The organism is Psychrobacillus sp. PGGUH221 (assembly GCF_042055255.1).
Taxonomy (GTDB): Bacteria; Bacillota; Bacilli; order Bacillales_A; family Planococcaceae; genus Psychrobacillus.
In genome coordinates this window covers 115,343-173,013 of record NZ_JAQMHQ010000010.1, presented here as the reverse complement: position 1 = coordinate 173,013, position 57,671 = coordinate 115,343, and the positions used below count along the sequence as shown (strand labels likewise).

The window sequence follows — 57,671 nt, the reverse complement described above, 5'->3', positions numbered from 1 at the left end:
ACTTGGGCTTGTACGGAAACATCAAGCGCAGAAATCGGCTCATCTGCAATAATGAATTCAGGATCTAGCGCCAGAGCACGAGCTATTCCAATTCGCTGTCTTTGACCACCAGAAAATTCATGTGGATAGCGGTTTGCATGATCTCTATTCAGACCTACGTCTTCCAATAGCTCATACACTCTATTTTTTAACTCTTCTCTTGTTTTATACAAATTATGTATTTCCATAGGTTCTGCAATAATTTCTAATACCGTTGACCGTGGATTCAACGATGCATATGGATCTTGGAAAATCATCTGCATTTTTTTCAAAAAGTCTTTACGTTCCCTGTCAATCATCGTATGCACATTCTTTTCTTCAAACAAAACGTTTCCTTCCGTTTTGTTATATAACCCTAAAATTGTTCGTCCTGCAGTAGATTTTCCACAACCAGACTCCCCAACAAGACCAAAAGTTTCACCCTTCACAATATCAAAACTAATTCCATCTACAGCTTTTAAAGTTTGGCCGTGCCCTATCTCAAAATGACGCTTTAAATCCTGTACGGACAAAAGAACTTTTTCTGCCATCTAAATCCCCCCTATACGGCAAATCTTCTTACTGCACAAATTTCCTTCTCAAGCTTAGAACCTTTTAACACTAAAATTTCAACTGTTTGTCCGGTGGATGGAGAATGAAGTAATTGTCCATTTCCATAATAAAATCCAACATGACGCACAGATCCTTTCCCTTCATCATTTGCGAAAAAGATTAAATCACCCTTTTTCCATGAAGAGTTATCATGAAGAGGAACTTCTTCCCCACTAACTGCTTGGTCACTCGCATCTCTCGGAATTAAATAACCACAAGCCTTCAACATATTGTATGAGAATCCTGAACAGTCATAACCATAAGGAGACATACCTCCCCATAAGTAAGGAACGTCTAAGTAAAGCTCGCCTAAATCCACCGCATCTTCTGCGGATTGTCGAGGAAATTGCTCCATCGTTTCAGCAAATTCTGCATGCTTTTTTTGAATCAATGCTTTACCATGAGGGGTTTGAACTTGAAAATAGGTTGCATCCTCTGAAATAACTGGAATTATCGCATTAAATGGTAGTACAAGCAGCGGTTGCTCATTCATGTCCAGTAACGGAGCTTTCATGGAGCACACACGAGCAACACCTTTTACATCAACTCGCTCTTGTTTTGCTAGTTGTGATAAAGGTATCCAACCAGGATATCCACGAGAATCCTTTTTAGAAGACTGCCATATAGCTATAATTTTAGCCCAATCTCCTTCGACTTTTTCTATAAGTACAGGCTCACCATATAAAAGTTGCGTTTGTACTCTGTTTTCATTACAAAGTGCAAGTCTTTCTTTATAAGGTAATGCTTCAAGCCATTCAACTAATAAAACAGGATTTGCAATTGCTGGTGCATCTAAATCTCTGACAGAAGCCGGTTCTGTCCAAACAGTAGCTACCTTCACAGAACAAACCCATCCATTTGCTTCTGTTGTCATTCATAAGCCCCCTATTCTGTTTTGACTCGTGATATTCCCAGTCCATTTTCATTGGAAAACTTGATTTTACTCGCTTCGTAAATGACCCCTCCAAGAACAAGATCCTTTGCTAGCATTAGTGGTGCATCAAAGTCAAAGTATTGAATGTTTGGATGACTTGCAGCAAAATGAGCAGCAGCTGTAATACCTATTTTTGTTTCAATCATACTGCCTACCATGCATGCAACACCATTTGCTTCTGCAAGTGTATTTATTTTTTTGGCGTTATATATGCCGCCTGATTTCATCAGCTTAATATTAATCAAATCTGCAGCACGCATTTCTAAAACCCTTTTGGCATCATGTACTGAAAATACACTTTCGTCAGCCATGATTGGTGTATCCGTTCGGTCGGTTACATATTTTAATGCCTCTATATCATGAGCGGGAACAGGCTGCTCTACAAATTCGATAGCAAGACCAGCATCCTCCATGTTTCGGATTGCACGCACGGCTTCTTTTGCATTCCATCCTTGGTTTGCATCAAGTCTTAGCCTCGGTCCATCTCCTACTCTTTCTCGAATTGCATGTATACGGTCAATATCATCCTTTATTTCTCCAATACCAACCTTAACTTTCAGTATGTTAAACCCTTCTTTTACATATCGTTCGGCATCATCTGCCATTTCTGTTGGTTGATTTACACTAACTGTAAAATCCGTTTCGAGCGTACTTCGATACCCTCCTAGAAATTGATACAAAGGAAGTCCGAATTGACGTGAAAGTAAATCGTGTATAGCCATATCAACTGCAGCTTTCGCGCTCGTATTCCTTACAAGAGAGGTGTTCAATTTATGAAAAATCAATTCACTTTCTAATAGATTCATCCCTATTAGCTGAGGCGCTAATATTTCATTGATAGCATACCGAATACTGTCCATCGATTCTCCCGTGATGACATGTGTAGGAGGCGCTTCGCCATAACCGATTTGCCCTTCACTCGTAGTGACCTTAACATAAATGGAATAAGCCGTAGTAACAGTACGTAGCGCTGTTTTAAAAGGTTTTGTTAGCGGAACTGCTACATCACATGTTTCAATAGATTGTATAATCAACCAGAAGTCCTCCTTATTCCACACCTGGAAGGATAATAAGTGATAAGTTTTCTGCATCCAGCTGAGCCTCGGCACCAAACGGAACCGCAAAATGTGGCTCACAATGCCCAATGTTGAAGCCTTTCACTGCGGGCTTTCCTAATCCACCTAAATAGTGATCCAGCACTTCATCTAAAGACAAGGAAACTTTGCGTTTTTTAGGCTCTGCATCATTAAAGTCTCCAATGACAAAACCAGCTGCCTCATCCAACTTGCCTGCTTGTCGAAGCTGATTGAGCATACCGTCTACTCGGTATGGTTCTTCCCCAATGTCTTCTATTAACAATATCTTATCTCTTGTGTCTACTTCGTATTTGGTCCCTATTCCACTTGCAAGTAGCGATAAATTACCACCTGTTAACTCTCCTCGGGCTACTCCCCCCGAAACACTAGTTAAAGGAGAAATGGCTTCTGTATAGTGAAGCTCCATTGGCTCAAATAGCTGTTGAAACATTTTTCTGGATAAATCAGAAAAAGTAGATTTCCCTACATCAGAAGCTAGCATTGGTCCATGGAAAGTGACGATATTGGAATATAAATTCATCCCTGTATGTAAAAAAGTAATATCTGAATAGCCCCAGAAAATTTTAGGGTGTTCATTCATTAATTGAAAATCTATTTTATCTGTGTACCGAGCAGAACCATAACCACCACCAGCACAAATGATTCCGGCGATGTCCGGGTTAGCAAACATTTCATGTAAATCTTCTAATCTATCTTCATCATTACCAGCAAGATAACCATACACGTTTTCTACACTTTTCCCCATTTGATAAGACAAGCCTAATTCATCTAGAAATGCTAGTGAATTGTTTAGCTGTTTTAGATTAGGAGGACTGGAAGGAGCAATAATGCCAATTATATCTCCTTTTTGCAATCTTTTCGGTCGAATTTTCATATAGGTAATCTCCTTAATATAGAAGATGCGGCACTACTTTGAGCACCGCATCCTTCATTACAAAATTTAGGCGCTTATACTTTTTATTCTTTATCTGCCCATTTTAAATCCATATAACCTACCGGATGTCTAACGATACCAGATACATTGGACTTTTCAAGTGTTACTTGGTTGTAATAATGTACTGGGAAAACTGGCATTTCTTCCATTAACATTGCATCTGCTTGGATTAACATTTCCCAACGTTTAGCTTCATCCGTTTCATTTTTAATATCTGTAATTAATTTATCATATTCAGGATTTGACCATGTTGTACGATTCATAGAAGAACCAGTTATGAAGCTTTCTAATGCGTTTACTGGATCAGCATAGTCAAATAAGAAAGATGAACGTGATAATTGGTATTTAAATTCTTTTTGCTCCGCAGCGAATACACTAGCTTCTACGTTTTGCAGCTTCACATCTACCCCTAATACTTCTTTGAACTTACTTTGAAGAGCTTCAGCAATTTTTTTATGAACGTCACTTGTAGAGTATGTTAAGACCACTTCAGGTAATGCTGTATATCCTTCTTCAGCCATACCTTCAGCTAATAATGTTTTTGCTTTTTCTGCATCAAAACCAGTCAATTTACCTGCAGTTTCTCTGAACTCTTTTCCATCTGGACCAATGAAACCATATGGTACAAATCCTTCTGCTGGCTTTTCACCATTTTTCGTTACAAATTCCACGATTTCTTGTTGGTTAACCGCTAAGCCAAATGCTTGGCGAATTTTTTTGTTTGTAAAAGGCTCTTGTGATACGTTAAAACGATAGAAGTATAAACCTGCTTGATCCTCATTTTTAAGCTCTGGATCACTCATTAGTTGATCTGCAAGTTCAGATGGAACACCAGAGACATCTAGTTCTCCAGTTTCGTACATTTGATATTCCGTATTAGAGTCATCTACCATCGCCCATTCCACTTTGTCTAGCTTAACAGAACCTGCATCCCAATAGTTTTCATTTTTTGCAAACGAGAAGCTTACATCATGTTCCCATGATGCCAATTTAAATGGCCCGTTTCCAACAAATGTGTCTGCTTCTGTAAACCACGTTGGGTTTTCCGTCGCCACTTTTTCATTTACCGGGAAAAAGCTTGGATTTGTAATAATATTCAAAAATGCCTCTGTAGGTGCATTTAATTTTACTTCGAACACTTTTTCTTCTAACGCTTTTATTGCAACAGCATCAGCAGTACCTTCCCCATTATTGTAAGCCTCTGCTCCTTCAATGAAATATGCAAGAAAAGCTGCTGGAGAGGCAGTTTCTGGATTTAACATATGCAACCAGCCGTATACGAAGTCACTTGCTAATACAGGGTCTCCATTAGACCATTTAGCATCTTCACGAATTGTAAATGTATATGTCAAACCATCTTCTGATACATCTACTTTCTCAGCCGTAGCTGGCTCTGCAATATGATCCTTTGAAAGTCTTACTAGTCCTTCCATCACATTATTTAATGCATTCCAAGATACTGCATCAAACCCTACGGATGGGTCAAACGAGGTTGGTTCGTTTCCATTATTTAAATAGAGTACTTTTTCTGTTGCTACTTCTACTTCTTCGTTTTCTTCCTCTGTTGTTGTCTCTGCAGGTTTTTCTTCTCCTGCATTTTTATTCGCTGTACAAGCTGATAGCACCAATGCCAAAAATGCTAATGCAAATAACGATAACCACTTTTTCATTCTAGTTCCCCCTTATTGTATATGTGAATGCACTTTCGCGCTCTCATCCAACCCTATCTTTGTTCTAATAATACTTTCGCCCGCTCATCTTGAAGCCAGCAATCCACCGCATGGGCTTCGGATAATCTGGCCGTAAATGGATACGCATGCTCACAAACTTCCATTGCATAATCACAACGGGCAGTGAAAGGACACCCCTTTGGTGGAGAAAATAAATCAGGTGGAGTACCTTCTATTGGTTGTAATTCTTCTTCCTCCAAATCTAGTCGCGGTACCGAATTTAATAATCCTTTAGTATATGGATGCTCTGGGGTATAGAAGATTTCTCTCTTATCACCGATCTCCACAATCTTCCCTGCATACATAACCGCAATTCGGTCTGCAATCTTTGCCACAACCCCTAAATCATGTGTGATTAATATAATTGATATGTCGGTTTTTCTTTGAATCTCTTCAAATAGCTCTAAAATCTGCGCTTGAATCGTCACATCTAATGCTGTTGTCGGCTCATCCGCGATCAATAATTCTGGATCGCAAATAAGTGCAATTGCAATCACTATTCGCTGACGCATACCACCTGAAAACTGGTGGGGAAATTGCTTTAATCGTTCTTCAGGATTTGGAATCCCTACAAGATTTAACATCTCAATTGCTTTCTTTTTTGCTTCTTGCTTCCCTATTTTTTGGTGCGTCCGTAGTCCTTCCGTCAGTTGCTCTCCAATGGAAATTGTAGGATTTAACGCTGTCATAGGATCTTGGAATATCATCGAGATGTCAACACCCTGTATTTTTCTAAGCTGCGCTTTAGACAATTTAGTCAAATCTTTCCCTTTGAAAACAATACTCCCATTTTTAATGATTCCAGCCGGTTGTGGAATTAATCCCATAATTGCATTGGAAGTAACACTTTTACCACACCCAGATTCACCTACAATTGCAAGTGTCTCCCCTTTATATAAATCGAAACTTACACCTCTTATGGCCTCTACTTCCCCTCCAAAAGTACGGAAAGAAACTTGTAAGTTATCCACTTGTAAGATTTTTTGTTTTATGTCATTCACCTACAGCTACCTCCTCAATTTTGGATCAAGTGCATCTTGTAAACCATCTCCCAATACATTAAAAGCAAACATCGTCAGGGAAATGAAAAGTGCTGGAAATAATAAACGCCACCAGTGCCCCGATAAAATTACAGGCAATGCATCATTTGCCATAACACCCCAACTTGCAAAGGGAGCAGCAATTCCTAATCCTAAAAAGCTTAGAAATGCTTCTGCAAAAATAGCACTTGGAACAGTAAGCGTCATTTGAACTATAATCGGACCCATTGTGTTCGGCAGGAGGTTTTTGCGTAAAATTCTAGAAGTCTTTGCACCAAAGGATTTGGAGGCGGTCACGAATTCATAGTTTTTTATTTGAAGTACCTGTCCTCGAACAATACGAGCCATACCTACCCACCCTGTCACCGTAAGTGCAACAATAATAGTGGTTAAGCTCGCCCCCATTACAACCATTAGTAAAATAACAACCAACAAATGCGGCAATCCGTAAAGCACTTCTACTATACGCATCATTACTGCATCCGTTCGTCCACCTTTATATCCACTCAAACCGCCATAAATAATTCCAATGAAAAAGTCTATAAGGGCTGCCATTACTCCTACAAATAAAGAGATTCGAGCACCATACCATGTCCTAGTAAATACATCACGACCAGCCTCATCCGTGCCAAACCAATGGGCAGCAGAAGGCGCCTGATTTTGACTAGGATAATCAGTGGCTGTTACTGAATAAGGAGAAAAAATTGGACCAAATATGGCAAAGAGCGTAAGTAAAATAAGAAATATTAGCCCGCCCATTGCAAGTTTATTTTTTCGGAGTCTGCGCCATGCATCTTTCCAATAAGATAACGACGGCCTTACAACAGCCTCCGCTTTTTCTTGATTTTTTGGTTTTGGTCTAAACCACTCGTCCTGTACATTTTGTGGGGAAACCACATTTTGTGGGTTTGTCATTACGCATCCCCCTCTTTACGGTGTAATTTTATTCGTGGATCTAGAAATCCGTATACAATATCTACAAGAAACAACATGAATACGAGAAACGCACTATAGAAAACGGTAGACCCCATAATAACCGGATAATCTCGGTTGTTAATACTCTCTACGAAGTATTTTCCCATTCCTGGAATGGCAAATATCCGCTCAATAACAAAAGTCCCTGTTAATATACCAGCAAGCATTGTTCCTAAAATAGTTACAACCGGCATAAGGGCATTTCTTAACGCATGTCGCACGACGATTCTCACCGGTGAAAGACCTTTTGCCCGGGCCATTTTTATATAGTCCTGAGTCAATACTTCGAGCATGCTAGATCTCGTTAATCGTGCAATTATTGCTGTAGGACCTGTTGCAAGAGCTAAAGTAGGTAATATCATATGTATCGGGCTGCTCCAAGTAGCCGCTGGAAACCATTCCAAGTTTACTGCCAATTGTTGAATAAGTAAGGTTGCTAGCACGAAATTCGGGACAGAAATCCCTACAACGGCAAAAGTCATTGCTAAGTAGTCAATTATTCCGTTGTGCCGGAGTGCAGCAAGCGTCCCTAAGATAATTCCAGATATTAAAGCGACTAGTATCGTAACCATTCCCAACTCAAAAGATATTGGGAATCCCCTTGCAAGTAATTCATTTACGGAGTCATTCGGCTTTTTAATCGATGGTCCAAAGTCAAATGTCACAATCGACTTTAAATAATACAAATACTGAACATGCATCGGTTCATCAAGTTTGTAAAACTTTTCTAAGTTTGCTTGAATCGTAGGATTAGATGTCCTTTCTCCTTCAAATGGAGACCCTGGAACCGAATGCATTAATATGAAGGTTACGGTAGCAATGATAAGAATCGTAGCAATCATCATAATAAAACGTTTAATAATATATTTCGCCATAAGCAAACTCCCCCCTTAACAAAATTTCGTTTGCATTGCTAGCTCTACCATTACAAGCATCGCCCGGTATGCTTCTAATATATCTTTTGCCTCGAACTTAACTATTGTCGTTCCTTCTATAATTTCACAACCAGGTATAAGTGCCGCCCATTCCGCTTGACCATAATTAACAAATTCAATACGTAATGTTGGATTTTTAGGAGGGGTGAGCGGTTTGATTTGATCTCTATTACTAATCGCTACAGCTACCTTTTCTCTCAATAGTGCATGTGCTTTTTGTGGATGCAATGTCTTAACCGCTGATCTTGAGATAGACTCTTTCACTACTGCAGTGACAACTCCAGGAATCAGTGCCTCAGCTTCTTTACACGCACCATCATCGCCTGCAACCATAATAACTGGTACACCAAAGTGCCCTGCTACATATGCATTTAATCCCAGTTCACCAATTTCTACATCGTTTATATACATATTTCTAACTCCGAATATCATTGAGTGACTCATTACTCCAGGTTGTCCTGCTCTCGAATGATAACCAGCAAATACTGCACCAAGGTAAGATTCATCTAATGCCTGCACCATCGAAAACGGCTTCACATCTCCCGTTATTAAAGAAGCTTCTGGATGCAACTCTTCTACTAAAATATTATTCATTTTAGAGTGACTATCATTAACTAAAATCTCTTTTACACCTACAGATAGAGCACCTTCTACAATTGCATTTGCCTCTTGTGTCATTATACGGCGAGCACGTTCATAATTATGCTTACTGGAGTCCACAAAAGTATGATCCGGCAAACCTGTGATTCCTTCCATATCAATTGAAAGAAAAAGCTTCATTTCCATCCCCCTTAATCATTTCACCCATCAAAATAAATATAACTTTATCAAAATATATAGAAAATTACAATATGTCTAAATATTTATAATGCCTTTTTTTTGGTAAATACACGGATTTGATGAGTAATGCGAACATTAACAAAAAATTTTAAACAAAGGAATAGATTAAGGATTTTACACACAAAAAAAGCAAATGCGCTTTTAAAAAGGCATTTGCTCCTGCGCCGTTTCACTTGCTCGTCGCAGTTAAGTTCGGTTGCTCCTGCGTAGCATAGCTACTCGTCGCAGTTGAGATCGTTGCTCCTGCGTTGCGGTTGCTACTCGTCGCAGTTAAGTTCGTTTGCTCCTGCGTTGCGGTTGCTACTCGTCGCAGTTAAGTTCGTTGCTCCTGCGTTGCCGTAGCTAACAATAATATCCTTAGTAACGAGGACCGAAGAAAGGACGTTGGAATGGTTGTTGGAATCCTCCTTGCGGATATGGGTATGCTTGTAGGGGTGGATTCACAACTACGTTTCGATTGGTCTCTGTAAAGTAATGCTGTGGAACATTTACAATATGCTCGCGATTCACATTAACGATTGGATGAATTACAGGTTGCATTCTCGGTATAAAGGAATCACGTACACGATATTGCGGTGGACATACAATTGGCTGCGCAGGTGGTTGTTGCCATGGGGATACTTGAGGTTGATGGCATGAATGACAAGGTCTATGATGATATTGGTTCACAATAAATTCACCTCCTTCTTGCACTTATATTAGTAAATGCAAAAGCAGGCTATAGAAACTAGACAAACACCTCAGTTAATTACAAATAAAAATGAACCCGAATAACTAATCAACCCCTTTGCCAGTATATAGACAAGGGGGTTGATTAGTTCAAAACTCTGTGTGGTGTAAAATAAATACTTTCTTTCTCTATTGATCAAATGGGATCTTCAAAAAAGAAGTTTTATATTTAACTCGATACACTTCTTACGAATGGGTAACTGAAGTGAACGAGGTGAAACCAAAGCCAAAATTCTTTCCATATAGCTCTTTAAATCAAATAAAACCTCTTCTTAGAAACAAGAAGAGGTTTACACGTCGTTAAGTGATTATTCTCTTCTTATCTTCAAGCCTAAAAGCTTTTGGAATTAGCACAGTGCAAAAATGCCTGTTGCTGAGGTATCCTAGGGCCAAGTCCCTCCACCTCTCTTGATAAGAAAGTTGTTATATTTGATTAATACCCACTATACAGATAGAAATTATATATGTCAATACTATTTTTTATTTAATCAAACTTTTCCAGTCATTATAAATAATTTATAGGTTAAATATTATGAGGTGTGTTTTGATGGAAGTATGCGAATATGAGATAATGGCAACATGCATTCAATGTAAAAGTGAGGTTTTGATATGATTCAAACGATGGGCATTACAACCGATCACGAAATAATATGTGATTTTCCTCTCCATGATATTAAAAATAAAACGTTTGAATGGTATTGGATTGATATTGGAGAACCTTCTCAAGAAGAAGAGAATCTTCTTAGCTCTTTTTTCCATTTCCATCCGCTAGCAATAGAAGACTGTTTACTAAGACTTCAACGTCCAAAGTTAGACCATTATGATGGGTATGCGTTTTATGTTCTACATACCATTAATGAAGAAACGTTAGAAGCGGAAGAACTAGATATTTTTGTTGGAAAGGATTATGTTGTCACCTTCCACTTTCCACCTATGCATGAATTGGCTCAAGCACGAGAACGCATTATTCGAAATTCAGAAGGCTGGGAACGTGGGGCCATGCATGCAACCTATCATATCGTCGATAAAGTAGTGGATGCTTATTTTCCAATCGTCTATAAAATTGAGGATTATTTGAATGAAGTAGAAGACAAGCTTTCTTCAGATATGAGACATTTATCTATAGATCAAGTTTTTGACTTACGTAGTGATTTGCTTAGATTACGTAGAACAGTGATACCTATGCGGGATTTATTGTACCGTATTATGAATTCCGAACGAATAAATTTACAACACTCTGAACGTGCATATTTTGGAGACATTTATGATCACTTGCTAAAGCTCACGGAAATGATTGAATCTAATCGAGAACTTACTGCAGATATTAGAGACAGTCATATGTCGATTAACTCTAGTCGAATGAATCGGATTATGATGATTTTAACGATCGTATCCACCGTTTTTATACCATTGACATTTATCGTAGGAGTATACGGAATGAATTTTGCGTATATGCCTGAGCTAGAGTGGAAATATGGTTATTTTGTCGTGATGGGATTGATCGTTGTTATTGCTCTTTCCATGCTTGCTTGGTTTAAATTTAAAGGCTGGTTTTCTCTATTTAAAAACTAAAAAAGAGCTGACGTCGTAATGTCAGCTCCTTTTTTATTTTACGTTACCGGTCCAATAGTAAAATAATGCAGTAAAAGTGAGTTTTTGAGCATGGGTCAAGTCATGTGCAAGCGACACATGCACGTTTACTGCTTGTATTTCAAATGCAGGATGAGTTGCATAAGGAAAAATTCCAAAACGGTACGTAGCTAACCGTTTTCCATTGGAATCATCGACATCAATATCTCCATACATACTTTTTGCTTCCATTTGCAGTATCTTCTCATTGTTCGCATTAAAAATAATGGCTCTATTTTTAACTGAAAAAGGAGGCATGACAACAGTGGATAAATGGTTTTTTGTGTGGTCATAAACTTTTATCTGCATAAATTTTAATTTATTTTTCAAAGTGAATTGACTGACTATACTATCATCCATTGTTTTTAAATTGTATGTAATGGGTATCAACATTCCCTTTTGAAAGATCTCAAATGCAGATAGCATCTTCTTAACTCCATGGTCCTTAGCAGGTTCAATCTTATATAAACGTTCTCCTCTTCCTGAAACTAAGTAGGTAACTGGAATAATAGATACATCCCTTTGAAAATTAAGTTCTTTTATGGGAAATTCAGCAGAATAATATTCACTATCTATTTGCTGCTCTTTCGGTAATTTGTCTGCAGCATTTTGAATGACAAAAGAAGTACTAAACAATATAAAAACCGTAAATCCTATTAAAAAATGAGTCTCAAAATCGTACAACAGTACATCTCTAAAAATAACTACTAAAACTATGTATAGGCCAAATATTAGTATCGATCCTAGCTTTGTATATTTTGCAGCACGTTCGTATATATGTTGCATAGCCCATCACTCCTTCTTTTATGCTTACGAATGAACATTTGAAATGGTTTCATTATGATAAAGCATTCCAAAGTAAGGGATTGAATCTTGATCTATAGAAAAAAACCTTTAGAAGACCTATTTTAAGGGACTTCTAAAGGTTTTTTAGTGTTTTTCAATTGCACGAACGTATAATTTTTTCAAGAAATATCCTAATACATATAAACTAATAAGCGCAAAAGCAATTAGTAATAGGTCCTCTACTGCAGTTGGCAAACTTAGAGGAACTATAAAAATGCTGAATAAGACAAATAAATAAATAATACCTGCAATACCCGCTATAAGCACTACTCCAATAATAGAAAGCTGTGCATAGGTGAGCTGTTTAATATGGTGTCTTTGCCTAATTATTTCAAGAACAATAGCAAGTGCTATGATTGTGAATGTGATAGTAACCTCGCCAAAATACGCGTAGTTTATTAAATATACAACGAGCAGCGTGATCATAATATACTTATAAAATTCATCTATTTGTTTAAGCATATATTCACATCCTTATCAATTAGTAATTCATCTCTAATCGCTGTTTACGATGGATACGTCTAGCAGGACCTGATTCAAATAAACGAGTTTCTTCTTCTGTTTCAGGATGAATACCCGGTACCGAAACAGGCTTACCATTTTCATCTACTGCAACCATTGTTACAAAAGACTCCGTTGTAAGTTTTTCTTCTCCAGTTATTAAATTCATCGAGGTTACTCGAACATAAACTTCCATAGATGAACGACCTGTATTTGAAACAACAGCCTCTAACTCCAATACATCCCCTACTTTTGCAGAAGAAAGGAAATCAACAGAGTCTATTGAAGCAGTTACCACTGCACCTTGCGCATGCTTCATGGACGAAATCGCTGCGATCTCATCGATAAATGCAAGTACCCGTCCACCAAAAATAGTTTGGTGATGATTTGTATCAGGCGGAAGGATCAAGTGGGTTTGTATAGTTCTAGATTGACTCATTGGATTTGTGTTCATCATGTATTACTCCTCAAAATTTTCTTTATTTGCTCTATCGTTTTTTCGTAAAGCATATCAGTTATAGTATAGCATGAAGATCATTCAGTGTTCGAAGATGAAGCTGCGGCACTTGAAGCTGCGATTGTTGAAATCATCATTGCCTGTTGTGCTTGAAGTAGCATTTCAAGCGATGTTGCCATTGAGATGGCCGCTGTAGTATAAGTGTCTTTGGAAGCTCTCATTTCCCATCCAAGAGCGATAGATAGAGCACTATCCTTATACCAAGAGAATAGTTTCATACTCGCTAGTGATTCATATGTTGTAACTATTGCTTGTAGTTGTTCTTCATTCATTTTCAGTGCAGCCATAAATCCAATCATAGGATATTGAGGGGCTGATGTTTTTATCTTTACACTTTTTAATCCATCTCGAATAATGACTGCACGTTTCACCAAGTCTTCCTCATATTCAGCATTTGTATACGTTAGTACCTGCGACATCCATTGTAGTTCATTTCCGGAGTAGAATTTATAATTTCTAAGCTCCTGATAGTAGCGATTCATCGTTTCTGCACGGACAGCGGTATCTCCATTTAATTTCCCTAAAAACATGGCATAGGGATAATCGTCTGTTGATGTTAAAAACCGATGGTGCTTCTTCATATCCGCCATTAGCTGTTTAGACCGTTCCATTTCCTCTGTCCAGTTTACTTTGTCATCTGACATCAATAACGCTGCTAAATAAGTATAACTATTTACTTTAAAGGAAGAGTTTTTTAATGCTTCTATCTTCTCTAATAATAAATCTACAGCTTGTTGTGGCTCTTGGCCTGCTACATCTAATGTAGCAATGAAAAGCGGGTTTAAGTGTGAACGTAATGGAGAGAATATACCCGCTTTCTTTTTAATAACGATCTCTATTTCCTTGAATCTACTTTCATTTAGTTCTTTATCTAGCGTCACATAATAACCAGCAAGCGAGAGAGTGACACGTTTATCAACACCCCAGCTTAATAATTTTTTTAAAGTGTTGAATGTCTCTTCTATTTTTTGATTAATCGTCATAGTCAATCACTCCTTTTCTTTTTTACGCGCTTTACTCTAAAATAGTTTCAAGTTTTGTTATAATCATTCTAACAAGAAAAGTAGGTGTTTTAGGATGCGCATTAATAAATTTTTAAGTGAAGCTGGAATTGTCTCAAGACGTGGTGCCGATAAATGGATAACAGATGGTAGAGTAACTATCAATGGAATGATGGCTGAACTTGGAAGTAAAGTGGAAGCTGGAGACGACGTGCGTGTAGACGGAAAACCGATTGCCGTTGAACAACCATTAGTGTATCTCGTTTTGAATAAACCGGTCGGTATCACCAGCACAACAGAACGTCACGTAAAAGGTAATATTGTCGATTTTGTCAATCACCCACTTCGTATTTTTCATATTGGTCGCTTAGATAAAGATTCGGATGGATTAATTTTGATGACGAATGATGGAGACATAGTGAATGAAATATTACGGGCTGAAAATAAACATGAAAAAGAATATATTGTTACTGTAAATGAAAGAATAACCGATTCATTCATTGAAAAAATGGCTTCTGGTGTAAATATTTTAGGAACGAAAACACTACCCGCAAAAGTAAAAAAAGTTGGTCAAAATACTTTTAATATAACTCTTACACAAGGTTTAAACAGACAAATAAGAAGAATGTGTTCTGCACTAGGATTTACTGTGAAGAGATTACAACGTATTCGTATTATGAATATAACATTAGAAGGTCTATCTATTGGAGAATGGAGAGAATTGACCGATTTAGAGAAAAAAGAATTGTTTTCTACGCTTAACTATTCACCAAAAAGGTAATAGAACCTTAGGAGGTGGAGAATATGCTTGCGTTAAAAAGCACGGAAAATATGACGGGCGTATTAATTAGTGGTGATTTTTGGGATTTAGATGAGCTTTGCTCTGCAATACATCATCTGACGGGAAAAGAAGATCGATATATGGACTGGCAAGGAGCTCGAATGCGTTTATTAGGTGTGACATCCGAAATACGTTATGCCTATCAAGGAAATCGCAATATTGATTTTGTAGCAAATGGCTTACACAAAGAAATGATGAAATCCCATGACTTTATAGCTCCAGAAAATAATATTTATTACTCTACCGAGATTTTGTGGCCTGAGCTAGTTTTCTCATTTATTGCCTTAAATGATTTTATCCAGTTATATAAAAAATACGAATTTGCGAATGATTTTGATTTGCATATTGTAAATGTTCGCAAATTCCAAGCACTTATTTCGGAAGCATGGAAGGATATATTAACAAACGAAGAGTACGCAGTAATACTGAGTGCTGTTTATTCACCAGAAACAACTGTAGAAGAATATGCAATTCAGTATATTGATATGTTAAATCTATCTTATATTGAGATGACTAAAGAGCAACGAACTAAATCTTTTTCTTCAATCGTCCAAAATATCGTAATGGAAAATGGCGAATATGAGGCTATCAAGAAAAAAGTAATTGCGGAAGCTAGTAAAACAAAAAGTGCTATACACGATTTACGTTTTAATGTGAACTACCCAGAACAGATTGAATGGTAATCACTTGACATGAAACCATTTTGTTTCGTATTATTTTATATGAAACCATTTGGTTTTATTTTTTTTGGAGAAAGAAGGATATTATGTGGGAAATAAACTTAAAGATATTATACAAACAGTCACTATAAATGCACCTATTCAAAAAGTATGGGAAAATGTATCAACCGCTGATGGGATTGCAAAATGGTTTATGCCGAATGACTTTCAATTAGAAGAGGGATACGAGTTTCATATTCAATCTCCTTTCGGTCCATCCCCTTGTAAAGTAACAGAAGTAGACCCGCCAAATAAGCTTTCTTTTATTTGGGATACAGAAGGATGGTTTGTTTCATTTATTTTAAAAGAGATGGACGATAAAACAGAATTTACTCTTATTCATGGCGGTTGGAAAGAAGCAGATGACAAACTTATAAAACCGAATGAAAAAAGTTCTGTTATCCGTGATAGAATGGCTCATGGTTGGGAAGGAATCGTACAAGAGCGTTTAAGAAAGGCTATTGAAAATTAAGTGGAAACTTCTGCAAAAAAGTATGATGTATTTCAGGCCATAGCCGATCCAACTCGCAGAGAGGTTCTAAAGCTACTAGCTGAAAAAGAGCTACCGATTTCGGAAATCACTTCCCACTTCCCAATGAGTCGTACCGCAATAGCAAAACATCTTAACGTGTTAACGGAGGCTGAGTTAGTCAGTGGTCAAAAGGTTGGAAGAGAAAAGATCTATCGCCTTCATACAGAACCATTACAGGAATTAAAACAATGGCTTTCTTACTATGAGCAATTCTGGCATAACAAACTATCCATCCTTAAGCATGTAGTAGAAAATAGTGAAAATAATACCCGAGAAACTGAGTAAAGGGAAATACCCTCGTCTGCATTTGAAAATTGCGCCATTTAAAAGCAAAACTATTTTCAATCGTTTCCAGATAGCTGTGGACAGACTTGGCTATATCATTACCGTGTGATTTTTAGGAGAGGAGGATCGTGACTAGCGTCACGATCCCCTCTCTTTTTTTGTAATCCAGTGGCTATTGTAATTCGAAAATCACCATACTTTGGTGATTGTTATACGGTTGGAACGCGGGTTTTAAATGTGGTTTAGAAACGAAAATTTCTCCAATAACATCTAGAGGAAATGTCATTTGCATGTTTTAGATCGGCGCTCGCCCGCGGAAGCGTCCGCTTGGAACGTAATAATGTCGCACTTTTAAAGAGCAGCTATGAAGAAAGAGGCTGCCCTTAAAAGTCTTTTTTATGACTTTCAGAACAGCCCCTGTTTTACTTTTACGAGTTCCCTGCTACACGTTTTTCAAGTGGTTGGAATAGCTTCTTTTTGTCTACATCTGGTCGAATGGTTTCCAGTTGCTCCAACGCAATCTTTGCACCATAATCCATACCTTGACATCCAGCCAGTAACAATAGATCGCCATCCGTCACTTCTCCCAAACTACGTTCGATTGCATCTGGTAACTCTTCGTACAGATGAACTATAATACCTGCTTCATCCATCACTTCTTTAAATACTGCAACCTCCGCATCTGAAACTACATCCTTCTGAGTGACATGTGAACGGCTAAGGGTTGCAGTGATTTCATGAATACCAAGTCTAGGAGCCCATCTTGCAATAGCTTCTGCATTTTCTTTATTGACCGTTACTCCACGATCTCCCCGAATAGCATATACAAGTGATACGCGATTGAATTCCATTTTTTCTAATGTTCCTAACGTAATATCTATATTTCCACTATTAGCGAAATGATCATCAATGATTTTAAAATCTTCTTCAAAGATTATTTCAAAACGACGTTCCACTCCAACAAATTCAAATAAGCTTTTTTGAATAGTTTCAACAGGTACTTCACAAAGTAACCCAATGACAATGCTTACCATTGAGTTATATACTGAATGGAATCCAGGAGTAGAAAGTTCAATTTGAAATTGCTGCTTTGGAATAACAAGATCTGATGTAATTAGGTCACGTGTAATATCTACAGTAAATATAGCTCGTCCTGTCGATAAATCTAAGTTTTTACATAAGACGTCTGCCGTTTGATTTTCTACTCCTATTGTGATTACTTTTGCTTTTGTTTTATTTACAAGCGAAGCAGAATATTTATCGTCTAGATTTAAAATAGCGACCTTGTCAGCTCCCGCGTTACGAATAAGACTAGATTTATGCATAAAATAATTCTCGAAAGAAGAATGCAAATCAATATGCTCTCTACTTATATTATTTAGAGTTACTATATCAAAATCAACACAGCCCACTCGATTTAACTCTAGTGCTGAAGAAGAGACTTCCATTGTTGCGTGAGTAACTCCAGCGTCGACCATTTGTGCATAAAAGCGTTGTAAATCTAGAGATTCTGGAGTCGTTAATTCGGATGGCTCTGCATAATCTCCAATTTTTACAACTACCGTCCCCATTAATCCTGTAGTCAATCCATGATTCTCTAAAATGGCATTTGTCATAAAGGATGTAGAAGTTTTCCCATTTGTCGCAGTTATTCCAATTGTTTTTAATTTTCTCGTTGGGTGATTATAAAATGTATCTGCAAGCGTCGCAAGAGCAACACGACCGTTCTCTACCTTGTACTGAGGAACTTCTAATCCCTCTATAAAATCTTCGACAACTAGTGCAATCGCACCATTTTCAACTGCTTGTCCCGCAAATTGATGTCCATCTACCTTAAATCCTTTTATACAAACAAATACTTGTCCTTTTTCTACTTTTCGAGAGTTATAGGCAAGTCCGGTTATCTCTATCTCTTTTTCGTTTTTGACTTCTAATATACTTACATATTCCATTATCTTTGTAATTTCCATTAAAATGGCCACCTTTATTAATGATGAAATTCGCCTTGGCGTCTTTGTGTCTAGATGTTTATCGAGCTCACCCGATAAAGTCTCATTAAAATCAGTCACATTCATGCAGGAATTAACATTATTCCGTAGTGGTGATTTCCTGATGAATAGTGTTAAATCATTATCTTACAGTTTACCCCAATTATCAAAAGAAGAAAACAGCTAAGATAAATCGCTGCGTGAATAAACATTTTTATACATTAAAAAAGAGAAGGATCTCCCTTCTCTAAAGTATTTTTTATATCGCCTCGTTAAAATGTTCCTTACAAAAGTTGAGAACAAGTGCCTCTTCTTCGTCTTCTAAACCAAAATCCAATACTTTGCCATTGCTTCTGTTTAAAATGTGATATTGAACAATTCGTTCCACTGCATCTTCCACTGCTAAAATAACCCTTATATCTAAAGAATCGCCTTCTTCAAATAGTTCATCTTCTTCCGGTACTTCAATACCAAGTAAAAATTCGTAACGATCCCCTACAATGATTCCTGTAGGATCTTTTATTTTTTCAACCTCATAGGATGTTATGTTCAAAAATTCCACCTCCATTAAATTATTTTATCACTTTCTAGTTAGAAAATAATGCCCTAACTATTTTGTTGTTATAATGAATATACAAAACATATTAGGGGGAGAACAAACTGAAACTTAACGCAGAAAAGATTATATATATTATTGTCCCACTATATCTTCTATTATTAGTATTTGGAAAAGGTCTTAATAGTATCCTTTTCTCCATTCTTTCATTGGTCTTGGGAATCACTATGCTCTATCTAGCCTATAAACTACTACGAAAACAAAGAGAAGAGCGAAAAAAGAGTTGAAAAATCCTGCATTACTTCTGCAGGATTTTTTAATCTTATCACATCAGTTCATCTTCTATTTCTTTCATTACTTTAAATGCGCCTTTAGAGATATTTGCACATATCGCTAGTGTGATGTTGGATTGCGGATAAAAAGCAGAATGGAAGCTTACGCCTGGGTCATAACCCATTACATGATACTTAAAAATAGTTCCCTCTTTTTTAGCAATCCATACTCCATAACCATAAAAGTCATTCCCATCTTCCAGTACATGTGGAAAAAGTAATTGATTGGTTACCGATTCACTTAATAGCGCATTACTCAAAAGAGCATCCCAAAACTTCACCATGTCCATAGCACTTACAAAGGCTCCTCCATCCGACCCCCCCTGGACAGGCAATGAATATACATTTGTTTTCCAAGTGCCGTCCTTGTAATCTATATACCCAGTAGCAACATTCCCAGGAAGTTTATCTAAAGCAAAATAACCGGAATCGACCATTCCTGCTTTATCAAAAACATGTTGTTGTACATAATCGGTAAATACTTGTCCACTCACTTTTTCAATGATTAAACCTAGAAGAATATAGCCAGCATTATTATAGTGAAATCGCTCACCTGGATTAGCTTTCATTTTTTCATTTTGAAAAAAAGGTAAAAAATCCTCCAAATGACGCATATGATACATCGGTTTAGCTATCCATAATTCTTCAAAATCATCCATAACCTCTTCATCAAAATAATCGGGAATACCTGATGTATGGGTTAATAGGTGATGAATTGTTATATTTTCATCGAAATACGGAAAAGAGATATCTAAGCATTCCATAAGCTTCGTATCAAACGTTAGCTTTTGCTTCTCAACAAGCTGACAAATAGCAACAGCTGTGAAGATTTTACAGCCAGATGCGATACCGAAACGTGTATCTTTCCTATTTTTTATAGAGTCTCCACGATTAGCATAGCCAGTGTTAGATTCTAAAAGCACTGATTCTCCATTTTTAACAAAAGTCACCCCTGAAAAATCTATTTCTCTTTGAATTTGCTCTATTTTTGTCATTAAACTACCCATCATTGTTTATTCCCCCTGTTTTGTATAAAAATTTAGCCATGCACCGCTATCCTTCTCCAGCAAAGGTTTTTGTACTAATTTCTTAAAAACTTCTGGATTAATTAATTGAGAAAAGTCGTTTCCAAACCATTCTTTCACATTAGCTTTCTTAACGACATATGTTCGATCTGAATACTGTAAATGGATTTCTTCTATATTTTTAATTAGCACAAAAGCAGCTGTAGTGTTGTAAATGACTGCTTTTTCCGTTTCTTCACTACTTAGAGAATCATAGTTTACAACTAATATTAATTTCTCCGAATCCATTTCTATACTTTTTTTATCATTAGCTAGCGGCAAGTTATTGAATAGATTACTTGTATTAGCTGCGTCTCCCATGTAGTCATTTTCATAAGCCAATACTTTCTCAAAAGAGTGAGTAGCTACACTTAACTGACTTGTTTTATCCTCTATTACGTTTTTTTGATTGTTATTTAAAACATAAACTACACCGATAAGTAAAAGCATAGCCATAATGATGATTAGCCATGTGTTTTTTTGCATTTAATTCCCTCCAAGCTATGCCACTGTATAAGAACATCACTAGTATAAAATCATTAAGTAATCTACAATATAATTACTAGAATATAGAAAACGAGGGATTCCATGAGTAAACTTAATGAAGATTTATATAATTATTTAATAGAGAATAAATCAAAAATTACAGATGAATGGATTACCTGTCAACTTCTCGCAAACCCAACATATGTTACATTAAAAACTGAAGCATATTTAAGGAAAGAAAATGAAGCTTTAATAGAAGCTATTACATCTATTTTTGTACAAAACAAAGATAAATTTAAAGAATATATTGATAATCGTGCATTTAAAGTTGCTGAAAAAAGAGCTACAGAATCATTCCCTATTCATGAAAGTATTCAGGGATTTAATAATACACGTAAAGTTTATTGGAACTTTGTGCAAGAATTCATTAAATCTACTGATAAGATAGTTACTGTAGACGATGTCTCTAGTTGGTCAAATGAAATGAATTCAGCCTTTGATTATATAGTGCAAATATTTTCAAAACATCATTACGAACTAACTCAGCAAATGCTCGAATATCAACAAGCTCTAATTTTAGAGCTAAGCAGTCCTGTCATCCCAATAAAGGAGGGCATTGGTGTGTTACCACTTGTTGGTAAAATTGATTCCCAACGGAGTCAAATAATATTGGAATCGACTTTAGAGCAATGCACTGCAAAAAAACTTTTTACTATTTTTATTGATTTATCTGGAGTTCCTATTCTGGATACAATGGTGGCCCAACAGCTATATCAACTTCTAGTAGCACTTAAACTGATTGGTGTAGAGCCTATTTTTTCTGGTATACGACCAGAATTAGCAAGGACAGCGCTATCCTTAGAAATAGACTTTTCATCGATTAAAACATATTCTACTTTATCCCAAGCACTGATTGCCCATCAAAATTAATAGCGAACAAATGCGGCAAGGAGGATTCCAAAGAGGAATTTTTCTGTCGCTTTTATTGTTTTATTTGCATCTTTCCGTCATTCGATACTATAAGGCGTTGGCCATCTTCAAGCTCTATTTCTACAGGAGAATTTTCGCTTATTTTTTTAGAAAAGTACCATCTTCTATTAGGTGGAACTAACAAAATAAACGTATCTTTAGTTCCCAAAAAGTTTAGTTCATCTGGTTCAATGTCTAGGTGACCTGAAATTGGAATACCAATATCTTGGAGTTGATCTCCTACTTCTTGAACAAAAGGGGTAGTAATACTTACCTCACTTAAATTCAATAGTGATTCCACACTAAAGTCGCTCCATTTGTCCACACTGCGTCTTGCAATGAATTCAATTACATTCCCTGCTGGATCTTCAAAATAGAAAGCATCTGCATCAAAACGTTTATAGTAAATTTCGTCTACAGAATCTTCTCTGTTTAATGTCACTCTTTCTAATGCCCAATGCTTAGCAAGCGTAAATTGATTACCTGGAATATTAATAGCAAAATGGTATAATGTCGATTGCTCGGACTCACAAAAAGTAAGCGTGGACGTACCAATAGATACTGTGAAATAGGAACTGCTTGACTCTAAAATTTGAAGCCCTAACACATTGCTATAGAAACCTTTTAGTATCTTTAATTGATTTGTATAAAACATAACAGCTTTGAACATCTTCTCACTCCATTATTTGGTATCGATTAACTCAAAGCGCTCACAAACTAGCAACATATCCTCGGAGAACTCTAAATTTACTTCCTCTAATGCTTTTGTAAAAAACTGAACATGAGCATTTTTCCAGTGATCGTAAGAACGATCTCCTTCTCCTTCAGCATATGCAAATTCTGCAGATACCTTGTTCATAGGCAAAATTGTTACTTCAGTAGTTCGAATAATACAAACTGGCTCATCTTGGCTATTTAGCACAACACTGTAGTCATCCACTTTTGGTAGAGGTTCTTTTTCTAATTTATAAAAGATGTGTCCAGAACAAGTTGCCGTTTTAACCCCATCGACAACTAGTTGGGCTAACTCATCTGGAATTCCTCCAAACTGCCATGCACTAACAGATGTAGGTTTCACTCTCCCTTTCCAAAATGTATCCCAATAAAATTGTGCAGATGAGTTCATAATTTCCCCTCAATTCTTCTATATAGTTCCAGTATAGGGAAGAATGACAATAAATACTATTGCAAATTTATTATTTTAATCGCGAATTTCATATTGTATTGACTAAAGTTTGCCTAAGTTACAGTACATTAGGACGTGAATAGATTTTTAATTCAAGATATTACAAAGAGCTGTCTTAGAGTGAAAGCCTTTATGAAGAACCTGGAAGCCGCATTAAAAATGCGGTCTCCTCTTTATCATGCTATATTTTAATAAGGGAGTGATAGTTCATGACGATTAAACTTTATTATAAAGATGCATACATACAAACATTTTCCGCAAAGGTTATTAAAAAAGAGCAGGATTATGTTGTCCTTTCGGAAACTGCGTTTTATCCTACTGGTGGTGGGCAACCACATGATACAGGCACATTAAATAATATAGCAGTTACGAATGTAGAAACAATAGATGGGGAGATTAGACATTACTTAGCAACAAACCTTCCTTCCGATATAGAGTATGTGGAAGGAGCTATCAATTGGAAAAGACGTCTTGACCATATGCAACAACATAGTGGGCAGCATATATTGTCAGCTGCTTTTGATAACTTGTTTGGTTTGCAAACGGTTAGCTTTCATTTAGGCAAGGATAGCTCCACAATTGATATAGATACGAGTGAAGTTTCAGAGGAACAGTTACAACAAGTTGAAGACCTCGCAAATCAAATTATTTTGGAAAACCGGAATATAGAGACAAAATGGGTTACGGAAGCCGATCTTAAGGACTATAAACTTCGAAAAGCTACAAAAGTCAAAGAAGATATACGTCTTGTTCTTATCCCAGATTTTGATGACAATGCATGTGGTGGTACACACCCAACATCAACAGGGCAGATTGGTCTAATCAAAATTCTGCAAACCGAAAAACAAAAACGAATGATTCGAGTGGAGTTTGTTTGTGGTAATCGAGTAATTTTGCATTTACACCGTAAACAATCAATAGTCTCTAATTTGATACAAAGCTTAAGCTCACCTGAAGAAAAACTAGAAGACACTGTAAGGGCATTACTGAATAACGGAAAAGCACTTGAGAAACAAATAGCAAACTTAAAAGAAACGCTTTTGCAATATGAAGCAAAACAACTTATCCAAAATAATCAAGGACGACTAATCTCATCAACTTTCCAAGGACGAACAATTCAAGAACTTCAAAAGCTTGCAAAATTCATCACTTCTGAATCAGAGCAATCAATCTGTATCTTAATATCTGAAAATGAAGATCGCTTACAATTAGTTTCAGCTAAAGGTCAAGCTGTGGAACAAAGTATGAAACAACTAATGGAATCTATCTTGCCTTTCATAAACGGCAAAGGTGGAGGAAACGATACTATTGCCCAAGGCGGAGGAGAAAAGATTCTCTCAAGTGAGCAATTACTAGAAAAAGCACTAACTAATATCCATTCCTTATAACCGTTCCATATTAATCCTCCTCACATATACTATGTTGAATATATAGTGAAAGGAGGATTTATTAATGAATCAATTCCCAGATTTTCAACCAGGTAGAGGACAGTTTCCAGGGCAATTCCCGGGAGGGCAATTTCCAGGACAGTTTCCAGGACAGGGTCCTTCATTCCCTCCAGGATTCCCACCTGGTCAGCAACAGCAAGGAGGAGCGCCTACAAGTGCCCCTCCATCCTTCGTTCCTCAAAGACAACAGAGTGTAGGAGTTTTTGCAGTAGATCCAGGTGCTATTCGTGGTTGTCTATTCCGCTATACCTATGTATGGCTAACAAATGGACGTTCTTTCTGGTTCTACCCAACTTTTGTTGGTAGAAATTCAGTTGCTGGCTGGAGATGGAACGGTCGCAGATGGACATATTATGGTACAGATTTAAATAGAATCGCTTCATTTCAATGCTTCTAAGAATCATTCGTACTATTTTTTAATACGCTCAGACTGTAGACAAACTCAAAGAATTTTGAGCTCGTCTGCAGTCTTTTTCTTTTACAATAAAAAAATGGTGAATAGACTGTTGATCTCTGCTTCTGGCGGAAGCTTTCCGCTGAGGAGCCGCCCTCTGTAAATCAATCGTACGGCTAATTACATGATGGTCCAACATGGCGTATCGCTAGTTCTTAGGGTTCGATTTCCATACTAAAGTGTCGCACTTAATTAGTATCCTTTTTTATGTGCGATTTCGATAAGCATAAAAGGATGTTTTTAAGGAAGCATAAGACCCAATTGCTGCTGCGCTATAAAAAAAAACCATAAAAATACCTACGGACAAGTCATGAGGGTGACTGTGAATATAGAAATGAATAATCCAATTATTGTTGCAATTGATGATACATATTGTGGTTTAATGGGGAATACCTTTTTCACTATTTCTGTTATTATGAGAATAACAGGTACTGCCCAAATAGAATCCCAAACGTTTGTGCGAATAATAGGAAACTCTGTCATCACATTATGTCCTTCGAATCAATACCTTTACAAATTTCGAACATAGAAGTAAAATATTTAACTAGGTAAACAATATAAAATAATCGTATAAGGAGTTTCCGAATAATGAATCCACTTTTTCATGAGCTTTTTCAAAAAACTCGTTATTTAACAAACGAGATAAATTATACATTAAAAAAACATAATTTATATGCATCGCAATGGTCTGTTCTTTTCTGCATTAAGAAGCATGGAGAAATGTCTTTAACTCAAATTTGGAAGTATTTAAATGTGGAAGCTCCTACGATTACTCGTACAGTTTATCGCTTAGTTGAGCTCGGATGGGTAGATATTTACCCTGGTAAAGATCGCAGGGAAAAAATCGTGAAATTGTCGGAAATGGCCCTACTTGATTTTCCGGAAATTAAAGCTTCAATTGTTGAATTTGAAGAGAGAACTGTCTCTAATCTCACGCCTGAAGAGCAAATTTTACTAATCCAGCTCCTACAAAAAATGAAATAAACAAGGTGGCGTAATTGTTTTGAAAAAGAAAGAACCCATATGGACAAAACCATTTATCAGTTTGTTCACAACAAACTTTTCTATCTTTATTATATTTTATGGTTTAGTTTCTGCGCTTCCTCTTTATGCAACAGATGTATTATCTCGTTCAGATGAAGATGCCGGTTTATTAATGACCATTTTTTTAATTTCTGCAATTTTAGTTAGACCTTTCTCTGGTAAAATTCTAGATATCGTCGGAAAGCGAAAAATGCTTTGGACAACGTTGTCTCTATATTTAGTATGTACAGCGCTTTACTATTTTATTGAACCATTTGAAGCATTATTAGTTTTACGATTTGTTCAAGGTATTTTCTTTAGTATCGCAACTACCGCAAGCGGATCGATGGCTGCAGATAATATTCCGATTTCAAGACGCGGTGCTGGACTAGGTTATTTTACAATGTCTACTAACTTAGCAGTAGTTGTTGGCCCATTGATTGCATTAACACTAGTTCAATATTTTTCTTATGAATTCATGTTTTTAGCCTTAACCGCTTTATTAGTAATTGGTGCACTTACTGCACTCATGATTCCAGAAGATAAGAAGCCTGCTAATTCGCTACCCAAAACTAAATTAACTTGGAATGATCTTTTTGAGAAAAAGGCTTTACCAGTAGCATTGATGGCTAGTTTAATTGCTTTTTCTTACGCTAGTGTGTTGTCTTATTTATCTATTTACTCACAAGGTAAAGGATTGCTTCATTTAACAAGCAGCTTTTTTGCCGTTTTTGCCATAGTAATGCTTGTAACAAGACCATTTACTGGACGAATTTTCGACGAGAAAGGACCTAAATATATTATTATTCCAGGTATACTTTCCTTTATCTTAGGGCTTGTTTTACTTGCTTATGTAGATTCTCCTTTTCTATACTTACTTTCAGGAGCATTTGTTGGCCTAGGATATGGAGCAGTAGTGCCAAGCTTCCAAACGCTTGCAATCCAATCGACGAAGCATGAGAGAAGCGGCTATGCAACTGCCACATTTTTTACACTCTTTGATACAGGCTTAGCGATCGGTTCCTATATACTTGGAATCATTGCAACCCAACTTGGTTATCAAAATTTATATTTATTTTCTACTATTTTTCTTATAATCGCTCTGATTGTATTTATAGTTAGACAGAAGAAAACGACCGTTTAGCATATACGCTAAACGGTTTTCTTTACCATTTTTATTAATCATTCATGTATATTTACCCTAAATTTGGTAAGACTTGAATGGAATATCATTTGGGGAGGGTAATTAGTTGAAAATACAATACATTTTTTATTTAATGGTAGTAACAATCTTCTTGGGAGGATGTAACTTTTCCTCGGCAGATGCAGATTTAAACGAATCGTTACAAGTTTCATTATTGAACACAGAAGGAAAAGAAGTTGGACAAGCTACACTTTCTGAACATTCTAAAGGAGTACACATCCTGTTAAAAGCGGAAGGACTAACTCCGGGAACGAAGGCGATCCATTTTCATGAAAAGGCTATTTGTGAAAAGCCAGAGTTTACTACTGCAGGAGCGCATGTTAACCCAGAGCATAAAGAGCATGGCTTCCAAAATCCAAAAGGATATCATGCTGGGGATTTACCTAACATAGAAGTCGACGAAGATGGTAAAGTAGAGTTAGAAACAGTTTCACCCGCTGTTGTATTAACTGCTGGGAAAAGCAATTCACTGTTAGATGCGGATGGTAGTTCTATAATTATCCATGAAAATGCGGATGATTATAAAACCGATCCTGCTGGAAACTCAGGTGCTCGAATAGTGTGTGGTGAAATAAGTAAGTAAGTTAGGCGGTGATTGCGATGAGAAAAATAGGTTGGTTTTTACTATTAGTTTTAGCCATTTTCTTCTCTAGACCATTATGGGAAGAATATGCTTCCGAATATGTAGATTTAACCTTCTTAACACCCGTAGATAATTGGATTGACTCTTTAGAGGTCGGTCAATATTTAAATGAGGCAAAAGCATATTGGGAGGAATTAAAAGAGGAACCAGCTGATACAATTTCTTCTGAACAAAAGCCTTCTACAGGAAATGGGATAGAACTAGATAAAATAACAATTGGTATGAAAAAAAGTGAAATTGAGAAAATTCATGGTGCTGCTAAAAGAGTTAGTCTGAATGAGTATAACTTAGTTTGGCATACGTACCATGAGAACTATAAAAATTTCATGATGGTTTCATATGATATTAATAACGTAGCAAACGCTATGTTTACGAACCAGCCTTCTCAGTCTTCTTTTCTAGGCTTGAATATAGACAGTACTAGGGATGAGGTCCATGCGGTGCTTGGTGAACCTCTCACTAAACTCAAGAAAGGTAACATAGTCTATATCCTACCAAATAATGGGGAATATGATTTATATTTAATAGATGGAAATTATATAACGATATTTTATGATCTACATGAAAGTAACACGATTACTGCTTTACAAATAGTAGCCCAATCTGTTGAGAAGGACCATCAAACGACATTTGGGGAGCCTTCCGAAGAGCTAAAAAAGGGGTTTGAGTTTCAGCTTTTTGACTTAACAAATTCCGCTCGCGTTATTCGTGGCCTTTCTATTCTTACGTATGATGAAGCAGTAAGTGAAACGGCTCGAAAACATAGTGAAGATATGGCCATCCATAATTACTTCAGTCATGAAAACCTCAATGGAAAATCTCCATTCGATCGACTTGAAGATGATGGTTTACTATTTTCTTATGCAGGAGAAAACTTGGCTTATGGACAATCTAGTAGTATTTTTGCCCATGAAGGACTAATGAATTCTATGGGGCACCGTAAAAATATACTAAGTGCAGATTTTGAAAGCTTAGGAGTAGGCACAGCGTTTAACAAAGAAGATACCCCGTATTACACGGAAAATTTCTTTTCGGAATAATAGGTGTACAATCGCTACACCATTACCATGAATCGAGATTGGAGACAAAAGGCAGTTGACTCCTGCGGGAAAGTGAGACAGACGAGAACCCGCACGTAGCGTACCGATGGCACTGAAAAAGTCTATAGAATTTGACTTTACTAAATAATTTCGACCGATAAATAAGAAAATCGTTGAAACGGCTCCCTTTCCGCGGGCGTTGCCTTAGCCTCCTCGCTGCGCTGCGGGGTCTTCGGCTAACGCTATTCCCGCAGGAGTGTCGCCTTTTTCAACGATTTTTTATAAATACTAATTGAAAAAATGTAAGTGATAAAAACTTGCTATATAATTGGTATGAAGATTTCCTAATTGAAAATCGGATAATAGTTAATTGAAGTGGAAGGCGGCGACTCCAGCCGGAATAGCAAATGTTTTCTGCACCGAAAGCGAAGCGGCAGGTGCATGAGCGAAAAGACCCTGGACAGAGCGTAGCGAGGGAAGCGGCTGAAGCCATGCCGGCGGAACGCGTCCGCCTGGAACCGAAATTAACGGGTCCAAAATAAAAATCGACTATATATAAATAAATTCGAATTTGTCTACAGACTGATTGGAGAGAAGTAACTAAGTTACTTCTCTCCAATTTTTTCATAATCCTGTTCTTACCTTTACTATAGTTATAGTGCTAATCACGATCTCACTAGTTATTGAAGGTGCTTCAACGCTTCCCGTTTACTTAACGGAGCAAGATGGGTATTTCCAACAAATTCCTGTACAATTTCTGGATTTGTTTTTGCATACTCTCTTAAGACCCAACCTATTGCTTTTTGAATAAAAAATTCTTTAGAATTACTATGCCGCTCAATCGTTGCAAACAAGAGTGCTTCGTTCGTTTCTTTTTTATATTTTAACTGATGCAAAATAGAAGCTCGGTTTGTCCATATATTGGGAGACTTAGCCCACTCCATCATCACGGTCTCACCCTCACTCCTATTGGATTTTACAATCCTTCCAACAATGTTAGGGCCAATGGAATCCACACTATCCCACCATGATTTATTTTCGATTAGTTTTTGACAAAAAGATAAATCTTTTGTAGTTAGCTTCTTTTGAAAATTGCTTAATAACTCAATAGCCACATAGTGATATTCACGCTCATCTTGCTGATAAAGTGACCATACTTCGTCCTGTAATGATTCTTCTGGTGGAAGCTCTAATTCATTTAGTAGGCTGCGGAAAATTACTCGACGTTCCGGTGTTTTTATACCCAAAAAAGGAAAATGATTTTTCATATATTTCGCCATCGGTAAAGCATTTTCTTCATTGCGATGAGGCTCCATATAACTCTTCACTAGCTCTGTTGTCCATTTATTTTTCATTTAAAATGAAATCCTTTAGTAGCTAGAAATTCTGCCATATGGGAGCGTCTAGGCTTTTCAAGAAATTCTGCCATAGAATTTGTCCAATTCGCTATCTTTTGATTGGATCCCCTACTAGCATAATATTCCTCCATCGTTTGATCGTATTCCTTTAGCAGTATTTCATATTTTGCACTATCATACACATTCTCATGGAGTATAGCTTCAACCGGAAGACGAGGTTTGACCTCATTTTGCTGATCTGGTAATCCTAGAGTAATTGCAAATAGTGGGAATACCCCTTCCGGTAAGTCAAATAATTGACTGATTTTTGTCGGTTCGTTTCGTACTCCACCAATATAACAGATCCCATATCCTTTTGACTCTGCTGCAATGACAAGGTTTTGTGCAAATAATGCTACATCCACTGTTCCGACAAGTACATTTTCTGTTGTATCTACTACAATCTCCGTATTATGTAATTTACCCGCTGCTTGAAGTCTATTAAAATCAGCACACAATAAAAACGCCGCTCCTGCAGTTTCAAATTGCTGTGGATTGCGAGATAATCTACCCAATTCTTCTTTCTTAACTTCATCTGTTATCCATATAACACTATACGCTTGAACAAAATGAGAACTAGCTGCATGCTGAGCAGTTTCGATAAGCTCATAAACCTCTTCTTTCGAAAGTGTATAGTCTTTATATTTTCTTACTGATGCATGACTGCGTAACAGTTTTTCTACCATTAGAATAAACCCCTTTCACTTAAACCTTTATGTATAGTATAGCTGAATCTAACATAAAAAAAACGAATTGGAAAGACTATCAAAGTCTTTCCAATTCGTTTATATTCAATTCTGTAACTGTTTATTTTCTTCTATGGTGAATGCTCTAGATCTTGTTAAAAAGCGCTTACCTTCTACTCCCTCTAATGAAAACATTCCACCTCGGCCATCCACTACATCAATGATTAATTGTGTATGCTTCCAGTAATCGAATTGGTTTTTATGCATATAGAATGGCGTATCTCCAATATGTCCTAGTAATACATCTTGGTCTCCTACTATAAGATCCCCGTTTGGATAACACATCGGTGAAGAACCATCACAGCATCCTCCCGATTGGTGGAACATTAAAGGACCATGTTTGCCTTTCAATAAATTAATGAGTTCTAGTGCAGCGTCTGTAGCGATTACGCGTTCAACCATCTACACTCACCCTTTCTTATCAAAAGAATCCTAATTTGTTTTCATTGTAGCTTACAAGTAGATTCTTTGTTTGTTGGTAATGACTTAGCATCGTCAAATGATTTTCACGACCAATACCTGACATTTTATATCCACCAAATGCAGCATGCGCTGGATATTGGTGATAGCAGTTTGTCCAAACACGTCCTGCTTGAATTCCACGTCCGAATCGGTAAGCCGTGTTCATATCGCGTGTCCAAATACCAGAACCTAATCCATATAATGTATCATTTGCGATTTCCAAAGCTTCCTCTTTTGTTTTAAATGTTGTTACGGATACAACAGGCCCAAAGATTTCCTCTTGGAATATGCGCATATTGTTCGTACCTTTATATACAGTTGGTTTAATATAATATCCTTCTGCTAGTTCTCCATCTAGCGTATTACGTTCTCCACCAATTAAACATTCTGCTCCTTCTTGCTTTCCAATATCAAGATAGGACAAGATTTTTTCCATCTGCTCTGTTGAAGCTTGCGCTCCCATCATGACGGATGGATCTAGTGGATTCCCTGTTTTAATTGCTTCCACACGTGCAAGTACCCTTTCCATAAATTTATCATAAATAGATTCTTGGATAAGTGCTCGAGAAGGACATGTACATACTTCCCCTTGGTTTAAAGCAAATAGAACGAATCCTTCTACCGCTTTATCTAAAAACGCATCGTCCTGATCCATGATGTCTTCGAAGAATATGTTTGGTGATTTTCCCCCAAGCTCTAAAGTTACAGGGATTAAATTTTGAGAAGCATATTGCATAATTAAACGTCCAGTTGTTGTTTCTCCAGTAAACGCTATTTTACTTATACGCGGACTAGATGCCAGAGGTTTTCCAGCTTCTAAACCAAATCCATTCACAATATTTACAACACCAGGTGGTAATAAATCTCCAATTAGTTCGATAAGTACTAAAATAGATGCAGGTGTTTGTTCAGCAGGTTTTAAGACCACACAGTTGCCTGCCGCAAGTGCTGGTGCAAGCTTCCAAACAGCCATCAATAGCGGAAAGTTCCAAGGGATAATTTGTCCTACCACACCTAGAGGTTCATGGAAGTGATAAGCTACCGTATCGTTGTCAATTTGGCTTAACCCACCTTCTTGAGCACGGATTGCCCCTGCAAAATAACGAAAATGATCTATAGCTAGTGGTAAATCTGCGTTCAGTGTCTCACGAACAGCTTTTCCGTTATCCCATGTTTCTGCAACTGCAAGCATTTCTAAATTTTCTTCTATACGATTTGCAATTTTATTTAAAATATTAGATCGTTCAGCAACGGACGTTTTTCCCCATGCATCTTTTGCTGCATGAGCTGCATCCAAGGCAAGCTCAATATCTTCTGAGGTTGAACGAGCAACTTGTGTAAATACTTTACCTGTTATTGGTGTAACATTTTCAAAATATTGACCTTTTACCGGGGGTGTCCACTCGCCATTAATATAGTTTTCATACTTGTCCTTAAATGAAACCTTCGAGCCTTCTGTATTCGGAAATGCATAAACCATTCAGTAATTCCTCCCCTTCTTGATTGTCCTCGCACTACACATATTATGCATAAATATTTTTTGTATTCGTTTTCAAAACTATTTAATAACTAATAGTTTCATATTTATTTTGACAGATAATATTAAATGTTTCAATTATTTTAACTATTTACAAAAAAAATAGACTTGAGGTTTAAATAAGCCCTCAAGTCTATTTGACATCTATTTATTAGTCTCTCTTCTTACTATTGGTGCCACTTCTGTTGCGAGAAGTTCCAAACCTTTTGCTATCGTACTAAATGATTGACCCCCAATATCCATCTGGGCAATGAAACGTTTATGTCCAAATAGTTCATGTTGGACAAGAATTTTTTCAATCACTTGTTGTGAACTTCCTACAAACAATGCAGTTTCAGGACTCGCCATTTGCTCAAAGTCAGCTCGAGACATTCTCGTTCCCATACCTCTCTGCTTATTTACATAAGACCAGTAATTAGAGTAATATGGATAAAATTCCTCCTTGGCCTGTTGTGTTTCTTTAGCAATATACGTATGGCCTGTTACTCCAACAGCTAAACTTTCACGCGCATGACCCGCATCTAATCCTGCTTGTAGATACAAGTCTACAAGTGGTTTAAAGTTGCGAGGATTTCCCCCGAGTATAGCAAGAGCCATACCTGTTCCAAGTCTCCCTGCTCTAACTGCACTTTCTGGGGTCCCGCCTACTCCTATCCAAATTGGAAGTTCCTCTTGTATTGGCCTAGGAGCAATCATGGCATTTGTTAGATTTGGACGGAATTTCCCGTGCCAGGTTACTATTTCTTCTCTAGTTAATTGCTGAAGTAATTTAATGTTTTCCTCAAATAAAGCATCATAGTCATTTAAATCATATCCAAAAAGCGGAAAAGACTCTACGAATGCTCCTCTTCCGGCTATAATCTCCGCTCTCCCATTTGAGATTTGATCTAATGTTGCAAAGTCTTCAAATAAACGAACAGGATCCAATGTACTTAGCACAGAAGTTGCACTTGTTAACTTAATATTTTGTGTTGCTTGGGCAATCGCTGAAAGAATAACAGCTGGAGAGGATATTGCATAATCTAGTCGATGATGTTCTCCTACCCCAAATATATCAAGCCCTGCCTCATCAGCCATTTTTCCAAGTTCTATTATTTCTTTTAGTCGTTGTGATGTGCTTGTAGTTTCTCCAGTGAGCGGATTTGGACCAAGATCACCAAAGGTATAAATACCAATCTCCATCGTTTTACTCTGCTTCTGATACAACTGTAAAACGTTCGTTTACATGTTGAGGATTTTCTATTTCATCTACTACGGCTACAGCATAGTCTGCATAGCTAACATAACTTTCCCCTTTTGCATTTACAATGAAATTGTCTTTCCCTTTTTGGTAAGCACCTGTTCTTTTTCCTTCTGGATTAAAGAATGCAGCTGGGCTAACAAATGTCCATTGAATACCTTCTGATGCTTTTAGGTCTTCTAAGTTTTTTCCTTGGTTTGATGCCGTTGGAAGATATTCTTTAGGGAACTCAGGTGTATCCATCAATTTGATTGAATTAGCTTCATCTACAAACAAGCTTCCAGCTCCACCAACAACTACTAGTTTTGTTTCGGGTGCATTTTTTAATGCACTTATTAATGATTTTCCGACCTCTACATGTACATGTTCTTGACCCGGAGGAGCACTAATTGCATTGACTACTACATCAAATTGATTCATGTCTTCTCCTGTTAATTCAAAAACATCTTTTTCTAATACGTTTGCATTTTTATCTTCTACTTTAGAAGCATTTCTTACAATTGCAGTTACTTCATGCCCTCTGTCAGCTGCTTCTTTATAAATTAAATTTCCTGCTTTTCCTGTTGCTCCAATTACGCCTATTTTCATTTATATTCCCTCCGAAGATATTATTTTTGTTGTAACCATAAAAGTTACAACTATATCAAAAAAATTGAATGATTATCCAATTTTTTGATTTAACACATTTACAAGCTCTTCCATTGTGACTTCTTTTAACACAGCTTCCATAGCATCTTGTGCACGAAAAAGAATTAATTCGAGTACACCTTGAATATTTGCTCCCACGGGACAATTCGGATTCGGGTTTTCATGCATTTGAAATAATTCTCCCTCATCTACCACGTCTACCGCTCGATACACATCTAATAACGTTATTTCCTGTAACGGTTTTTGAAGGGTTGCTCCACCTAGCCCACGACGAATATCTATGAGTCCTGCATTTTTTAGCTTACCCATAACTCTTCGAATTACTACTGGATTTGTATTTACACTTTCTGCAATCCACTCTGAAGTACAAATAACATTACGATCATAATTTATGAGAGATAGTATATGAACGGCCACTGTAAATCGACTGCTTATTTTCATGTCTTTTCACCTTCCGATGTAACCATCATAATTACATCACTTTGTATTGTCAAGAAATATAATTATTATACCGTTTTCCTCTTTCACTATGTATAAATATTCTATAAAATAAAATATATATGCTATTTTCAGAAAAGAGGAGATTAAAATTGAGTGACATAGCTAAAAGTGCGAATACCGCCGTCAAACCTGGCAAATTCCCACATAAAAGTACCCCTAAAAAGGTTTTGTTTGCACGGATGTTGACGATTGCTTTAGGAGCAATATTAATGTCCATTGGTTTGGAACTATTCTTAGTCCCTAACCAGATTTTAGACGGAGGCGTAGTAGGAGTATCCATCATCTTATCTCATCTTACAGGTGTTCGTTTAGGTATCTTTATATTTATTTTGAACATCCCTTTCTTTTTCCTAGGTTATAAACAAATTGGAAAAACCTTCGCATTGTCAACCTTGTTTGGTATTACGGTCTTATCCATTTGTACTTCTTATTTACATAATATTGATGCTATTACTTCTGATTTATTACTTTCTACTGTGTTTGGTGGAATTGTTTTAGGCATGGGTGTTGGTCTTGTCATTCGTAATGGAGGTTCTTTAGATGGCTCGGAAATACTAGCAATTTTATTTAATAAGGCGACCCCATTTTCTGTTGGTGAAATCATCATGATTATTAACTTAGTCATTTTCGCGATCGCTGGTTTTATTTTTACATGGGAACAGGCAATGTACTCATTTTTAGCTTACTTTATCGCATTTAAAACGATTGATATTGTGATTGAAGGATTAGATGAGTCTAAATCTGTCTATATCATCAGTGACCATATAGAGGATATCGGAGACGCAATAATGGATCGCTTAGGGCGTGGTGTAACCTATTTACATGGAGAAGGCGCATATACAGGAGACAATAAAAAGGTAATTTTCACTGTTGTTACGCGACTGGAAGAAGCCAAGCTAAAATCTATTGTAGAAGAATTTGATGAACATGCTTTTCTTGCATTAGGCAATGTTGCTGAAGTTCGCGGTGGAAGATTTAAGAAAAAAGATATTCACTAATAAAAGCACAAGCACCTATGAAGAGGAATACAGTCTAAGTTCGCGACATCGTGTCGCAACGACTGTATGACCCACTTCGTGTGGGCCTCCAAGCAAATGTTCTTCCCCCAATGAAGTCGCGCTTTGACTTCCGTTAGGGGAAGGTTATTTGACCTCAAGGGGCTAGGCGAAGGAGCTATACAGTATAGGAAAAGCGCAAGCGCCCTTAAAATATAATATCTGTTTTCAATTGTTTCTGGAGTGCTGTGGACAGACTTTTGGCTACATCATTAACGTAGGTATTACTTTGAAGGGGTGGTTGTGATGTGCGCCTTATCACCGCAAGAGCGCGAAGAATGAGACCCCGTAAAGGATGTGGGAGCGACGTAGGAACGACTCATCCTGCGGAGGCTCATGCGTAGCGTGCGGCAAGCGCACATCCGCATTACCCTCTCGAAGTTGCTGAAGCACATTTTATAGACTACTATAAAAATAAAACCGATTCCATTATCTTGGAATCGGTTTTTAACTTATACAATAGAATTTACTTTTTCTAGCATCGTTCCATTTTCCGCTAGGTTCGTATGGAATGAAAGTGCTTTTTCCAATACATGAGGAGTTTGTCCGCCTCTTGTTAGTGCTTCCTCATAATAATTTCTTAATTGTTCTTTATACATTGGATGTACACAATTTTCAATTATTAACTTTGCACGTTCTCTAGGTGCTAGTCCTCGAAGATCCGCGTAGCCCTGCTCTGTCACTACTACATCCACATCATGCTCTGTATGATCGACATGGGATGCGAAAGGAACAACACTAGAAATATTGCCACCTTTTGCAGTAGATTTCGTAACAAAAATCGCTATACGTGCATTACGAGCAAAATCTCCAGAACCACCAATACCATTCATCATTTTTGTTCCAGAAACATGTGTAGAGTTTACGTTTCCGTAAATATCAAATTCAAGCGCCGTGTTAATAGCTATTAAACCGAGTCGACGAATGATTTCCGGATGGTTAGTAATTTCCTGTGGTCTCAACACAAGTTGGTTACGATACTTTTCTAGATTTCCATAAACTTGCTCCATTTTTTCTGCTGATAGAGTGATTGAGCAAGCAGATGCAAAATTGACTTTTCCAGCATCCATTAGTTCAAAAACGGAGTCTTGAAGTACTTCCGAATAAACTTGAAGATTCTCAAACTCAGAGTCAATCATTCCATGTAAAACGGCATTTGCAACAGAGCCTATTCCAGCTTGAATTGGTGCCAGTTTTTTTGTAAGTCTACCTACCTTAACCTCTTCACGCAAAAATTCCATTAAATGATTAGCCATTTCTTGTGTTTCTTGATCTGGTGGCACAATAGTAGAGGGTGAATCTTTATGGTTTGTGAACACAATTCCTTTAATTTTTGAAGAATCAAAAGGAATTCCAATTGTCCCAATTCGGTCCTCTGCTTTTTTAAGAGGAATTGGCTCTCTTTTTCCTTGCTCTGCTGGTTCATATAAATCATGTAGTCCTTCTAACAATTCGGAATGCTCCATGTTTATTTCCACAATAATATTTTTTGCTTGTGACACAAATGTTAAGGAGTTACCTACAGAGGTAGTCGGGATAATCATACCGTCGGCAGTGATTGAAACCGCTTCCACAATAGCAAAATCAATTGAAGGCAATACGCTTGAACGTATCATTTCTGCAGTATGAGATAAATGCTGATCAACAAATAAATGATTCGCATTATTAATATTTTTTCTCATCGTCGCATCTGCTTGGAACGGTAAACGCTTATTTATAATACCAGCTTCGGACAGTAATTTATCTAAATCAGAGCCTAACGATGCTCCCGTAAAAATATTTACTTTAAATTTTTCGTTTTTTCCTCGTTCTACTAAAGCAAATGGAACCGCTTTCGCATCACCTGCACGTGTAAATCCGCTTAACCCCAATGTCATCCCATCTTGAATCCATAATGCAGCTTCATCTGCTCCAACTACAAGACTATGTAAACTACTATCTTTAATTCGCTCAAGATTATTTACCACAAATTTCATCTCCTTCGAAAAAATACACTTAAATAAATCTTATCGTGTATTTGTCACAATTTCGAAAAAACTTGTTAAGTTTTATTATTAGATGAATGAAACAGAAAATAACTATACCGAAACAGAACAATTTAAATTTTCATTTTATTTTTTCTTCTTTTTAATTTATTTCAAGCAAAAAAACGCTTGAATAATAGGACAACATCCCCTTATTCAAACGTTTTAATTTAGAATCCTAATAACTTTCGAAAGTAGCTCGAGTAGGATTGACTCACAGAAATTTTTTCTTCATTATCCATCGCTAGCACAAAAGTAGAATGTGTATCTGGATAAATTTCTTTTATATGATGTACATTTACAATAAAAGATCGATGACACCGAATGAACATTTCTCTCGGTAGCCTATATTCAAAGTCTTGCAGAGAACTAGTATGCGTTCCAGATAAATTTTTCGTTACAATGTACGTTTTACGATCTCTCGCCTCTAGATACAATACATCTGAAAAAGGTATAGGAATCCAACCATCTGGCGTTTTTATCGTAATTACAGATTTTCCTTCTGTGAATGAAGGGTATATCGCTAAAACACAGCCTTCCAGTTGCCCTTTAAACTCAAAAGGAACCGCCATTCCATGATAGGGTACACCAAAAACTTCGCGATCAATAAATTCGGAAGCTTTTTGCTTAGTATGTATAGCTTTATATGCAATTGTACCCTCCTTGACAGGGTCTCCTGGGGAAATTTTTAGATCGATTCTTTTGCTTGGTCGATAATAAATATATTTCTCCGTATTAGAAACTGCTATGGAAATTTCATCAGAAAATAACTCCCCAATTACATCTAAAAGCGCCTTAATGGATAGATCTTTCATCCTACCCCCTCCTTCCTCATTACTTTACTGACAGACAACTATTTCACGAGAAAACTGCTGTTTCTTTGTTATACAACGGTCTGTTATTTGAAAGCCCACCGTTTTTAATCGTTCGTCCATGGACTCGATTGTGACGATGACTACCTTTTTTGCAATTCTTCTTGCATGCTTTAAAATCTCAAACTGCTCGTCCCATGATGCATGGGTATATAAATTATAGGGCAAATCAATAATAGCCACATCATAGGTTTCCGTAATATCTTCTATTGCCCCTTTTTGCACATCTCCGGTTAAACCAAAGTATGCGATATTTTCCCTGGAACCAACACAAACGAGAGGGTTTATATCTCTTCCAACAATATCGATACCCATAGATAGTGCTTCTACAAGAACCGTTCCAATTCCACAACAAGGATCAATTGCTCGAATACCTTCTGGGTGAGGAACTGCAATATTTGCAACAGCTCGAGCAACACGAGTGCTTAAAGCTGTAGAATATTCTTTTGGTTTTTTCATATGATGAAACCAGATAGGTTCACTTTTGCAATATAATCCAAAATACCAGCGTCCACCGAATGGGACGATTGCATACAACTGATCGGGATTATGAAGATCAAAGTCACCTTGCATCTCACTACCTATAGCCCGTTCGATTTGAAGACGTTCTTTATTTTCAATTTTATCTTGCCCTTGGCGATCGTTAATTTTTAAAAATATTACTTTGTTTGTTTCTTCTTCCGATCCAAATGCAGAAGCTTGAGCAATGATTTCTTCTACTTCATCACCATCTGCTAGTATCTCTAATCTTCCCTTCATAAAAGGACTTCTATTCGGATCAATTTTTATATCACTTTTCAATATTTTTAACTCGGTATCTTTACCAAAAAAAGAGCGCATCTCCAAATGACATAGAGAGCGTTCTGCATCATTGTATGCATATGTATAAATGAATGCCGGTTGTCGGCCAATGTTCGTCAATTTATTCCCTCCAATGTTATTCCTATTATAACACGCATAATCTTATATGCTAAAACTGAATAGCTATTCAATTGTAAAAGAAATATAATGACAGTAAGTTTCAGAATTTTATTGAAAATCGGGGGATGGGAAATGAAATTTGATGTGATAGTAATAGGAGCAGGATTAGCTGGTTTAGTTGCAACGGCAGAACTTGCCGATGCCGGAAAAAAGGTTTTACTTCTGGATCAAGAACCAGAAAACTCAATTGGAGGACAGGCTTGGTGGTCTTTCGGAGGGTTATTTTTAGTGAACTCACCAGAGCAAAAAAGACTTGGTATAAAAGATTCAGTTGAATTGGCTTGGCAAGATTGGCTCGGAACCGCTGGGTTTGATAGAGATGACGATGAAGACTTTTGGGCAAAGAAATGGGCAGAAGCTTATGTTCGCTTTGCAGCAGGCGAAAAAAGAGAATGGTTGCATAAACAAGGAGTTCGTTTTTTTCCTGTTGTCGGTTGGGCAGAACGCGGCGGATATCTTGCCGAAGGACATGGTAACTCAGTCCCTAGATTCCATATTGTTTGGGGAACAGGTCCAGGAATTGTAAAACCCTTTGAAACTCGCATACGATCAGCTATTACAAAAGGACTTGTAGAATATAAACCCCGTCATCAAGTAGATGAACTAATCATAGAAAACGGGCGAGTTATTGGAACACGTGGATTTGTACTTGTTCCAAGCAATGCAAACCGAGGGGAAGCAACTTCACGTGAGATAATAGGAGATTTTGAATACTTTGCCCACGCAGTAATGGTAACAAGTGGTGGAATAGGTGCTAACCATGAATTAGTTCGTGAAAACTGGCCGGCGCGACTTGGTAACCCTCCTAAGAATATGATCTCCGGTGTACCAGAGCATGTAGATGGACGAATGATTGGTATTTCACAAAAGGCAGGTGGACGCCTTGTTAATAAAGACAGAATGTGGCATTACACGGAAGGCATCAAAAATTGGAATCCTATTTGGAAAGACCATGGAATACGAATTCTTCCAGGACCATCTTCTATTTGGATAGATGCAAAGGGACAACGTTTCCCAGCACCAAACTTCCCAGGCTTCGATACACTTGGAACATTAGAAGCTATTCAAAAAACAGGATTTGATTATTCTTGGTTTATCTTAACAGAAAAAATCATAGAAAAAGAATTTGCACTTTCTGGATCCGAACAGAACCCAGACTTAACCGGAAAAAGTATAAAAGAAGTGTTAAAAAGAGTTCTCCCTGGCCCGACTGCTCCAGTAAAAGCATTTATGGACAAGGGAGAAGATTTCGTCATTGCAAATAATTTAGCAGACCTTGTGAATGGTATGAATAAAATTACAAAAAGTAATCTATTAAACTTAGAAATAATTCAAAGACAAATTGAGGCACGAGATCGAGAAATAGAAAATAGATTTACGAAGGATCTTCAAATTACAGCTCTTAGAGGTGCCCGAAATTATATCGGAGATAAGTTAATACGCGTAGCTCCACCCCACAAAATTCTTGATCCGAAAAACGGGCCTTTAATTGCTGTTCGTTTGAATATAGTTACCCGCAAAACGCTTGGTGGTCTTCAAACAGATTTATCTGGTCGAGTTTTAACTGCTTCAGGAAACCCTCTCCCTGGTCTTTATGCAGCAGGTGAAGTTACTGGCTTTGGCGGTGGAGGAGTACATGGCTACCGGTCACTGGAAGGTACTTTTTTAGGTGGGTGTATTTTTACTGGTAGAGAAACTGGCCGTGCAATAGCGAAAGAACTTTATAGTAATTAGTTTCTAATAATTGGATTTTCTTTTCATTTGTAAACGCTATCACTTGATTGTATAATAAATCTGTAATTAAGATATTTTAACGTTAAAATAATTTTAGGAGGCAATACAAATGGCTAGATTAGAAGAAAAAGTTGCAATTATTACAGGTGCTGGATCTGGAATGGGTCGTGAAGAAGCATTATTATTCGCTAGTGAAGGCGCCAAAGTTGTAGCAACAGATATTAACGAAGCAGCAGTTCAAGAAGTAGTAGCAGAGATTAAGGAAGCTGGCGGTGAAGCAATTGCTGTAGCGCATAATGTCACTTCAGAGGAAGATTGGAATAAAGTTTACGAAGAAACGATTAATACATTTGGTAAATTAGATGTTCTAGTAAACAACGCTGGAATTAGCCAACGTCCTACTATGGAAGAGCTAACAATAGAACAATGGGATCAAATTATGAATATTAACGTAAAGAGCATATTTTTAGGCACTAAATTAGGTTTACCTCATTTCCGAGCTAATGGAGGCGGGTCTATCGTGAATATCTCATCAATCGCTGGTTTAAAAGGTAGCTCAGGGGCCGGTGCTTACACTTCTTCAAAAGGAGCAGTTCGCATGTTAACAAAAGCCTGTGCAGTTGACTATGGAAAAGACAATATCCGTGTAAACTCAGTCCACCCTGGCTTCATTGTAACTCCAATGAGTAAAGCGTATATGGAAGACGAAAAAATGAGTCAATGGTTCTTGTCACAAACCGCGCTTCCACGTGTTGGCCAATCTGTAGAAGTTGCAGAAGCTGTACTGTTCTTAGCGTCTGATGCATCTTCATACATCACTGGTGTTGAACTACCTGTTGATGGTGGTGTAACAGCGAAATAATTATTAATACAATATAAACTCTTAAAAAGAGTGCAACAGCCGATCCCTTTTTAACAAGGGATCGGCTGTTTCTAAAAGATTATAAATCAATTGAAAATCTTTCTTTTAGTGCGTTTTTACCTTTAGGCGTTACTTTTATCGCTCGAGTTTTAGGCAAACGTTGAATCCAATTTAAATCTAACAGTTTTTCTAAAAGAGCATTTCCTAATGCTCCAGCAAGATGGTGACGTCTTTCACTCCAATCTAAACATTTATGTGAAAATGAACGACGCTTATTCTTCACTTCTTCCAGATCAATTTGAAAAGCTGTAAAGAACTCCTTTCCCTTTTCGGTAACAGTGAAGCATTTCTCTTCCTCACAAAGAATTCCTTCTCTAATTAAAGCCTGAGTTAACTTTACACCTAATGCCCCTGCCAAATGATCATAACAAGTCCTTGCAGAACGTATTGCTTTATTCTCTAAATCTTGATTTAAGGACTTTACTTTAATTGGAGGAGCTATTGATAATAAGGATTCCATAACCCGAGCAACTTCCTGATTTTGAATTCCATAGTATCGATGTCTTCCATACTTTTCAACAGCGACCACGTTTGCATCGACCATTTTTTTTAAATGAAAACTCGCAGTTTGTGGTTTGACTCCAGCCATATAGGCTAATTCACTTGCAGGATGAAATCTACCATCTAATAATGCTGTTAAGATCGCTGCACGCGAAGCTTCACTTACAAGAGTTGCAACTATTGCTACATTAGGATCTGCATTCAATTTAATTTCCTCCTATGTAATCCATACTTCGATGATAATGGATGTGTTTATATTTTACACTAAGTGAGAAAGAACTTTTTAATAGGAGGAAAATTTCAGATGAAAAAAACGATACAGATCCCAAAAACCGAAATTATTAAACCAAATATTTTATACTATGGAACACCTGTTATTTTACTAAATACGTGGAATGAGGATGAATCGGTAAATATAAGTCCTATTTCATCCTCATGGGTATTAGGAGATTGTATTATTCTAGGAATCGGTCTTGGCGGAAAAGCGATTGAAAACTTAGAGCGACACCCTGAATGTGTGATCAATGTACCTAATCCTACATTATGGGAAAACGTCGAAAAATTAGCGCCTTTCACAGGTAAAAATCCTGTTCCAATTAATAAAAAAGAGAATGGATTTACATATGCTAAAGATAAATATAACGTTAGCGAGTTAACTCCTATTGATTCTTTATCGGTAAAACCATCCAGAATTATGGAATGTCCTTTGCAAATAGAAGCAAGTGTTAGAAACATTAGAATTCCTGATTATTCTCCTAACTTTGCAATCGTTGAGACACAAGCTATACATATTCATGCCCATAAAGAGATTATTATTGGAGAGAATCATATCGATCCAAATAAGTGGAGTCCACTTATTTATAATTTCCGTCACTATTTTGGACTAGGAAACGAACTTGGGAAAACCTTTCGATCTGAAACATAAAAATACTGCAATAATCGTGCATGTAAAAACCGATTTCTCTAAAAAGGGAAATCGGTTTTCGACTGTAGACAAACTCAATTTTGGGTGCATAGAGTTGTATATTAAATTCGGCAAAGGGCCACCACTTCGCTTTCCGTGGGCTTGGCTTCAGCCTCCTAGGCCAACACGATGTTGGTCATGCAATCGTTGCCGCAGGATGCGGCGAACTTAGATTGCCTTCCCTCAACTGCGGGGTCTTCTGCTCAAGCTGTTCCCACAGGAGTCTTCGTGGTGATCCTTGCCTTATAAACAATTCCTTATATGTTCCACTCTGTCTAGTTATGTAGAGATTAAACATCATGCACCTTACTCAATAATTAAAACGACTTTCTAATGTTTTTATTATTTGATACAGCATTTGGTTGACGGGTGTTTCTATGTTAAAACGATGCCCAAGTTTCATCATCTTCTCTGAAAACATCGCTACTTCTGTAAATCTTCTAGCCTCTATATCTTGCAACATAGATGGCTTTCCTTCCTCACTTAAGGAGCTAATAATCGTATCGAAAAATACATCGATATCCCCTTCTTTTAATGCGATGTTTTGCAGTTGAGCTAGCTGAACAACTTCCATCATTGCTGCTTTCGCCAGCTCTCTTGCATAAGGTATCTTTTGAAACACTCCATAGGTAGCTCCTGTTACTGCTGAAGTTTGATTGATTCCCACATTAATCATGAATTTGTACCAAAGAACTTGCTCCATATTAGCTGGTATATCGTTTGGGATTTGTGCACGGTCAAAGCATTCTCTTATGGCTATTAACTTTTCTGAAATTGTTTCATTCTGTTTTTTACCAAAAGAGATTTTCCCTGGATTAGAACAGAAAATCGACGTTCCTTCTCTTGTTGCATCTATACCATTACTAATTGCGTATACAATCTTATCCTCTCCGTACACCTCTGCAATTTCTTCTTCACTTGTTATGCCATTTAGTAAGGACATAATAACTGTGTTTTTACCTACTTGATTGCGAATATCTTCAATAGCTCTCGGTAAATGGCTATACTTTACAGATACAATAATAAGATCGGCTTCCTCTGTTTTTTCGTTTGGGGTAATATAAGCAAATGGCAGCCTTTCCCCATTTACAAAAATTCCTTCCGATTCGTAATGAGATTTTCTGTCAGAATCCACCAATACACGAACATTTAGATCACTTACTCGTTGCAATAGATTGCCATAAACACTACCTATTGCTCCTAGTCCTATAATTGTTATATTTTTTATAACAGTCATAACTTTACTCCTTTCAGTTACTTAAATAATTGTATATTGCCTCCCCAATTTCAGAGAGGATTCTCTTGGACACCAAATCGTCTTCCTCCTCCGATAAAACAGTAGCTATTAGTTTTCTTTCACCGACAAAAAAGATACCAACATCATGACGAGTACCAGGGATCCAACCTGTTTTATGAGCTAACTCCCAAGCAGTCATTCCATTATTAAAATTGGAATAAGGAGAAGGTAGCTTTTCTGGCAAACAATCTTTTATTTGTTGCTTTTTCATTATATTAATCATTTGTTCACTAGCTTTAGCACTTACTAATTCTCCTATAGCCATCTGTTTCAAGAGCTTAGCTATATCATTAGCGGAAATTTGATTAAAACCTTTTGGATTCGGATTGTTCATCATTAATTTATTGTATAAAGTACTTTTCTCCATCCCTACTTCATTCATTGACTGCACAACACTATCAATTCCAACAAGGTCTATCAGTATATTCGTAGCTGTATTATCGCTTTGAATGATCATTAGCATGATTATATCTTGAATGGAAAGTGCTGTACCCGTCGTAAAGTGTTGAAGAATTCCGGAACCACCTACATAGTCTTCTTCTTTTAGAACAATTTGATCTGAAAGAGAAAATTCCCCACGTTCAACAGCGTTGAAAACTGCGGCCATTATAGGAACTTTTATAACACTTGCTGCGTAAAAGAGCTCATCTCCATTTAGTTCCCACTTTTCTCCTAAGCTCAAATCCTCTAAAACAATAGCCCATGTACCTTTTGACTGGTCAATCAAATCTTGGATTCTACTAACAAGTGTTTTCACTCTATCTCTCCTTATCCTATTTTCTCTTTTTTATTATAGACTATTGTAGTCTAAAAATAGGATATATTTTGAATAGTGCATATATAAAAATAAAAACGCGCCAAATTAACAACATTCGGCACGCTTTTATCATCATAACTCTTGATAATCCCTTTGATATTTCCCTCCATCTTTTACCTCTGAATGATACAAAGCTTTTAACGCAAAACTTTTTTCTAAGTCATGCTCTTTCATGACCTCTTTCAAACGTTTTGAAAGCTCCGTACTATGTTTCACCAACTGCTCCATCTTTGATTTAGAATACTGCATAGTTGTTACCTCCTCACCCTACTTCAATTGTCCCTTCAGTATAGCACTATAAAAAAATTTCAGTACAAATTTTAGATGACACCTTTTTTATTCACTTAACATAAAGTACTTTGACAAAATAAAAATCAAATGTTAACCTATTGAATAAAAGTTTCCTTAAGGAAAAATATTAGTCCGAATGAAAATATTAAAATTTTTTATTCTAAAAGTTTCCTTAAGGAAATAAATTGGAGTAAAGGAAAGAGGAGTGGTTATTTTGAAAAAGTGGATATTAATAATTTTTTCTGCTGTTTTATTTATTGCCGGATGCAGCAACAAAAGCAATGACAGCTTAGGAAATGAGCAAAAGCCCTTGGTCGTTACGACTACAGGACAAATTGCAGATGCTGTAAAGGAAATAGCAGGAGATCACGTCATAGTAAAGTCGTTGATGGGTCCTGGAGTCGACCCCCATCTTTACAAGGCAACACAAGGTGACTTACAAACCTTAGAAGAAGCCGACATCATTTTTTATAACGGTTTAGAACTAGAAGGGAAAATGAGCGATATTTTTGAAAAAATGAAAGAAGAAAAAACTGTTCATGCAATTGGAGATGCTATTCCGAAGAACCAAATTTTACGTAACGAACTACATCCAGAACTCTCTGACCCACATATTTGGTTCGATATTGAAGTTTGGCAACAAGCAGTTAAAGAGGTTACTAAAACTCTTGTCGCAGAAATACCCGATAACCAAGATGAATTTTTAAAAAATGAAGAAGTATACTTCCAAAAATTAAACGATTTATCTAAATGGGCTGACGAACGTATTAATGAAATCCCTAAAGAACAACGAGTGCTTGTTACTGCTCATGATGCATTTAACTATTTTGGAAGAAGTCATGGAATGGAAGTAAGAGGTTTACAAGGCTTGAGCACTGATTCTGAATATGGCTTGAAGGATATTCAAAACATTGTAGATTTTCTTGTTGATCAAAATATTAAAGCCGTTTTTATCGAATCAAGTGTTTCTGACAAAGCAATGAAAGCAGTTATTGAAGGGGCAAAGGAAAAAGGTCACTCCATACAAATTGGTGGCGAGCTTTTCTCTGATGCAATGGGTGCTGAAGGAACCGAAGAAGGTACTTATATTGGAATGTACAAACATAATGTCAATACGATTGTCGATTCCCTAAAATAGGAGTGAGCAAAATGAACGCATTACAAGTTAATAATTTATCGGTAGCCTATGAAGAGAAAATTGTATTAAAAGATGTAAATTTAAAGATTCCAATTGGTCGACTAACTGGCATTATTGGACCAAATGGTGCTGGAAAATCAACACTTATCAAGGCTATATTAAACCAATTACCAAATAAAAAAGGTTCTGTTCATATTTTAGAACGTGCCCTAAATCCGAAGGAACTTATAGTTGGATATGTACCACAAAGAAATGCTGTTGACTGGGATTTTCCAACCACTGCATTAGACGTAGTGTTAATGGGGCGCTACGGACATATTGGTATGATCAGAAAACCCTCTTCAAAGGATAAGAGAATTGCAATCGACTGCCTAAAAAACGTTGGGATGGAATCATTTGCTGATAGATCAATCGGTCAACTATCCGGAGGACAGCAGCAACGTGTATTTTTAGCTCGTGCACTAGCCCAACAAGCGGATGTTTACTTTATGGATGAACCATTTGTAGGGGTTGATGCTGCAACAGAGCGAACAATAATAGCTATTTTAAAAGATTTAAAATCTCAAGGGAAATCCGTATTTGTTGTTCATCATGACCTGCAAACAGCTCCTAACTACTTTGACTGGATAGTTTTATTAAATCAAACACTTGTTGCATCAGGTCCAACAGAACAAACTTTTACAAAAGAGAATTTGCAGGATGCCTATGGTGGAAAATTGTTTTTTATGAATCAGAGAGGTGATTAAACAATGATAACCGGAAACTTACTTTGGGTACTTGCAGGAGCCATTTTACTTGGAATTGCAGCTGGTTTAAATGGAACCTTCGCCTTTCTTCAAAAACAAAGTTTAGTAGGTGATGCAGCAGCGCATGCGGCACTTCCTGGAATCGCTATCGCCTATCTGATTCTTCAACAAAAGGATTTACCTATTCTTATGTTAGGTGCCGCTATTACTTCTGCAATAGCTGTTTATACGATTCAATGGATTGTAAGTCAATCCAAGTTAAAAGCAGATGCTGCTATAGGGCTTGTACTATCTGTGTTTTTTGGTATTGGTATTGTGCTAATTACACTTGTAAATCAGAGCGGTGCCGGGAACCAAAGTGGATTGAATGATTTTATTTTTGGAAAGGCTGCAACGATGGCAAAAAGTGATTTAATATGGTTGTCTGGAAGTGCCATGTTAATCATATTCATGTGCTTGTTATTTTTTAAAGAATGGAAGTTAATGATTTTTGATCCTGTGTTTGCAAAGGGTATCGGCTTGCCAGTTGAACGTTTACGAATTTTACTAACAGCACTCACTGTGCTAACTATTGTGACTGGTATACAAGCCGTTGGAGTCATTCTAATGGCAGCAATGCTCATTATACCTGCTGCCGCTGCTAGATTTTGGTCTAGTCATCTAGGAATTATCCTCGTGACAAGCGCTTTCTTTGGTGCTCTATCAGGTGCTTTAGGAACATTGATCAGCTCTTTGCGAACAGGTTTATCGACTGGCCCAATAATCGTTTTAAGTGCTTCCTTTCTATTTTTAATTTCTTATTTTTTCGCACCAACAAGAGGACTACTCTCTAAATCCCGTAAAAAGAAGGCATTTAAACAACCTTCAATAGCTCGGGAGGCGATGGAACATGAATGAGTTTTGGGTGCTACTAACAGGAGCAATGGTTGGTATTACATGTGGATTAACGGGTGTTTTTTTAATCTTACGCAAAACTGCCATGATTGCAGACGCTATTAGCCACACAGTGTTATTTGGCATTGTGGTTGCATTTATGATCACTCAATCACTAAATGGATTTTGGATGCTACTCGGTGCAGCCATTGCAGGTCTCCTAACCACTTATCTCGTGCAAGTTCTACAATCTGGAGGATTACAAGAAGATGCTGCAATAGGGGTCGTATTTACATCTTTATTTGCATTAGGGGTTTTGTTTATAACCTTGTTTGCTGGAAACGTCCACTTAGATGTGGAACACGTATTAATGGGAGAAATTGCATTTGTTCCATGGGATACTTGGAGCATATTAGGTTTTACAATGCCTAAAGCTGTCTGGATGCTATCTATTGTACTTGTATTAAATGTATTATTTCTCGTACTTTTTTACAAAGAGATTAAACTTTCAACATTTGATCCAGTTTTCGCTTTGTCTATCGGCCTACCGATTATCGTCATGCATTATTCTTACATGACGCTCGTTTCCTTAACCACCGTAGCAGCTTTTGATAGCGTTGGGGCAGTTCTTGTTGTAGCAATGCTAATTGGACCTGCTGCGACTGCCTATTTGATAAGTAAAAGTGTTCGGTCCATGATTTTTTGGAGCATGACTTTTGGAGTTACTGCAGCAATAACAGGCTACTATCTTGCAAAATTATGGAACACATCTATTGCAGGAATGATGGCGGCAATGATAGGCATAATATTTATGCTTGTGTTCCTATTCATGCCACATGATGGAATTGTATGGAAAATGCTTACCCGTTTGAAGCTGAATGCTTCTAAAAGTGCCTTATAAGAAAAGCGTAACCGTGCCAATAAAGACCTGGTTTCAAACGTTTCTAGAGTGCTTTGAACAGACTTTGGCTACATCATTACTGTGATAATTTTTGGAGGGGAGGGTCGTGACTAGCGTCATGATCCCTCCCCTCTTTTTCGGTAATCCTGTGGCAGTCGTCTATCCGCCGCCCTCCTGCAAACTCTTGGAAACTTGGTACCACTGTTTTGAATAATTAGAGAGTAGATACTTTCCTATTCGAATTGTAAGCTCCCGAAGATGGAATTTCGGGAGCTTCTTGATACTCTATAAGTTAGATTCTTACTTATTATTTATAGCGTAACTGTCTCTTATAAGGGATGTCTCCAAAGTATGTGTCCCATGCACGCATAGAATAAGAACTGTAAAGGTTAGGAAGCGACTCATCCTTCTTGTTCGGAGCGTGTGGCAAGCGCACATCCGTGTTCAATTAGTTGCAAATAACACAACGTGACCCTCAACTCTTTCCTAAATCGTTTGCTATAATATAAGCATTCATTAGAAATGAACTGAGGTGACACTATGCATAAAACCATTGGAATTCTTGCACACGTGGATGCCGGGAAAACAACTTTTTCTGAGCAACTGCTTTATCATACGAAGACAATTAGACAAAGAGGTCGTGTCGATCATCAAGATTCCTTCCTCGACAGTCATTCTATAGAAAAAAATAGAGGAATTACTATTTTTGCAGATCAAGCCATCTTTTCCTATAATGATTCTACTTATTACATCATTGATACTCCAGGGCATGTCGACTTCTCCCCTGAAATGGAGCGGGCTATACAAGTAATGGACTATGCAATAATCTTGATTAGTGCAGTGGATGGAGTAGAAGGTCATACCGAAACAGTTTGGCAGCTACTTCGTAAACACCAAGTGCCTACCTTTTTCTTTGTAAACAAAACAGACTATGAAGGAACAGATGCGGCAAGTGTTTTAGAGGAGATACGCGCTAACTTATCTGGAGATGTATGTAACTTAACAACTTTATTTGATGAAGAGTTAATAGAATTTATCGCAGAGCGCGATGAAGAGCTTTTAGATAAATACATGGACACTGGTTTCGAGCAAGAACTATGGTTAAACAAAATGAAAACAATGATTAAGGAAAATAAAATCTTTGCATGTGCTAGCGGTTCTGCATTAAAGGACATAGGGGTTTTCGAATTTTTGGATAAGCTAGATGTATTAACAGAGACTTCTTATAACTCGCTAAAAAATTTTGAGGCTAAAGTATATAAAATTCGCCATGATGAAAGTGGAAACAGAGTCACTTTCTTAAAACTATTAAGTGGAAAACTAAAAGTACGAGATGAAGTGAAATATGGGCAAAAAACAGAAAAGATAACTCAAATTAGAGTGTACAGTGGAAATAAGTTTCAAACGGTTGATCAAGCAACCGCTGGTGAACTAGTTGCTGTAACCGGATTAACAACCGCTTCGATTGGAGATGGAATTGGAGATAACCAGGAGAAAGTAACATTTGATATGGTTCCAACACTGAAATCCAAAGTTCTATTTGATTCGTCTATCCATGTCAAAGAGGTATTGCGTTCCTTTAAGTTATTAGACACAGAGGATCCCTCTTTACGAGTTTATTGGGATGAACACTTCCAGGAGATTCACGTACACGTTATGGGGGTAATTCAGCTGGAAGTACTCGTACAAATCGTTCAAGAACGCTTTCATTTTCAAGTTTCTTTTGGAGAGCCTAGAATTCTTTACAAAGAAACTATTAACGCTCCTGTACGAGGTTATGGACACTTTGAGCCGTTAAAACATTACGCAGAGGTCCATCTATTAATCGAACCTACAACACGAAATAGAGGCGTTTCTTTTGATAATGTATGCCATGCAAATGATTTATCCATCGGTAATCAAAATCTTGTAAAACATCATCTATTGGAACGTCATCATCATGGGTTATTAACAGGTTCCGCATTAACGGACGTTAAAATAACTTTACTTACTGGCCGTGGACATAATGAACATACTCATGGCGGAGACTTCAGAGAAGCGACATACCGAGCACTTCGTCAAGGTTTAGAAAAAGCAGAAAATGTCATTCTTGAACCATTTTATGACTATAAAATAAAAGTCGATATGGATCTGATTGGTCGTGTATTGTCGGATATTCAACAAGCTCACGGAACTTTTGAATCTCCCGAGAATACTGGAGACAAAGTAATTATTAAAGGTCGAGTACCTGTGGCCACGTTTATGAATTATAGTACGACCTTCGCTTCTTTTACACATGGGAAAGGAACGCTTAGCTTACTATTTGGGGGATATGATCGTTGTCATAATACTGAAGAAGTAATTAATAGTATTGGTTATAATAAAGATGCAGATCCGGAATATACTTCGACTTCTATTTTCTGTGCGAAGGGGACAGGATATAAAGTGCCATGGTATGAAGCTGAACAAGCTATGCACTGTTTATAATTTATAACCTAAGGAGGAACTAACGATGATTGCAACTATTCAAAAGGAAAAAGAAATCTATACCGCACGTTATGATCGTCATTTCCACCATTCAGTAAAAGATGTTTGGTCTATGCTCACTAATAATGAGAAGTTACAAAAATGGTTCTCGGAACTAGAAGTAGTGGATTTACGTAAAGGTGGTTTGATTAAGTTTGATATGCAAGACGGTACCTATATCGACATGAAGATTTTAGATTATGAACAATTTAAGGTTTTAGCTTTTGAATGGGATGCGGATATCGCAAGATTTGAATTATCACCAGAATCAGAAGGATGCCATTTAGTTTTTACAGAAACACTCTCCTCCTTTACAGAGCAAACAATAAAAGATTTAGCAGGTTGGCATGTTTGTCTAGATGTCATTGAAGCCTTGTTAGATGGTAATACAATCGACTCAAGAGAAAATGAATGGAAAGAATGGTATGTGAAATATAAAGAACTTCTAGGTGAACGGATAAAATAATTGTCTACCGAATTCCGAAGCTCACCGCTCGCTTTCCTGCAGTAGTCGAGCGGACGCTTCCTTTTACACCAGTATGAAAGAAATCCTCATTCTATTAAGGAACTTTTATTCAAATCGAAAAATAACAAATCGCTCGTTGCTATTTTGCTCGTATAATGCAGGAACCTTTATTTCTTTAAGAAGCTTAAACGGGGTTTGTGTTTCAAGATATTGTATATATTCCGCAGTAGGATAATATAAAATAATATCTACTGCTCGAGGGGAATTTTCCACGGACAGAAGTATATTTCGAGTCACCTTTTGAAAAATTTGTATGGAAAAAGGATTGAAAAAATAAAAAAGATTTTCTTCCTTATCTACATTGTATTCCTCTGCTAGGATGCGTTCAAATCGGATGTAAGCTCTTGAATGCTTCGCCCGATCCATATACCGTGTTAAGTTTTCCATCGCCTCTTGATATAGTTGTCCACTCATCTCCACCCCAGTTGCGGACACATGAAGATGGTGGTGAACGTAAAAAGGAAAACGCCCTTTTCCACAGCCAAAATCTACAAATTTATCAGATGACTTACATGCATATTCATCAAAAAATGCCTCTAGAGCGACATATGGAGTTGCTTCATAACGATTATAATGAGCAGATTGATGCTGCCATTCACGAATTCCTTCTGTTTTTATGCGCAATAAACGATCATGATCCTGTTCCCTCATCTGCTATCTCCTTTCCTTGTTGACTACACATTAAGATGAAATACATAAACAAGCACATAGCCTAAAATAGATAATAAAATGGAACCTATGAGACCAGCAGCAAAAGGCCTTACTCCTAATTTTCTAAATGTTTTTATGTCTATATTCAACCCTAAACCTGCCATTGCCATTGCAATAAGTAGATAGGCCACTAAGACAAAAATGCTTGCAATTTGTTCTGGAAAAATCCCTAAAGTGTGAATGCCACTCATACCTAAAAATCCTATGATAAACCAAGGTATACTTGACATGGAAAACTTTCTTTTTGACTGATTCTTTTCACCTCTTTGTACGAAAAAACCTATACATAAAGCAATCGGGACTAAAAGTGCGACTCTCGTCAGTTTCACAATAACAGCTAAATCGACCGCATTATTACCACCCGGCTCTGCCGCAGCAATTACATGGGCAATCTCATGTAACGTACCTCCAGTAAACACTCCGTATCCTTTTGAAGTTAAGTCCATAATTGGATAAAGAAAAGTATACACCAATGTAAATAGCGTCCCAAGTATTGCAATTGTCGCAACCCCTATGGCAGTTTCATCGTCATTCGCTTTCACTTGTGGCGCGATCGCAACAACAGCAGCTGCTCCACAAATCGCAGTTCCACAGGCTGTTAGCAAACCTAGTTTCTTGTCGACTCCAAACAAACGCGATAATCCATACACTACAAATAAAGCAAATAGAATATTGATGAGTGCCAGGAAGAAGACATTAAATCCAGCATGATAAATATCTGCTAAGTTAAGTCGCATTCCTAAAAAAATTATACCCACCCGCAGTAATTTTTTACTTGAAAAGGAAATACCATGTTGGTACTGTTGCGATACTCCAATTGTAGCACTCCAAATCATCCCTATTATTATGGCTATTACTAATTGGCCCATAATCGATAGAAATGGGATGCTAGAAAATAATTTAGCTACCATTGCGATGATTAACGTAATACCAATTCCAATAAAAAATGCTTTATTAATTTTAATACTTTTAGCTTCTCTACCCATATTCATTAAACTCGCTTCCTCTCTTCCTGTATGTTTACTTTACGTAGTTTTTTATTATTAGTAAAATACATATACATAATAGATCGCATTAATATTTTTAATGATTGGGAGTGAGAAATTGTATTATGATGCCCTAAAAACATTTGTAACACTAGTGGAAGTTAAAAATTTCACAAAAGCAGCACAGCTCCTTCATATATCTCAGCCAAGCGTAAGCGTACATATAAAAAATTTAGAAACAGAGTTTAACACCGAGCTACTAATACGTTCTCCAAAATTAATAAAGATCACTCCTTCAGGAGAGATCTTATATGAGCGTGCGAAACAAATACTCTCCATGTATGAGCAAACTCAAAAGGATATTTTAGACTATCAAGAGGACATTAAAGGAAAGCTTGTTATTGGTGCAAGTTTTACAATTGGTGAATATATTCTTCCCTCTATCCTTCTAGCGCTTCACTCAAAGTACCCAAACCTGGAGCTAGAAGTATTTATCGGAAATACAGAAGAAATTGTACAGTCTGTTCGACTACTTACTGCGGATATTGGTTTAATAGAAGGTCAAACAAATGAAAAGGAGTTGCAAGTGGAAGCTTTTATGGAGGACGAGTTATTTATAATAGGTTCTTCAGAAAATGAGTTAGCTTCAAAGGATTCCGTGAGTATAGCCGACTTACAAAACCAAACTTGGTTTATGAGAGAGGAAGGTTCAGGAACACGTGAATATTTAAAACATGTCCTACGTTCCAATGGCTTAAAGGTAAAGTCCATTCTCACTATTAGTAGTAATCAAGGTATTAAAGAGACGATTATCCATAGTCGACAAGAAGGGTTATCCCTCCTATCCATTCACGCAATAAAGAGAGATATACAACATCATCACCTTTCCATCATACCTCTTGACCAACGACCTTTTACACGAATGTTTTCTTGTATATGCTCTCCTGTCATGGAAAATAAACGACATGTTCTAGCGTTTAAAGAAACACTACTGGAAAATCGAAAAGGAGCACCATTCCATAAATAAAACTCAGACATGCAAGCACATCTGAGTTTTTAGGATTTAATTAGATTGCGCCTTACTTACAAATTCCTTGAAATCTGCAATACTTGGATTTGCCATGTAATGGCCACCCTCCACTTGAATTGTTTGTCCTGTGATAAATTTTGACTCATCTGAAGCTAGAAACAATACTGTATACCCAATATCATTAGCTTCTCCATGGTATGGAAGTGCATTAAACTTTTCGAAAATATCTAATACAGCTTCTGGCATATTACTCTCAGCCGCTGGAGTTAAAATGAGACCAGGAGCTACTCCATTACACCGGATATTATCCTTCCCGTATTGTGCAGCTATATATTTTGTTAGATTTACAACAGCTGCCTTGGAAGCCCCATATGCAGAACGAACAGAGTCACCTGCAAATGCCGCCATAGAGGCTGTATTAATAATTGAGCCACCACCTGCTTTAACCATATGTGGAATAGCGAAACGGCAACCTAAAAGTACACTTTTTGTATTTACGTTCATTAGTCGATCCCATTCATCTAAATCGATATTAACTACATCTAAATCCTTTTGAAGATTGGTCAGACCAACATTATTGTATAAAACTGTTATAGTTCCATAACGTTCTACTGTAAAATCAACTGCTTCTTTAATAGAAACCTCTTTCGAAGCATCTAAAAAAATACCAACTGCTTCGCCACCTTGACTTTTAATATTCTCGGCTGCTTTTTTTGCACCCTCGACATTAAAATCGGCAATAACTACTTTAGCACCTTCTTTAGCTAATAATGTTGCTGCTGATAGACCAATACCGGATGCACCACCCGTTACTAACGCAACTTTGTCTTGTACACGCCCCATCATCGTCACTCCATTTCCGTTATAAAAGATTTATCTTAGTTTAGTAGCTCCGCCGTCCAGCCTTATTTTTTATTCCTTTTCCTATCCCTGATGTTCCACTTTTGGTTTATTTATTGATTACCCTCCTCCATTTTTTATTTTAACACTAAAATATTTATCACTATAACATTTTGTGTTTAATCTTTAAAATTAAATAGATGCTCTTGAACCCATTCATTGGTTTGGTTGACCTTAGATTCTACCTCTTCAAGTAAATATACTTTATAGGGATTTTCCTTTATAACTGCAGTAGCTTTAAAGGAAGGATCCTCCAAT

62 protein-coding genes and 1 riboswitch (2 of these 63 running past the window's edge) are annotated in these 57,671 nt (G+C 37.1%); of the genes, 24 read left to right on the top strand and 38 right to left on the bottom strand.

All coding sequences use genetic code 11. From position 1 onward, the window contains the following. The 10 genes from PGC35_RS17535 to PGC35_RS17490 all read right to left on the bottom strand — a co-directional run. On the bottom strand, positions 1 to 569 hold the 5' portion of the coding sequence (locus PGC35_RS17535; RefSeq protein ID WP_056831227.1) for an ABC transporter ATP-binding protein. It extends 394 nt beyond the left edge of the window; 569 of the gene's 963 nt are visible here — the first part of the coding sequence; its start codon is at positions 567 to 569; its stop codon lies beyond the left edge, outside the window. 11 nt (positions 570 to 580) lie between these two features. After that, complete coding sequence (locus PGC35_RS17530; RefSeq protein ID WP_375220064.1) at positions 581 to 1,504, bottom strand: C40 family peptidase; 924 nt, start codon at positions 1,502 to 1,504, stop codon at positions 581 to 583. 11 nt (positions 1,505 to 1,515) lie between these two features. Next, positions 1,516 to 2,598: a mandelate racemase/muconate lactonizing enzyme family protein gene (locus PGC35_RS17525; protein ID WP_375220063.1), complete on the bottom strand. Its 1,083-nt coding sequence runs from the start codon at positions 2,596 to 2,598 to the stop codon at positions 1,516 to 1,518. Positions 2,599 to 2,611: 13 nt separating this feature from the next. Then, the gene (locus PGC35_RS17520; RefSeq protein ID WP_375220062.1) at positions 2,612 to 3,535 is read right to left on the bottom strand and encodes a S66 peptidase family protein; all 924 of its coding nucleotides are present in this window, start codon (positions 3,533 to 3,535) and stop codon (positions 2,612 to 2,614) included. A gap of 83 nt (positions 3,536 to 3,618) precedes the next feature. After that, positions 3,619 to 5,265: a peptide ABC transporter substrate-binding protein gene (locus PGC35_RS17515; protein ID WP_375220061.1), complete on the bottom strand. Its 1,647-nt coding sequence runs from the start codon at positions 5,263 to 5,265 to the stop codon at positions 3,619 to 3,621. A gap of 53 nt (positions 5,266 to 5,318) precedes the next feature. Beyond that, positions 5,319 to 6,326, bottom strand: coding sequence for an ABC transporter ATP-binding protein (locus PGC35_RS17510; RefSeq protein WP_375220060.1), 1,008 nt, complete (start codon positions 6,324 to 6,326; stop codon positions 5,319 to 5,321). 6 nt (positions 6,327 to 6,332) lie between these two features. Continuing rightward, positions 6,333 to 7,280: an ABC transporter permease gene (locus tag PGC35_RS17505; RefSeq protein WP_053591270.1), complete on the bottom strand. Its 948-nt coding sequence runs from the start codon at positions 7,278 to 7,280 to the stop codon at positions 6,333 to 6,335. Then, the gene (locus tag PGC35_RS17500; RefSeq protein ID WP_053591269.1) at positions 7,280 to 8,215 is read right to left on the bottom strand and encodes an ABC transporter permease; all 936 of its coding nucleotides are present in this window, start codon (positions 8,213 to 8,215) and stop codon (positions 7,280 to 7,282) included. The genes PGC35_RS17505 and PGC35_RS17500 overlap by 1 nt, the downstream gene beginning before the upstream one ends. A 15-nt stretch (positions 8,216 to 8,230) precedes the next feature. After that, positions 8,231 to 9,055 carry a M55 family metallopeptidase gene (locus tag PGC35_RS17495; protein ID WP_375220059.1) on the bottom strand — a complete coding sequence of 275 codons (825 nt, stop codon included), beginning with the start codon at positions 9,053 to 9,055 and terminating at the stop codon, positions 8,231 to 8,233. Positions 9,056 to 9,472: 417 nt separating this feature from the next. Beyond that, positions 9,473 to 9,784, bottom strand: coding sequence for a hypothetical protein (locus PGC35_RS17490; protein ID WP_197275675.1), 312 nt, complete (start codon positions 9,782 to 9,784; stop codon positions 9,473 to 9,475). Positions 9,785 to 10,160: 376 nt separating this feature from the next. After that, positions 10,161 to 10,262, bottom strand: a riboswitch (SAM riboswitch). A gap of 191 nt (positions 10,263 to 10,453) precedes the next feature. On the opposite strand from PGC35_RS17490, the gene corA reads away from it, so the two are divergent. Beyond that, positions 10,454 to 11,416, top strand: a complete 963-nt coding sequence (gene corA, locus PGC35_RS17485) for a magnesium/cobalt transporter CorA (RefSeq protein WP_056831241.1) — start codon at positions 10,454 to 10,456, stop codon at positions 11,414 to 11,416. A 33-nt stretch (positions 11,417 to 11,449) separates the two neighbouring features. On the opposite strand, the gene PGC35_RS17480 is transcribed toward corA, so the two are convergent. The 4 genes from PGC35_RS17480 to PGC35_RS17465 all read right to left on the bottom strand — a co-directional run bounded on the left by PGC35_RS17480 (position 11,450) and on the right by PGC35_RS17465 (position 14,320). Continuing rightward, positions 11,450 to 12,259 carry a hypothetical protein gene (locus PGC35_RS17480; RefSeq protein ID WP_375220058.1) on the bottom strand — a complete coding sequence of 270 codons (810 nt, stop codon included), beginning with the start codon at positions 12,257 to 12,259 and terminating at the stop codon, positions 11,450 to 11,452. 144 nt (positions 12,260 to 12,403) lie between these two features. After that, positions 12,404 to 12,781 (bottom strand): hypothetical protein, encoded by a 378-nt coding sequence (locus PGC35_RS17475; RefSeq protein ID WP_053591265.1) that lies wholly within the window; start codon positions 12,779 to 12,781, stop codon positions 12,404 to 12,406. 19 nt (positions 12,782 to 12,800) lie between these two features. Then, the gene (locus PGC35_RS17470; RefSeq protein WP_056831249.1) at positions 12,801 to 13,277 is read right to left on the bottom strand and encodes an acyl-CoA thioesterase; all 477 of its coding nucleotides are present in this window, start codon (positions 13,275 to 13,277) and stop codon (positions 12,801 to 12,803) included. Between the two features lie 77 nt (positions 13,278 to 13,354). Continuing rightward, positions 13,355 to 14,320: a DUF4003 family protein gene (locus tag PGC35_RS17465; RefSeq protein ID WP_375220057.1), complete on the bottom strand. Its 966-nt coding sequence runs from the start codon at positions 14,318 to 14,320 to the stop codon at positions 13,355 to 13,357. A 94-nt stretch (positions 14,321 to 14,414) separates the two neighbouring features. Here PGC35_RS17465 and rluF point away from each other — a divergent pair, with 94 nt between their 5' ends. The 4 genes from rluF (at position 14,415) to PGC35_RS17445 (ending at position 16,715) form a co-directional block, all read left to right on the top strand. After that, positions 14,415 to 15,119, top strand: a complete 705-nt coding sequence (gene rluF / locus PGC35_RS17460) for a 23S rRNA pseudouridine(2604) synthase RluF (protein WP_375220056.1) — start codon at positions 14,415 to 14,417, stop codon at positions 15,117 to 15,119. A gap of 23 nt (positions 15,120 to 15,142) precedes the next feature. Next, positions 15,143 to 15,862, top strand: coding sequence for a DUF6904 family protein (locus tag PGC35_RS17455; protein ID WP_053591261.1), 720 nt, complete (start codon positions 15,143 to 15,145; stop codon positions 15,860 to 15,862). Between the two features lie 85 nt (positions 15,863 to 15,947). Continuing rightward, entirely contained in the window at positions 15,948 to 16,370 is a 423-nt protein-coding gene (locus PGC35_RS17450; RefSeq protein WP_375220055.1) for an SRPBCC family protein, read from the top strand. Beyond that, positions 16,371 to 16,715, top strand: a complete 345-nt coding sequence (locus PGC35_RS17445; RefSeq protein WP_056831257.1) for an ArsR/SmtB family transcription factor — start codon at positions 16,371 to 16,373, stop codon at positions 16,713 to 16,715. Positions 16,716 to 17,143: 428 nt separating this feature from the next. Here PGC35_RS17445 and PGC35_RS17440 read toward each other — a convergent pair whose 3' ends face one another. The 4 genes from PGC35_RS17440 to PGC35_RS17425 all read right to left on the bottom strand — a co-directional run bounded on the left by PGC35_RS17440 (position 17,144) and on the right by PGC35_RS17425 (position 21,141). Continuing rightward, on the bottom strand, positions 17,144 to 18,685 hold the full coding sequence (locus tag PGC35_RS17440; protein WP_375220054.1) for a Mur ligase family protein: 1,542 nt from the start codon (positions 18,683 to 18,685) through the stop codon (positions 17,144 to 17,146). A gap of 277 nt (positions 18,686 to 18,962) precedes the next feature. Next, positions 18,963 to 19,256, bottom strand: coding sequence for a DUF6509 family protein (locus PGC35_RS17435; protein WP_053591257.1), 294 nt, complete (start codon positions 19,254 to 19,256; stop codon positions 18,963 to 18,965). A 328-nt stretch (positions 19,257 to 19,584) separates the two neighbouring features. Then, positions 19,585 to 20,601, bottom strand: coding sequence for a serine hydrolase domain-containing protein (locus PGC35_RS17430; RefSeq protein WP_375220053.1), 1,017 nt, complete (start codon positions 20,599 to 20,601; stop codon positions 19,585 to 19,587). A 3-nt stretch (positions 20,602 to 20,604) separates the two neighbouring features. Further along, entirely contained in the window at positions 20,605 to 21,141 is a 537-nt protein-coding gene (locus tag PGC35_RS17425; protein WP_375220052.1) for a DUF4825 domain-containing protein, read from the bottom strand. A gap of 102 nt (positions 21,142 to 21,243) precedes the next feature. Between PGC35_RS17425 and PGC35_RS17420 the strand changes: the two genes are divergently transcribed. Next, on the top strand, positions 21,244 to 22,071 hold the full coding sequence (locus PGC35_RS17420) for an STAS domain-containing protein (RefSeq protein ID WP_056831266.1): 828 nt from the start codon (positions 21,244 to 21,246) through the stop codon (positions 22,069 to 22,071). A gap of 52 nt (positions 22,072 to 22,123) precedes the next feature. Here PGC35_RS17420 and PGC35_RS17415 read toward each other — a convergent pair whose 3' ends face one another. Beyond that, a complete protein-coding gene (locus PGC35_RS17415) occupies positions 22,124 to 22,780 on the bottom strand; it encodes a glyoxalase (protein WP_375220051.1) in 657 nt (218 codons plus the stop codon). Between the two features lie 12 nt (positions 22,781 to 22,792). After that, positions 22,793 to 23,236 (bottom strand): ASCH domain-containing protein, encoded by a 444-nt coding sequence (locus PGC35_RS17410; protein WP_053591252.1) that lies wholly within the window; start codon positions 23,234 to 23,236, stop codon positions 22,793 to 22,795. A gap of 269 nt (positions 23,237 to 23,505) precedes the next feature. Here PGC35_RS17410 and PGC35_RS17405 point away from each other — a divergent pair, with 269 nt between their 5' ends. The 7 genes from PGC35_RS17405 to PGC35_RS17375 all read left to right on the top strand — a co-directional run bounded on the left by PGC35_RS17405 (position 23,506) and on the right by PGC35_RS17375 (position 29,108). After that, positions 23,506 to 24,684 carry an alanyl-tRNA editing protein gene (locus PGC35_RS17405; protein ID WP_375220050.1) on the top strand — a complete coding sequence of 393 codons (1,179 nt, stop codon included), beginning with the start codon at positions 23,506 to 23,508 and terminating at the stop codon, positions 24,682 to 24,684. Positions 24,685 to 24,748: 64 nt separating this feature from the next. Then, positions 24,749 to 25,141 carry a transporter gene (locus tag PGC35_RS17400; protein ID WP_375220049.1) on the top strand — a complete coding sequence of 131 codons (393 nt, stop codon included), beginning with the start codon at positions 24,749 to 24,751 and terminating at the stop codon, positions 25,139 to 25,141. A 379-nt stretch (positions 25,142 to 25,520) separates the two neighbouring features. Beyond that, entirely contained in the window at positions 25,521 to 25,727 is a 207-nt protein-coding gene (locus PGC35_RS17395) for a hypothetical protein (protein WP_375220048.1), read from the top strand. Between the two features lie 59 nt (positions 25,728 to 25,786). After that, the gene (locus PGC35_RS17390) at positions 25,787 to 26,182 is read left to right on the top strand and encodes a MarR family winged helix-turn-helix transcriptional regulator (RefSeq protein ID WP_375220047.1); all 396 of its coding nucleotides are present in this window, start codon (positions 25,787 to 25,789) and stop codon (positions 26,180 to 26,182) included. 19 nt (positions 26,183 to 26,201) lie between these two features. Continuing rightward, a complete protein-coding gene (locus PGC35_RS17385) occupies positions 26,202 to 27,365 on the top strand; it encodes an MFS transporter (protein ID WP_375220046.1) in 1,164 nt (387 codons plus the stop codon). Between the two features lie 106 nt (positions 27,366 to 27,471). Continuing rightward, positions 27,472 to 28,008, top strand: coding sequence for a superoxide dismutase family protein (locus tag PGC35_RS17380; RefSeq protein ID WP_375220045.1), 537 nt, complete (start codon positions 27,472 to 27,474; stop codon positions 28,006 to 28,008). A 17-nt stretch (positions 28,009 to 28,025) separates the two neighbouring features. Then, positions 28,026 to 29,108, top strand: a complete 1,083-nt coding sequence (locus PGC35_RS17375; RefSeq protein WP_275789522.1) for a CAP domain-containing protein — start codon at positions 28,026 to 28,028, stop codon at positions 29,106 to 29,108. A 680-nt stretch (positions 29,109 to 29,788) separates the two neighbouring features. On the opposite strand, the gene PGC35_RS17370 is transcribed toward PGC35_RS17375, so the two are convergent. The 7 genes from PGC35_RS17370 to PGC35_RS17340 all read right to left on the bottom strand — a co-directional run bounded on the left by PGC35_RS17370 (position 29,789) and on the right by PGC35_RS17340 (position 35,579). Further along, positions 29,789 to 30,463, bottom strand: a complete 675-nt coding sequence (locus PGC35_RS17370) for a DNA alkylation repair protein (protein ID WP_275787945.1) — start codon at positions 30,461 to 30,463, stop codon at positions 29,789 to 29,791. After that, on the bottom strand, positions 30,460 to 31,191 hold the full coding sequence (locus PGC35_RS17365; protein ID WP_053591246.1) for an NADPH-dependent oxidoreductase: 732 nt from the start codon (positions 31,189 to 31,191) through the stop codon (positions 30,460 to 30,462). The genes PGC35_RS17370 and PGC35_RS17365 overlap by 4 nt, the downstream gene beginning before the upstream one ends. Before the next feature lie 105 nt (positions 31,192 to 31,296). Continuing rightward, on the bottom strand, positions 31,297 to 31,653 hold the full coding sequence (locus PGC35_RS17360; RefSeq protein ID WP_056831283.1) for a DUF779 domain-containing protein: 357 nt from the start codon (positions 31,651 to 31,653) through the stop codon (positions 31,297 to 31,299). Positions 31,654 to 31,672: 19 nt separating this feature from the next. Further along, a complete protein-coding gene (gene adh, locus PGC35_RS17355) occupies positions 31,673 to 33,193 on the bottom strand; it encodes an aldehyde dehydrogenase (RefSeq protein WP_375220044.1) in 1,521 nt (506 codons plus the stop codon). Between the two features lie 201 nt (positions 33,194 to 33,394). Beyond that, complete coding sequence (locus PGC35_RS17350) at positions 33,395 to 34,432, bottom strand: LLM class flavin-dependent oxidoreductase (RefSeq protein ID WP_375220043.1); 1,038 nt, start codon at positions 34,430 to 34,432, stop codon at positions 33,395 to 33,397. Positions 34,433 to 34,436: 4 nt separating this feature from the next. Then, positions 34,437 to 35,078, bottom strand: coding sequence for an NAD(P)-dependent oxidoreductase (locus PGC35_RS17345; RefSeq protein WP_375220042.1), 642 nt, complete (start codon positions 35,076 to 35,078; stop codon positions 34,437 to 34,439). A 72-nt stretch (positions 35,079 to 35,150) separates the two neighbouring features. After that, entirely contained in the window at positions 35,151 to 35,579 is a 429-nt protein-coding gene (locus PGC35_RS17340) for an Rrf2 family transcriptional regulator (RefSeq protein ID WP_053591241.1), read from the bottom strand. A 239-nt stretch (positions 35,580 to 35,818) separates the two neighbouring features. Between PGC35_RS17340 and PGC35_RS17335 the strand changes: the two genes are divergently transcribed. Beyond that, complete coding sequence (locus tag PGC35_RS17335) at positions 35,819 to 36,637, top strand: YitT family protein (RefSeq protein WP_231687585.1); 819 nt, start codon at positions 35,819 to 35,821, stop codon at positions 36,635 to 36,637. A gap of 509 nt (positions 36,638 to 37,146) precedes the next feature. Here PGC35_RS17335 and scpC read toward each other — a convergent pair. The 3 genes from scpC to PGC35_RS17320 all read right to left on the bottom strand — a co-directional run bounded on the left by scpC (position 37,147) and on the right by PGC35_RS17320 (position 40,511). Further along, a complete protein-coding gene (scpC, locus tag PGC35_RS17330; protein ID WP_375220041.1) occupies positions 37,147 to 38,661 on the bottom strand; it encodes a succinyl-CoA:acetate CoA-transferase ScpC in 1,515 nt (504 codons plus the stop codon). A gap of 227 nt (positions 38,662 to 38,888) precedes the next feature. Further along, positions 38,889 to 39,533, bottom strand: a complete 645-nt coding sequence (locus PGC35_RS17325) for a LytTR family DNA-binding domain-containing protein (RefSeq protein WP_056831293.1) — start codon at positions 39,531 to 39,533, stop codon at positions 38,889 to 38,891. A gap of 24 nt (positions 39,534 to 39,557) precedes the next feature. Next, entirely contained in the window at positions 39,558 to 40,511 is a 954-nt protein-coding gene (locus PGC35_RS17320; protein WP_375220040.1) for a TRM11 family SAM-dependent methyltransferase, read from the bottom strand. A 132-nt stretch (positions 40,512 to 40,643) separates the two neighbouring features. On the opposite strand from PGC35_RS17320, the gene PGC35_RS17315 reads away from it, so the two are divergent. Together PGC35_RS17315 and PGC35_RS17310 are read left to right on the top strand one after the other, a co-directional pair. Beyond that, positions 40,644 to 42,305 (top strand): FAD-binding dehydrogenase, encoded by a 1,662-nt coding sequence (locus PGC35_RS17315; RefSeq protein WP_375220039.1) that lies wholly within the window; start codon positions 40,644 to 40,646, stop codon positions 42,303 to 42,305. Between the two features lie 109 nt (positions 42,306 to 42,414). Then, entirely contained in the window at positions 42,415 to 43,167 is a 753-nt protein-coding gene (locus PGC35_RS17310) for an SDR family NAD(P)-dependent oxidoreductase (protein ID WP_056831299.1), read from the top strand. Positions 43,168 to 43,246: 79 nt separating this feature from the next. Here the strand turns inward: PGC35_RS17310 and PGC35_RS17305 are convergent, their stop codons facing one another. Further along, positions 43,247 to 43,933, bottom strand: a complete 687-nt coding sequence (locus PGC35_RS17305; protein ID WP_375220038.1) for an ArsR/SmtB family transcription factor — start codon at positions 43,931 to 43,933, stop codon at positions 43,247 to 43,249. 99 nt (positions 43,934 to 44,032) lie between these two features. Between PGC35_RS17305 and PGC35_RS17300 the strand changes: the two genes are divergently transcribed. After that, positions 44,033 to 44,653, top strand: coding sequence for a flavin reductase (locus PGC35_RS17300; RefSeq protein ID WP_375220037.1), 621 nt, complete (start codon positions 44,033 to 44,035; stop codon positions 44,651 to 44,653). Between the two features lie 349 nt (positions 44,654 to 45,002). Here the strand turns inward: PGC35_RS17300 and PGC35_RS17295 are convergent, their stop codons facing one another. The 3 genes from PGC35_RS17295 to PGC35_RS17285 all read right to left on the bottom strand — a co-directional run bounded on the left by PGC35_RS17295 (position 45,003) and on the right by PGC35_RS17285 (position 47,055). Next, positions 45,003 to 45,929 carry a ketopantoate reductase family protein gene (locus PGC35_RS17295; RefSeq protein ID WP_375220036.1) on the bottom strand — a complete coding sequence of 309 codons (927 nt, stop codon included), beginning with the start codon at positions 45,927 to 45,929 and terminating at the stop codon, positions 45,003 to 45,005. A gap of 13 nt (positions 45,930 to 45,942) precedes the next feature. After that, complete coding sequence (locus tag PGC35_RS17290) at positions 45,943 to 46,746, bottom strand: serine hydrolase (protein WP_375220035.1); 804 nt, start codon at positions 46,744 to 46,746, stop codon at positions 45,943 to 45,945. A gap of 132 nt (positions 46,747 to 46,878) precedes the next feature. Further along, positions 46,879 to 47,055: a hypothetical protein gene (locus PGC35_RS17285; RefSeq protein ID WP_172794371.1), complete on the bottom strand. Its 177-nt coding sequence runs from the start codon at positions 47,053 to 47,055 to the stop codon at positions 46,879 to 46,881. A 256-nt stretch (positions 47,056 to 47,311) separates the two neighbouring features. Between PGC35_RS17285 and PGC35_RS17280 the strand changes: the two genes are divergently transcribed. From PGC35_RS17280 to PGC35_RS17255, 6 genes are all read left to right on the top strand, one after another. Continuing rightward, positions 47,312 to 48,235, top strand: a complete 924-nt coding sequence (locus tag PGC35_RS17280) for a metal ABC transporter solute-binding protein, Zn/Mn family (protein WP_375220034.1) — start codon at positions 47,312 to 47,314, stop codon at positions 48,233 to 48,235. An 11-nt stretch (positions 48,236 to 48,246) separates the two neighbouring features. Further along, the gene (locus tag PGC35_RS17275; RefSeq protein ID WP_375220033.1) at positions 48,247 to 48,981 is read left to right on the top strand and encodes a metal ABC transporter ATP-binding protein; all 735 of its coding nucleotides are present in this window, start codon (positions 48,247 to 48,249) and stop codon (positions 48,979 to 48,981) included. 3 nt (positions 48,982 to 48,984) lie between these two features. Further along, entirely contained in the window at positions 48,985 to 49,878 is an 894-nt protein-coding gene (locus PGC35_RS17270) for a metal ABC transporter permease (protein WP_375220032.1), read from the top strand. After that, complete coding sequence (locus tag PGC35_RS17265) at positions 49,871 to 50,755, top strand: metal ABC transporter permease (RefSeq protein WP_375220031.1); 885 nt, start codon at positions 49,871 to 49,873, stop codon at positions 50,753 to 50,755. The genes PGC35_RS17270 and PGC35_RS17265 overlap by 8 nt, the downstream gene beginning before the upstream one ends. Before the next feature lie 540 nt (positions 50,756 to 51,295). Continuing rightward, entirely contained in the window at positions 51,296 to 53,221 is a 1,926-nt protein-coding gene (locus tag PGC35_RS17260) for a GTP-binding protein (RefSeq protein ID WP_375220030.1), read from the top strand. 25 nt (positions 53,222 to 53,246) lie between these two features. Continuing rightward, positions 53,247 to 53,726: an SRPBCC family protein gene (locus tag PGC35_RS17255; protein WP_056831317.1), complete on the top strand. Its 480-nt coding sequence runs from the start codon at positions 53,247 to 53,249 to the stop codon at positions 53,724 to 53,726. A gap of 105 nt (positions 53,727 to 53,831) precedes the next feature. Here PGC35_RS17255 and PGC35_RS17250 read toward each other — a convergent pair whose 3' ends face one another. Further along, positions 53,832 to 54,437 carry a class I SAM-dependent methyltransferase gene (locus PGC35_RS17250; protein ID WP_053591225.1) on the bottom strand — a complete coding sequence of 202 codons (606 nt, stop codon included), beginning with the start codon at positions 54,435 to 54,437 and terminating at the stop codon, positions 53,832 to 53,834. Positions 54,438 to 54,460: 23 nt separating this feature from the next. Beyond that, entirely contained in the window at positions 54,461 to 55,483 is a 1,023-nt protein-coding gene (locus PGC35_RS17245) for a YeiH family protein (RefSeq protein ID WP_375220096.1), read from the bottom strand. Between the two features lie 118 nt (positions 55,484 to 55,601). Between PGC35_RS17245 and PGC35_RS17240 the strand changes: the two genes are divergently transcribed. Further along, positions 55,602 to 56,510 carry a LysR family transcriptional regulator gene (locus PGC35_RS17240; RefSeq protein WP_056831319.1) on the top strand — a complete coding sequence of 303 codons (909 nt, stop codon included), beginning with the start codon at positions 55,602 to 55,604 and terminating at the stop codon, positions 56,508 to 56,510. A gap of 36 nt (positions 56,511 to 56,546) precedes the next feature. Here PGC35_RS17240 and PGC35_RS17235 read toward each other — a convergent pair whose 3' ends face one another. Beyond that, positions 56,547 to 57,356, bottom strand: coding sequence for an SDR family NAD(P)-dependent oxidoreductase (locus PGC35_RS17235; RefSeq protein ID WP_375220029.1), 810 nt, complete (start codon positions 57,354 to 57,356; stop codon positions 56,547 to 56,549). A 176-nt stretch (positions 57,357 to 57,532) separates the two neighbouring features. Continuing rightward, a protein-coding gene (locus PGC35_RS17230; RefSeq protein ID WP_375220028.1) for a CapA family protein crosses the window boundary here: on the bottom strand, positions 57,533 to 57,671 show its 3' portion. The gene runs 947 nt beyond the window's last position; 139 of the gene's 1,086 nt are visible here — the last part of the coding sequence; its start codon lies beyond the right edge, outside the window; the stop codon is at positions 57,533 to 57,535.

Coding starts and splice junctions, on each gene's coding strand:
- PGC35_RS17370 (WP_275787945.1), bottom strand. CDS start 30,463: ATGAAAAATAAATGGACAACAGAGCTAGTGAAGAGTTATATGGAGCCT.
- PGC35_RS17505 (WP_053591270.1), bottom strand. CDS start 7,280: ATGACAAACCCACAAAATGTGGTTTCCCCACAAAATGTACAGGACGAG.
- PGC35_RS17260 (WP_375220030.1), top strand. CDS start 51,296: ATGCATAAAACCATTGGAATTCTTGCACACGTGGATGCCGGGAAAACA.
- PGC35_RS17235 (WP_375220029.1), bottom strand. CDS start 57,356: ATGGGGCGTGTACAAGACAAAGTTGCGTTAGTAACGGGTGGTGCATCC.
- PGC35_RS17400 (WP_375220049.1), top strand. CDS start 24,749: ATGAATCAATTCCCAGATTTTCAACCAGGTAGAGGACAGTTTCCAGGG.
- PGC35_RS17520 (WP_375220062.1), bottom strand. CDS start 3,535: ATGAAAATTCGACCGAAAAGATTGCAAAAAGGAGATATAATTGGCATT.
- PGC35_RS17300 (WP_375220037.1), top strand. CDS start 44,033: ATGAAAAAAACGATACAGATCCCAAAAACCGAAATTATTAAACCAAAT.
- PGC35_RS17255 (WP_056831317.1), top strand. CDS start 53,247: ATGATTGCAACTATTCAAAAGGAAAAAGAAATCTATACCGCACGTTAT.
- PGC35_RS17480 (WP_375220058.1), bottom strand. CDS start 12,259: ATGCAACATATATACGAACGTGCTGCAAAATATACAAAGCTAGGATCG.
- corA (WP_056831241.1), top strand. CDS start 10,454: ATGATTCAAACGATGGGCATTACAACCGATCACGAAATAATATGTGAT.
- PGC35_RS17250 (WP_053591225.1), bottom strand. CDS start 54,437: ATGAGGGAACAGGATCATGATCGTTTATTGCGCATAAAAACAGAAGGA.
- rluF (WP_375220056.1), top strand. CDS start 14,415: ATGCGCATTAATAAATTTTTAAGTGAAGCTGGAATTGTCTCAAGACGT.
- PGC35_RS17425 (WP_375220052.1), bottom strand. CDS start 21,141: ATGCAAAAAAACACATGGCTAATCATCATTATGGCTATGCTTTTACTT.
- PGC35_RS17495 (WP_375220059.1), bottom strand. CDS start 9,055: ATGAAGCTTTTTCTTTCAATTGATATGGAAGGAATCACAGGTTTGCCG.
- PGC35_RS17245 (WP_375220096.1), bottom strand. CDS start 55,483: ATGGGTAGAGAAGCTAAAAGTATTAAAATTAATAAAGCATTTTTTATT.
- PGC35_RS17375 (WP_275789522.1), top strand. CDS start 28,026: ATGAGAAAAATAGGTTGGTTTTTACTATTAGTTTTAGCCATTTTCTTC.
- PGC35_RS17270 (WP_375220032.1), top strand. CDS start 48,985: ATGATAACCGGAAACTTACTTTGGGTACTTGCAGGAGCCATTTTACTT.
- PGC35_RS17470 (WP_056831249.1), bottom strand. CDS start 13,277: ATGATGAACACAAATCCAATGAGTCAATCTAGAACTATACAAACCCAC.
- PGC35_RS17440 (WP_375220054.1), bottom strand. CDS start 18,685: ATGGAAATTACAAAGATAATGGAATATGTAAGTATATTAGAAGTCAAA.
- PGC35_RS17500 (WP_053591269.1), bottom strand. CDS start 8,215: ATGGCGAAATATATTATTAAACGTTTTATTATGATGATTGCTACGATT.
- PGC35_RS17325 (WP_056831293.1), bottom strand. CDS start 39,533: ATGAAAGATCTATCCATTAAGGCGCTTTTAGATGTAATTGGGGAGTTA.
- PGC35_RS17515 (WP_375220061.1), bottom strand. CDS start 5,265: ATGAAAAAGTGGTTATCGTTATTTGCATTAGCATTTTTGGCATTGGTG.
- PGC35_RS17275 (WP_375220033.1), top strand. CDS start 48,247: ATGAACGCATTACAAGTTAATAATTTATCGGTAGCCTATGAAGAGAAA.
- PGC35_RS17310 (WP_056831299.1), top strand. CDS start 42,415: ATGGCTAGATTAGAAGAAAAAGTTGCAATTATTACAGGTGCTGGATCT.
- adh (WP_375220044.1), bottom strand. CDS start 33,193: ATGGTTTATGCATTTCCGAATACAGAAGGCTCGAAGGTTTCATTTAAG.
- PGC35_RS17295 (WP_375220036.1), bottom strand. CDS start 45,929: ATGACTGTTATAAAAAATATAACAATTATAGGACTAGGAGCAATAGGT.
- PGC35_RS17455 (WP_053591261.1), top strand. CDS start 15,143: ATGCTTGCGTTAAAAAGCACGGAAAATATGACGGGCGTATTAATTAGT.
- PGC35_RS17345 (WP_375220042.1), bottom strand. CDS start 35,078: ATGAAAATAGGCGTAATTGGAGCAACAGGAAAAGCAGGAAATTTAATT.
- PGC35_RS17315 (WP_375220039.1), top strand. CDS start 40,644: ATGAAATTTGATGTGATAGTAATAGGAGCAGGATTAGCTGGTTTAGTT.
- PGC35_RS17465 (WP_375220057.1), bottom strand. CDS start 14,320: ATGACGATTAATCAAAAAATAGAAGAGACATTCAACACTTTAAAAAAA.
- PGC35_RS17530 (WP_375220064.1), bottom strand. CDS start 1,504: ATGACAACAGAAGCAAATGGATGGGTTTGTTCTGTGAAGGTAGCTACT.
- PGC35_RS17350 (WP_375220043.1), bottom strand. CDS start 34,432: ATGGAGATTGGTATTTATACCTTTGGTGATCTTGGTCCAAATCCGCTC.
- PGC35_RS17420 (WP_056831266.1), top strand. CDS start 21,244: ATGAGTAAACTTAATGAAGATTTATATAATTATTTAATAGAGAATAAA.
- PGC35_RS17475 (WP_053591265.1), bottom strand. CDS start 12,781: ATGCTTAAACAAATAGATGAATTTTATAAGTATATTATGATCACGCTG.
- PGC35_RS17365 (WP_053591246.1), bottom strand. CDS start 31,191: ATGGTAGAAAAACTGTTACGCAGTCATGCATCAGTAAGAAAATATAAA.
- PGC35_RS17265 (WP_375220031.1), top strand. CDS start 49,871: ATGAATGAGTTTTGGGTGCTACTAACAGGAGCAATGGTTGGTATTACA.
- PGC35_RS17430 (WP_375220053.1), bottom strand. CDS start 20,601: ATGATGGGTAGTTTAATGACAAAAATAGAGCAAATTCAAAGAGAAATA.
- PGC35_RS17410 (WP_053591252.1), bottom strand. CDS start 23,236: ATGAACTCATCTGCACAATTTTATTGGGATACATTTTGGAAAGGGAGA.
- PGC35_RS17340 (WP_053591241.1), bottom strand. CDS start 35,579: ATGAAAATAAGCAGTCGATTTACAGTGGCCGTTCATATACTATCTCTC.
- PGC35_RS17390 (WP_375220047.1), top strand. CDS start 25,787: ATGAATCCACTTTTTCATGAGCTTTTTCAAAAAACTCGTTATTTAACA.
- PGC35_RS17405 (WP_375220050.1), top strand. CDS start 23,506: ATGACGATTAAACTTTATTATAAAGATGCATACATACAAACATTTTCC.
- PGC35_RS17415 (WP_375220051.1), bottom strand. CDS start 22,780: ATGTTCAAAGCTGTTATGTTTTATACAAATCAATTAAAGATACTAAAA.
- PGC35_RS17335 (WP_231687585.1), top strand. CDS start 35,819: ATGTTGACGATTGCTTTAGGAGCAATATTAATGTCCATTGGTTTGGAA.
- PGC35_RS17285 (WP_172794371.1), bottom strand. CDS start 47,055: ATGCAGTATTCTAAATCAAAGATGGAGCAGTTGGTGAAACATAGTACG.
- PGC35_RS17360 (WP_056831283.1), bottom strand. CDS start 31,653: ATGGTTGAACGCGTAATCGCTACAGACGCTGCACTAGAACTCATTAAT.